Source organism: Euzebya rosea (genome assembly GCF_003073135.1).
Taxonomy (GTDB): Bacteria; Actinomycetota; Nitriliruptoria; order Euzebyales; family Euzebyaceae; genus Euzebya; species Euzebya rosea.
This window is the reverse complement of the sequence record NZ_PGDQ01000008.1, coordinates 57,672-110,833: the sequence shown is the minus strand read 5'-3', so window position 1 is coordinate 110,833 and position 53,162 is coordinate 57,672. Positions and strand designations below refer to the sequence as shown.

Annotated in this window: 60 protein-coding genes and 3 tRNA genes (1 of these 63 only partly in view); 25 read left to right on the top strand and 38 right to left on the bottom strand. The window is 72.1% G+C overall.

Annotation, left to right across the window (positions count from 1 at the left end):
• Positions 1-918 carry the 3' portion of an amidophosphoribosyltransferase gene (purF, locus tag CUC05_RS12695; protein WP_108666483.1) on the top strand. It extends 576 nt beyond the left edge of the window, so only the last 918 of its 1,494 coding nucleotides appear in the window; its start codon lies beyond the left edge, outside the window; its stop codon occupies positions 916-918.
• The gene (purM, locus tag CUC05_RS12690) at positions 915-1,955 is read left to right on the top strand and encodes a phosphoribosylformylglycinamidine cyclo-ligase (protein WP_108666482.1); all 1,041 of its coding nucleotides are present in this window, start codon (positions 915-917) and stop codon (positions 1,953-1,955) included. The genes purF and purM overlap by 4 nt, the downstream gene beginning before the upstream one ends.
• 62 nt (positions 1,956-2,017) lie before the next feature.
• Here the strand turns inward: purM and CUC05_RS12685 are convergent, their stop codons facing one another.
• The 3 genes from CUC05_RS12685 to CUC05_RS12675 all read right to left on the bottom strand — a co-directional run bounded on the left by CUC05_RS12685 (position 2,018) and on the right by CUC05_RS12675 (position 4,479).
• The gene (locus tag CUC05_RS12685; RefSeq protein WP_108666481.1) at positions 2,018-3,091 is read right to left on the bottom strand and encodes a Glu/Leu/Phe/Val family dehydrogenase; all 1,074 of its coding nucleotides are present in this window, start codon (positions 3,089-3,091) and stop codon (positions 2,018-2,020) included.
• A gap of 195 nt (positions 3,092-3,286) precedes the next feature.
• On the bottom strand, positions 3,287-4,144 hold the full coding sequence (locus tag CUC05_RS12680) for a GGDEF domain-containing protein (protein WP_108666480.1): 858 nt from the start codon (positions 4,142-4,144) through the stop codon (positions 3,287-3,289).
• Positions 4,141-4,479, bottom strand: a complete 339-nt coding sequence (locus tag CUC05_RS12675; protein WP_205712302.1) for a circadian clock KaiB family protein — start codon at positions 4,477-4,479, stop codon at positions 4,141-4,143. The genes CUC05_RS12680 and CUC05_RS12675 overlap by 4 nt, the downstream gene beginning before the upstream one ends.
• A 160-nt stretch (positions 4,480-4,639) precedes the next feature.
• On the opposite strand from CUC05_RS12675, the gene CUC05_RS12670 reads away from it, so the two are divergent.
• On the top strand, positions 4,640-5,665 hold the full coding sequence (locus CUC05_RS12670; RefSeq protein ID WP_108666479.1) for a coiled-coil domain-containing protein: 1,026 nt from the start codon (positions 4,640-4,642) through the stop codon (positions 5,663-5,665).
• 106 nt (positions 5,666-5,771) lie between these two features.
• On the opposite strand, the gene CUC05_RS12665 is transcribed toward CUC05_RS12670, so the two are convergent.
• The 3 genes from CUC05_RS12665 to CUC05_RS12655 all read right to left on the bottom strand — a co-directional run bounded on the left by CUC05_RS12665 (position 5,772) and on the right by CUC05_RS12655 (position 8,344).
• Positions 5,772-6,602, bottom strand: coding sequence for an SDR family NAD(P)-dependent oxidoreductase (locus CUC05_RS12665; RefSeq protein ID WP_108666478.1), 831 nt, complete (start codon positions 6,600-6,602; stop codon positions 5,772-5,774).
• Between the two features lie 131 nt (positions 6,603-6,733).
• Positions 6,734-7,828 carry a non-homologous end-joining DNA ligase gene (gene ligD / locus CUC05_RS12660; protein ID WP_108666477.1) on the bottom strand — a complete coding sequence of 365 codons (1,095 nt, stop codon included), beginning with the start codon at positions 7,826-7,828 and terminating at the stop codon, positions 6,734-6,736.
• Positions 7,829-7,879: 51 nt separating this feature from the next.
• On the bottom strand, positions 7,880-8,344 hold the full coding sequence (locus tag CUC05_RS12655) for an Lrp/AsnC family transcriptional regulator (protein WP_108666476.1): 465 nt from the start codon (positions 8,342-8,344) through the stop codon (positions 7,880-7,882).
• Between the two features lie 191 nt (positions 8,345-8,535).
• On the opposite strand from CUC05_RS12655, the gene pdhA reads away from it, so the two are divergent.
• The gene (gene pdhA, locus CUC05_RS12650) at positions 8,536-9,639 is read left to right on the top strand and encodes a pyruvate dehydrogenase (acetyl-transferring) E1 component subunit alpha (protein ID WP_108666475.1); all 1,104 of its coding nucleotides are present in this window, start codon (positions 8,536-8,538) and stop codon (positions 9,637-9,639) included.
• A 36-nt stretch (positions 9,640-9,675) separates the two neighbouring features.
• Here the strand turns inward: pdhA and CUC05_RS12645 are convergent, their stop codons facing one another.
• From CUC05_RS12645 to CUC05_RS12630, 4 genes are all read right to left on the bottom strand, one after another.
• Complete coding sequence (locus tag CUC05_RS12645) at positions 9,676-10,074, bottom strand: hypothetical protein (RefSeq protein ID WP_108666474.1); 399 nt, start codon at positions 10,072-10,074, stop codon at positions 9,676-9,678.
• Positions 10,075-10,173: 99 nt separating this feature from the next.
• Entirely contained in the window at positions 10,174-11,031 is an 858-nt protein-coding gene (gene purU / locus CUC05_RS12640; protein ID WP_108666473.1) for a formyltetrahydrofolate deformylase, read from the bottom strand.
• The gene (locus CUC05_RS12635) at positions 11,024-12,292 is read right to left on the bottom strand and encodes a lycopene cyclase family protein (protein ID WP_108666472.1); all 1,269 of its coding nucleotides are present in this window, start codon (positions 12,290-12,292) and stop codon (positions 11,024-11,026) included. Before CUC05_RS12635 ends, purU begins: the two co-directional genes overlap by 8 nt.
• 62 nt (positions 12,293-12,354) lie before the next feature.
• Positions 12,355-12,834: a winged helix-turn-helix transcriptional regulator gene (locus CUC05_RS12630; protein WP_108666471.1), complete on the bottom strand. Its 480-nt coding sequence runs from the start codon at positions 12,832-12,834 to the stop codon at positions 12,355-12,357.
• 129 nt (positions 12,835-12,963) lie between these two features.
• Here CUC05_RS12630 and CUC05_RS12625 point away from each other — a divergent pair, with 129 nt between their 5' ends.
• Positions 12,964-14,106, top strand: a complete 1,143-nt coding sequence (locus CUC05_RS12625) for a CaiB/BaiF CoA transferase family protein (RefSeq protein WP_108666470.1) — start codon at positions 12,964-12,966, stop codon at positions 14,104-14,106.
• Between the two features lie 84 nt (positions 14,107-14,190).
• Positions 14,191-15,009 carry a thioesterase family protein gene (locus CUC05_RS12620; RefSeq protein WP_108666469.1) on the top strand — a complete coding sequence of 273 codons (819 nt, stop codon included), beginning with the start codon at positions 14,191-14,193 and terminating at the stop codon, positions 15,007-15,009.
• A gap of 115 nt (positions 15,010-15,124) precedes the next feature.
• On the opposite strand, the gene CUC05_RS25890 is transcribed toward CUC05_RS12620, so the two are convergent.
• The 7 genes from CUC05_RS25890 to CUC05_RS12585 all read right to left on the bottom strand — a co-directional run bounded on the left by CUC05_RS25890 (position 15,125) and on the right by CUC05_RS12585 (position 22,255).
• Entirely contained in the window at positions 15,125-15,676 is a 552-nt protein-coding gene (locus tag CUC05_RS25890) for a transglycosylase family protein (protein WP_276308895.1), read from the bottom strand.
• A gap of 387 nt (positions 15,677-16,063) precedes the next feature.
• Positions 16,064-17,149 carry an NAD(P)/FAD-dependent oxidoreductase gene (locus CUC05_RS12610; RefSeq protein WP_108666468.1) on the bottom strand — a complete coding sequence of 362 codons (1,086 nt, stop codon included), beginning with the start codon at positions 17,147-17,149 and terminating at the stop codon, positions 16,064-16,066.
• A 47-nt stretch (positions 17,150-17,196) separates the two neighbouring features.
• Positions 17,197-17,703, bottom strand: a complete 507-nt coding sequence (locus tag CUC05_RS25885; RefSeq protein WP_108666467.1) for a methylated-DNA--[protein]-cysteine S-methyltransferase — start codon at positions 17,701-17,703, stop codon at positions 17,197-17,199.
• A gap of 31 nt (positions 17,704-17,734) precedes the next feature.
• Entirely contained in the window at positions 17,735-18,646 is a 912-nt protein-coding gene (locus CUC05_RS12600; protein ID WP_108666466.1) for a hypothetical protein, read from the bottom strand.
• Positions 18,647-18,687: 41 nt separating this feature from the next.
• Positions 18,688-19,707: a Gfo/Idh/MocA family protein gene (locus CUC05_RS12595; RefSeq protein ID WP_157965508.1), complete on the bottom strand. Its 1,020-nt coding sequence runs from the start codon at positions 19,705-19,707 to the stop codon at positions 18,688-18,690.
• 282 nt (positions 19,708-19,989) lie between these two features.
• On the bottom strand, positions 19,990-21,333 hold the full coding sequence (locus tag CUC05_RS12590; RefSeq protein WP_108666464.1) for a cytochrome P450: 1,344 nt from the start codon (positions 21,331-21,333) through the stop codon (positions 19,990-19,992).
• A gap of 40 nt (positions 21,334-21,373) precedes the next feature.
• Positions 21,374-22,255: a sulfite exporter TauE/SafE family protein gene (locus CUC05_RS12585; protein WP_108666463.1), complete on the bottom strand. Its 882-nt coding sequence runs from the start codon at positions 22,253-22,255 to the stop codon at positions 21,374-21,376.
• Between the two features lie 131 nt (positions 22,256-22,386).
• Between CUC05_RS12585 and CUC05_RS12580 the strand changes: the two genes are divergently transcribed.
• On the top strand, positions 22,387-22,854 hold the full coding sequence (locus CUC05_RS12580) for an RrF2 family transcriptional regulator (RefSeq protein WP_157965507.1): 468 nt from the start codon (positions 22,387-22,389) through the stop codon (positions 22,852-22,854).
• A gap of 30 nt (positions 22,855-22,884) precedes the next feature.
• Here CUC05_RS12580 and CUC05_RS12575 read toward each other — a convergent pair whose 3' ends face one another.
• Both CUC05_RS12575 and CUC05_RS12570 read right to left on the bottom strand, forming a co-directional pair.
• Positions 22,885-23,856, bottom strand: coding sequence for a magnesium and cobalt transport protein CorA (locus CUC05_RS12575; protein ID WP_108666461.1), 972 nt, complete (start codon positions 23,854-23,856; stop codon positions 22,885-22,887).
• A gap of 105 nt (positions 23,857-23,961) precedes the next feature.
• Complete coding sequence (locus CUC05_RS12570) at positions 23,962-24,168, bottom strand: hypothetical protein (protein WP_108666460.1); 207 nt, start codon at positions 24,166-24,168, stop codon at positions 23,962-23,964.
• A 371-nt stretch (positions 24,169-24,539) separates the two neighbouring features.
• Between CUC05_RS12570 and CUC05_RS12565 the strand changes: the two genes are divergently transcribed.
• Complete coding sequence (locus CUC05_RS12565) at positions 24,540-25,199, top strand: sigma-70 family RNA polymerase sigma factor (RefSeq protein WP_157965505.1); 660 nt, start codon at positions 24,540-24,542, stop codon at positions 25,197-25,199.
• 63 nt (positions 25,200-25,262) lie between these two features.
• Here CUC05_RS12565 and CUC05_RS12560 read toward each other — a convergent pair whose 3' ends face one another.
• Positions 25,263-26,474, bottom strand: coding sequence for a glycosyltransferase family protein (locus CUC05_RS12560; protein ID WP_157965504.1), 1,212 nt, complete (start codon positions 26,472-26,474; stop codon positions 25,263-25,265).
• A 167-nt stretch (positions 26,475-26,641) separates the two neighbouring features.
• On the opposite strand from CUC05_RS12560, the gene CUC05_RS12555 reads away from it, so the two are divergent.
• Both CUC05_RS12555 and CUC05_RS12550 read left to right on the top strand, forming a co-directional pair.
• Positions 26,642-27,703, top strand: coding sequence for an alpha/beta fold hydrolase (locus tag CUC05_RS12555; protein ID WP_205712301.1), 1,062 nt, complete (start codon positions 26,642-26,644; stop codon positions 27,701-27,703).
• A 25-nt stretch (positions 27,704-27,728) separates the two neighbouring features.
• Entirely contained in the window at positions 27,729-28,571 is an 843-nt protein-coding gene (locus tag CUC05_RS12550) for a hypothetical protein (RefSeq protein ID WP_157965503.1), read from the top strand.
• A gap of 15 nt (positions 28,572-28,586) precedes the next feature.
• On the opposite strand, the gene CUC05_RS12545 is transcribed toward CUC05_RS12550, so the two are convergent.
• Positions 28,587-29,516 carry an alpha/beta fold hydrolase gene (locus CUC05_RS12545; protein WP_108666455.1) on the bottom strand — a complete coding sequence of 310 codons (930 nt, stop codon included), beginning with the start codon at positions 29,514-29,516 and terminating at the stop codon, positions 28,587-28,589.
• A complete protein-coding gene (locus CUC05_RS12540; protein ID WP_108666454.1) occupies positions 29,513-29,995 on the bottom strand; it encodes an SRPBCC family protein in 483 nt (160 codons plus the stop codon). Before CUC05_RS12540 ends, CUC05_RS12545 begins: the two co-directional genes overlap by 4 nt.
• Before the next feature lie 63 nt (positions 29,996-30,058).
• Between CUC05_RS12540 and CUC05_RS12535 the strand changes: the two genes are divergently transcribed.
• On the top strand, positions 30,059-30,898 hold the full coding sequence (locus CUC05_RS12535) for a PhzF family phenazine biosynthesis protein (protein ID WP_108666453.1): 840 nt from the start codon (positions 30,059-30,061) through the stop codon (positions 30,896-30,898).
• Positions 30,899-31,085: 187 nt separating this feature from the next.
• Here CUC05_RS12535 and CUC05_RS12530 read toward each other — a convergent pair whose 3' ends face one another.
• Positions 31,086-32,117 carry a hypothetical protein gene (locus CUC05_RS12530; protein ID WP_108666452.1) on the bottom strand — a complete coding sequence of 344 codons (1,032 nt, stop codon included), beginning with the start codon at positions 32,115-32,117 and terminating at the stop codon, positions 31,086-31,088.
• A gap of 276 nt (positions 32,118-32,393) precedes the next feature.
• Between CUC05_RS12530 and CUC05_RS12525 the strand changes: the two genes are divergently transcribed.
• A complete protein-coding gene (locus CUC05_RS12525) occupies positions 32,394-33,479 on the top strand; it encodes a hypothetical protein (protein WP_157965502.1) in 1,086 nt (361 codons plus the stop codon).
• Here the strand turns inward: CUC05_RS12525 and CUC05_RS12520 are convergent.
• Together CUC05_RS12520 and CUC05_RS12515 are read right to left on the bottom strand one after the other, a co-directional pair.
• Positions 33,447-34,478: a hypothetical protein gene (locus tag CUC05_RS12520; protein ID WP_108666450.1), complete on the bottom strand. Its 1,032-nt coding sequence runs from the start codon at positions 34,476-34,478 to the stop codon at positions 33,447-33,449. The genes CUC05_RS12525 and CUC05_RS12520 overlap by 33 nt on opposite strands.
• An 87-nt stretch (positions 34,479-34,565) precedes the next feature.
• Positions 34,566-34,952, bottom strand: coding sequence for a DoxX family protein (locus tag CUC05_RS12515; RefSeq protein WP_108666449.1), 387 nt, complete (start codon positions 34,950-34,952; stop codon positions 34,566-34,568).
• Between the two features lie 109 nt (positions 34,953-35,061).
• Here CUC05_RS12515 and CUC05_RS12510 point away from each other — a divergent pair, with 109 nt between their 5' ends.
• A complete protein-coding gene (locus CUC05_RS12510) occupies positions 35,062-35,541 on the top strand; it encodes a MarR family winged helix-turn-helix transcriptional regulator (protein WP_108666448.1) in 480 nt (159 codons plus the stop codon).
• A gap of 55 nt (positions 35,542-35,596) precedes the next feature.
• Here the strand turns inward: CUC05_RS12510 and CUC05_RS12505 are convergent.
• The 3 genes from CUC05_RS12505 to CUC05_RS12495 all read right to left on the bottom strand — a co-directional run bounded on the left by CUC05_RS12505 (position 35,597) and on the right by CUC05_RS12495 (position 35,897).
• Positions 35,597-35,673, bottom strand: a tRNA-Phe gene (locus tag CUC05_RS12505).
• Positions 35,674-35,696: 23 nt separating this feature from the next.
• A tRNA-Asp gene (locus CUC05_RS12500) sits at positions 35,697-35,771 on the bottom strand.
• A gap of 54 nt (positions 35,772-35,825) precedes the next feature.
• Positions 35,826-35,897, bottom strand: a tRNA-Lys gene (locus CUC05_RS12495).
• A 129-nt stretch (positions 35,898-36,026) separates the two neighbouring features.
• On the opposite strand from CUC05_RS12495, the gene mshD reads away from it, so the two are divergent.
• On the top strand, positions 36,027-37,001 hold the full coding sequence (gene mshD / locus CUC05_RS12490) for a mycothiol synthase (RefSeq protein WP_157965501.1): 975 nt from the start codon (positions 36,027-36,029) through the stop codon (positions 36,999-37,001).
• Positions 37,002-37,013: 12 nt separating this feature from the next.
• Here mshD and CUC05_RS12485 read toward each other — a convergent pair whose 3' ends face one another.
• Complete coding sequence (locus CUC05_RS12485) at positions 37,014-37,640, bottom strand: hypothetical protein (protein ID WP_108666446.1); 627 nt, start codon at positions 37,638-37,640, stop codon at positions 37,014-37,016.
• 67 nt (positions 37,641-37,707) lie between these two features.
• Positions 37,708-38,388: a winged helix-turn-helix transcriptional regulator gene (locus CUC05_RS12480; RefSeq protein ID WP_108666445.1), complete on the bottom strand. Its 681-nt coding sequence runs from the start codon at positions 38,386-38,388 to the stop codon at positions 37,708-37,710.
• 78 nt (positions 38,389-38,466) lie between these two features.
• Between CUC05_RS12480 and CUC05_RS12475 the strand changes: the two genes are divergently transcribed.
• The 9 genes from CUC05_RS12475 to CUC05_RS12435 are packed head-to-tail and all read left to right on the top strand — an operon-like array spanning position 38,467 to position 43,145.
• Positions 38,467-38,724, top strand: a complete 258-nt coding sequence (locus CUC05_RS12475; RefSeq protein ID WP_108666444.1) for a MoaD/ThiS family protein — start codon at positions 38,467-38,469, stop codon at positions 38,722-38,724.
• Between the two features lie 2 nt (positions 38,725-38,726).
• Positions 38,727-39,365: a hypothetical protein gene (locus tag CUC05_RS12470; RefSeq protein ID WP_157965500.1), complete on the top strand. Its 639-nt coding sequence runs from the start codon at positions 38,727-38,729 to the stop codon at positions 39,363-39,365.
• A 57-nt stretch (positions 39,366-39,422) separates the two neighbouring features.
• Positions 39,423-40,397 (top strand): sulfurtransferase TusA family protein, encoded by a 975-nt coding sequence (locus CUC05_RS12465; protein WP_108666442.1) that lies wholly within the window; start codon positions 39,423-39,425, stop codon positions 40,395-40,397.
• 1 nt (position 40,398) lies between these two features.
• Entirely contained in the window at positions 40,399-40,710 is a 312-nt protein-coding gene (locus CUC05_RS12460; RefSeq protein ID WP_108666441.1) for a hypothetical protein, read from the top strand.
• Positions 40,707-41,060 carry a hypothetical protein gene (locus CUC05_RS12455; protein ID WP_108666440.1) on the top strand — a complete coding sequence of 118 codons (354 nt, stop codon included), beginning with the start codon at positions 40,707-40,709 and terminating at the stop codon, positions 41,058-41,060. The genes CUC05_RS12460 and CUC05_RS12455 overlap by 4 nt, the downstream gene beginning before the upstream one ends.
• Positions 41,061-41,067: 7 nt before the next feature.
• The gene (locus tag CUC05_RS12450; RefSeq protein WP_108666439.1) at positions 41,068-41,445 is read left to right on the top strand and encodes a DsrE family protein; all 378 of its coding nucleotides are present in this window, start codon (positions 41,068-41,070) and stop codon (positions 41,443-41,445) included.
• Complete coding sequence (locus CUC05_RS12445) at positions 41,442-42,173, top strand: phosphoadenylyl-sulfate reductase (RefSeq protein ID WP_205712300.1); 732 nt, start codon at positions 41,442-41,444, stop codon at positions 42,171-42,173. Before CUC05_RS12450 ends, CUC05_RS12445 begins: the two co-directional genes overlap by 4 nt.
• 37 nt (positions 42,174-42,210) lie before the next feature.
• Positions 42,211-42,657 carry a DUF4395 domain-containing protein gene (locus tag CUC05_RS12440; protein WP_108666579.1) on the top strand — a complete coding sequence of 149 codons (447 nt, stop codon included), beginning with the start codon at positions 42,211-42,213 and terminating at the stop codon, positions 42,655-42,657.
• Positions 42,657-43,145 (top strand): thioredoxin family protein, encoded by a 489-nt coding sequence (locus CUC05_RS12435; protein WP_108666437.1) that lies wholly within the window; start codon positions 42,657-42,659, stop codon positions 43,143-43,145. Before CUC05_RS12440 ends, CUC05_RS12435 begins: the two co-directional genes overlap by 1 nt.
• 62 nt (positions 43,146-43,207) lie before the next feature.
• On the opposite strand, the gene CUC05_RS12430 is transcribed toward CUC05_RS12435, so the two are convergent.
• Genes CUC05_RS12430 through gnd form a run of 4 tightly spaced genes read right to left on the bottom strand, consistent with a single transcriptional unit; the run spans position 43,208 to position 46,682 of the window.
• The gene (locus CUC05_RS12430) at positions 43,208-43,618 is read right to left on the bottom strand and encodes a DsrE family protein (protein WP_205712299.1); all 411 of its coding nucleotides are present in this window, start codon (positions 43,616-43,618) and stop codon (positions 43,208-43,210) included.
• A 40-nt stretch (positions 43,619-43,658) separates the two neighbouring features.
• Positions 43,659-44,315, bottom strand: coding sequence for a 6-phosphogluconolactonase (locus CUC05_RS12425; protein WP_108666436.1), 657 nt, complete (start codon positions 44,313-44,315; stop codon positions 43,659-43,661).
• The gene (gene zwf / locus CUC05_RS12420) at positions 44,315-45,766 is read right to left on the bottom strand and encodes a glucose-6-phosphate dehydrogenase (protein WP_108666435.1); all 1,452 of its coding nucleotides are present in this window, start codon (positions 45,764-45,766) and stop codon (positions 44,315-44,317) included. Before zwf ends, CUC05_RS12425 begins: the two co-directional genes overlap by 1 nt.
• The gene (gnd, locus tag CUC05_RS12415) at positions 45,759-46,682 is read right to left on the bottom strand and encodes a phosphogluconate dehydrogenase (NAD(+)-dependent, decarboxylating) (protein WP_108666434.1); all 924 of its coding nucleotides are present in this window, start codon (positions 46,680-46,682) and stop codon (positions 45,759-45,761) included. Before gnd ends, zwf begins: the two co-directional genes overlap by 8 nt.
• A 195-nt stretch (positions 46,683-46,877) precedes the next feature.
• Between gnd and CUC05_RS12410 the strand changes: the two genes are divergently transcribed.
• Both CUC05_RS12410 and ygfZ read left to right on the top strand, forming a co-directional pair.
• Positions 46,878-47,591: a hypothetical protein gene (locus tag CUC05_RS12410; RefSeq protein ID WP_157965499.1), complete on the top strand. Its 714-nt coding sequence runs from the start codon at positions 46,878-46,880 to the stop codon at positions 47,589-47,591.
• Between the two features lie 374 nt (positions 47,592-47,965).
• Positions 47,966-48,898: a CAF17-like 4Fe-4S cluster assembly/insertion protein YgfZ gene (ygfZ, locus tag CUC05_RS12405; protein WP_108666432.1), complete on the top strand. Its 933-nt coding sequence runs from the start codon at positions 47,966-47,968 to the stop codon at positions 48,896-48,898.
• A 183-nt stretch (positions 48,899-49,081) separates the two neighbouring features.
• On the opposite strand, the gene CUC05_RS25880 is transcribed toward ygfZ, so the two are convergent.
• The 4 genes from CUC05_RS25880 to CUC05_RS12385 all read right to left on the bottom strand — a co-directional run bounded on the left by CUC05_RS25880 (position 49,082) and on the right by CUC05_RS12385 (position 53,056).
• Complete coding sequence (locus CUC05_RS25880) at positions 49,082-49,975, bottom strand: sensor domain-containing diguanylate cyclase (RefSeq protein WP_170127999.1); 894 nt, start codon at positions 49,973-49,975, stop codon at positions 49,082-49,084.
• Entirely contained in the window at positions 49,972-51,471 is a 1,500-nt protein-coding gene (locus CUC05_RS12395) for a putative bifunctional diguanylate cyclase/phosphodiesterase (protein ID WP_108666430.1), read from the bottom strand. The genes CUC05_RS25880 and CUC05_RS12395 overlap by 4 nt, the downstream gene beginning before the upstream one ends.
• 91 nt (positions 51,472-51,562) lie before the next feature.
• Positions 51,563-52,030 (bottom strand): thioredoxin-dependent thiol peroxidase, encoded by a 468-nt coding sequence (gene bcp / locus CUC05_RS12390; protein ID WP_108666429.1) that lies wholly within the window; start codon positions 52,028-52,030, stop codon positions 51,563-51,565.
• Positions 52,031-52,069: 39 nt separating this feature from the next.
• The gene (locus CUC05_RS12385) at positions 52,070-53,056 is read right to left on the bottom strand and encodes a DUF4388 domain-containing protein (RefSeq protein WP_170127998.1); all 987 of its coding nucleotides are present in this window, start codon (positions 53,054-53,056) and stop codon (positions 52,070-52,072) included.
• Positions 53,057-53,162 lie beyond the last annotated feature (106 nt).

Here is a 53,162-nt window from a genome sequence, read left to right as displayed (position 1 = left end):
GTCGTGATGGACGAGCACGCCGTCCACGCCGCCCGTGACCCGCACGGGGTCCGCCCCCTGGTCATCGGACGCCTGCCTCGCGGCGGATGGGTCGTGGCCAGCGAGACGGCCGCTCTCGACATCGTCGGCGCGGTCCGCGTCCGCGACGTGGAGCCGGGCGAGATCGTCACCATCGACGCCGCTGGCATGCGCAGCCGCACGTTCGAGGAACCCGAGCCCAAGGGCTGCGTCTTCGAGTACGTCTACATCGCTCGTCCCGACCACATGACCGACGAGACCTCGGTCTACGCCGCGCGTCGACGCATGGGTGAGCTGCTCGCGTCGGAATCCCCGGTCGAGGCCGACCTCGTCATCCCCGTCCCGGACTCGGGCATGGCCGCGGCCGGCGGGTACTCCGCGGCCAGCGGCATCCCCTACGCCGAGGGCCTCACGAAGAACCGCTACGTCGGACGCACCTTCATCCAGCCCACCCAGTCGCTGCGCCAGCTCGGCATCCGGCTGAAGCTCAACCCGCTGACCGACGTCATCGCCGGCCAGCGCCTGGTCGTCGTCGACGACTCGATCGTCCGCGGCAACACGTCCCGTCAGCTGGTCGCCATGCTGCGCGCCGCCGGTGCGGCCGAGGTGCACCTGCGCATCACCGCACCCCCGATCAAGTGGCCGTGCTTCTACGGCATCGACATGGCCAGCCGGGCCGAGCTGATCGGTGCGGGCATGGCGGTCGACGAGATCCGGGCGTACCTGAAGGCCGACTCGCTGGCCTACCTGTCCCTGGAGGGCCTCATCGAGACGACCAAGCGTCCCAAGGACTCGCTGTGCCGGGCCTGCTTCGACGGCGAGTACCCAATCCCCGTGGAGGCCCTGCAGCGCGAACGCGGCAAGGCGTCCATGGCGACGCTGTGGGACGCCGCCCAGTGAGCGCCCCCGACTCGACCCCCGCCGAGGGGCAGACCTACGCGTCCGCCGGCGTCGACCTCGATGCGGCCGACGACGTCGTCGAGCGGATCAAGCCGCACGTCGCACGCACCACCCGGCCCGGCGTGCTGGACACCATCGGCGGCTTCGGTGGCCTGTTCGAGCTGGACACCGAGCGGTACCGCAAGCCGGTGATCGTGACCGCGACCGACGGCGTCGGCACCAAGCTGGCCATCGCCCGTGAGCTGGGCCGTCACGACACCGTCGGCATCGACCTGGTCGCCATGGTCGTCGACGACATCGTGGTCTCCGGCGCCGAGCCGCAGGTGTTCCTCGACTACGTCGCCATCGGCAAGCTCGACCCCGACGTGGTCACCGAGCTGGTCGCCGGCATCGCCGAGGGCTGCGTCCGCGCCGGCTGCGCCCTCGTGGGTGGCGAGACCGCCGAGCACCCCGGAGTGATGCCCGCCGACGACTACGACCTGGCCGGCTTCGCCGTCGGCATGGTCGAGAAGGACGCCATCCTCGGCCCGCACCGCGTGTCCGACGGTGACGTGCTCGTCGGCATGGCCGCCTCCGGCCTGCACTCCAACGGCTACTCGCTGGCCCGTCGGCTGGTCGAGGGCCTGGACCTGGCCGAGCACCACGGCCTGGACCGCCCGCTGGGCGACGCGCTGCTGGAGCCGACCGCGATCTACACCAAGCCGTGCCTCGCGCTGGCCGACGCGGGGATCGTCAACGCGCTGTGCCACGTCACCGGCGGCGGGTTGCCGGGCAACCTGCCGCGCGTCCTGCCCGAGGACCTCGGCGCCGACGTCGACACCAGCTCGTGGACGCCCGGCCCCCTCTTCGACCTGATGGCCCGACTGGGCCGGGTCGAGCGCGAGGAGATGTTCCGCGTCTTCAACATGGGTGTCGGCATGGTCGCCGTCGTCCCGCCGGACGCCGTCGACCGGGCCGTGGCCCTGCTCGGCGAGCACGACGTGGACGCTTGGGCCATGGGTCGCGTCACCGCACCCGCCGGCGTCCGCCTCTCCTAGCGCTGGCGCTTCCCGCGCAGGCACCCGCACCCCTCCCCGAGGAGGGGGCGAGTCGTCCTTCGCTACCGGGGCAGGTGGAAGCCGCGAAGGCGGCCCACGGCCGCCATGCGCTCCTCGGCGACGTGGTCGGCGGCCTCGGCGGTCGGCAGCCCCTCGCGCTCGGCGGTCACGAAGACCGCGGAAAGCCGCTCACCGATGCGCTCGACGCGGGCGCGGACCCGGTCGGCGGAGTAGCCGTCGGGGTGCAGCTCGTCGCCGACCTGGATGACCCCGCCGGCGTTGATGACGTAGTCGGGTGCGTACAGCACGCCGGCGTCGGCCAGGGCCTGGCCGTGGCGGGGCTCGGCCAGCTGGTTGTTGGCGGCGCCGGCCACGATGCGGCACTGCAGCTGCGGGATCGTCGCGTCGTTGATGACGGCACCCATGGCGTTGGGGCTGAAGACGTCGGCGTCGACGGCGTGGATGTCCTCGACGGCGACGACGTCGGCGCCGAGCCGGTCGGCCAGGTCACCGGTGGCGTCGTCGTTGACGTCGGCGACGGTCAGCTTGCAGCCCTCCTCGGCCAGGTGCTCCGCCAGCCGGCGCCCGACCTTGCCGACGCCCTGGATGGCGACGTGGCGGCCGGCCATCGACGCGTCGCCGAACACCCGCTCGGCGCAGGCCTTGATCCCGACGTAGGTGCCGAGCGCCGTCATGACCCCGGAGTCGCCCGACCCGCCCTCGACGATGTCGGACCCGGTCGCCCAGCGGGTCTCGCGGCCGATGATGCCCATGTCGGTGGAGTAGGTACCGATGTCGCAGGCGGTCACGTAGCGGCCGTTCAACGACTCGATCATGCGGCCGTACGCCCGCAGGAGGGCCTCGGTCTTGTCCGTCGCCGGGTCGCCGATGATGACGGCCTTGCCGCCACCGAGGTCGAGCCCGGTCACGGCTGACTTGTAGGTCATCCCGCGGGAGAGCCGCAGGACGTCGACCAACGCGTCCTCCTCGCTGTCGTAGGGGTACATCCGCGTCCCGCCCAGCGCCGGCCCGAGGACCGTGGAGTGGATGGCGATGATGCAGCGCAGCCCCGAGGCCTCGTCGTGGCCGAAGACGACCTGTTCGTGGCCGTCGAGCTGGGAGAAGGTTCCTGGCATGTGGGTACACCCCGATGGGTTCGGGCCGGGCGGTGGATCCTCACCGTCGCCGGCGTGAGCGGGCCACGGGCGCGCTCGACCGCAGGGGTTTCCTCGATCGGTGGCGGCTCGTGGTGGTCGTCCGCGACGGCGGACGACACTGGATGGTACCGATCCGATCGGACTGCCGGCCCTGCCCGGCAGGACCCGACCCCGTCAGCTCGACGAGTCGGTGGGCTCGTGGTCCTTGGCGGCGTACATGGCCGCGTCGGCACGGTCCATGAGCTCGTCGAGCTCGACGGGAGCTGCAGGGTCGAAGACGGCCACCCCGACGGTGACCGACAGCGGGAACTCCAGGTCCCGGCCGACCCCGTTGGCCGCCCTCCTCACCCGCTCGATCGCGTCCTCGAGCGAGTCGGGGCGCGGGCTGGCGGCCAGCAGCACGCAGAACTCGTCTCCGCCGACACGCGCGACCACGTCGCTCTCCCGCACGGTACGGGCCAGCATCCGAGCCGTGGTGACGACCGCTTGGTCGCCGATCCGGTGGCCGTGCTGGTCGTTGATCAGCTTCATGTCGTTGATGTCCACGAACAGCAGCGCGCAGCGGCGTTCGTCGCGCTCCGCCTGCTTGAGGGCCTTGCTCGCCAGGACGAGGAAGGATCGCCGGTTGCCCACGCCGGTCAGGGGGTCGGCGAGGGCGAGCTGCTGCAGCTCGGTGCGCAGTCGCACGCGCTGGCTGACGTCGCGAAGCATCGCCACGTGGACGTCGCCGGCACGGGCGACCCGGAGCTCGGCCACGCCCGGGGTGCCGCTGATCGGGTGCAGGTCGACCTCGACCGGGTCCCTGCTCCCGAGGGGCAGCCCGAACTCCGAGCCCAGCAGGACCTCCGTGGGCACGCAGAACAGCTGGCCCGCGGCGTCGTTGGCGAACAGCACTCGGCCCTCGGCGTCGATGGCGAGCATCGCATCCGCGCTGGCTCGCACCATCGTCTCGAACAGCCCGTCGGGCAACACGGACTCGCCCGTGTCGTGGGTGTCGAGATCGTCGATCACGGTGTGTTCCAGGTTCGTCACCGGTCTGCGGTCACCTCGTCGGTTCCTCCGGAGGTCTCGTGCGAGTGAGTGGGGCCGGGCAGGTGCAGCCCCGCCATCACCCGATGGGTGTCGGACAGGTCGCCGATGAGCCGCCGTCCGGGTAGGGGGGACTCCTTCACCAAGGTGGGTGTGGCGAGGATCAGCGCCTCCTCGGCGAGGTCGGGCCGCTCCAGGACGTCGATGATCTCCAGCTCGAAGGGCATGTGCAGCTCGAGCTCCACGATGCGACGGAGGTTGGCCAGTGCCCTCTCGGCGCGCGGTGTCCGGCCGGCGACGTACAACGTCAGCCGAAGGACATCGGGGTCATCCATCATGGTGGGGGAGGCTTCCGAGCGCGGGGGATGCCCGCTGTCGTGGAGGCGTGGCCCGGCCCCCGGGGAGGGCGCCGGTTGCCCCCGACGATACCGGACGAGGAGGTCCACCGGAACCGCGTCCTGATGGAGCGTCGGCCTCCCGCGGTGGCATGCTCGCCCCGTGCCGGTCCCCGACGTCGCCCACGAGCTGTTCGCGGCCACCCCCGCGGAGTTCGTCCAGCGCCGCGATGCGCTGGCCGCCGAGCTGCGTGCCCGAGGCGACCGCCCGGCCGCCGCGGTGGTCAAGGCGCTGCGACGACCGACCGTCGCCGCGGCTGCGATCAACCTGCTCGCCAGGGCCGAGCCGGACCTCATCGAGGCCTCACTGGCCGCTGGCGAGGCGTTGGCCAGCGCACAACGTCGCGCGCTCAGCGGCGTCAGCCAGACCGACGTTCGCGGCGCGGTGAGGACACACCACCGGGCCATCGATGCGGTCCTCGCTGCGGCTCCCGAGGCGACGTCGTGGCCGGTCGCGGTGCGTGATGCCGTCCGACGCACGCTGCAGGCCGCGGCCGTCGACGAGGAGCTGGCCGAGGACGTCCGCCGAGGCACCCTGTCTCGGGCGGCCGAGACGGCCGACCCGACCCTGGCGCTGACGGGGTTCGCGCCGCTGACGGTGGTGGCGGACCGCGATTCCAAGGGGGACCGCGGACCCATCGGGTCACCCACGGGGACATCCGGGACGGCTCGGGCAGCAGAGCCAGCGGCACCTGCGGACGCGGAGGAGGCTGGGGACGCGGTCGAGGGTGCGGGTGCGGTCGAGGAGGCGCGCCTGGATGCGGAACGTCGTCGGGCGGCCGAGCTGGCCCTGGCGCGCCGGGACCTCGTCCGGCTGCGAGCCCAACGGGACGAGCGGGTGTCCAGCGCGGCGGGAGCCCGACGTCGTGCCGCCAGGGCCGCCGAGGAGGCCGCCGCGGCCGACGCGGCTCGTGAGCAGGCCATCGCAGCCGCCGCGGACGCCAGGCGGCTGCTCGAGGAGCGCAACGCCGAGGTGCGGCGCACGGAGGCCGCGGTCCGTGCGGCACGCGAGGCAACGGCTGCGACCAGCGCGGCCGTCGGCCCCGCAGACGCTGCCCTGGCCGACGCCGAGCACGCCCTCTCGGTCGCCCAAGCGACGCTCGACGAACTCGAGCGTAAGGATCGCTGACCGTCGGGGGTACTCATCAGCGGTGGTCGCCGTTCCGGCCTGTACGGGGGGCGGCACGGCGACCACCGAACTTCCGTTCAGCCGTCGACCCGGGGCGGGACCGTGGTCAGAGGAGCTTCGTGCTCAGCGGCACGAGCCGCTGGTATGCGGTCGGCAGGGCACGCTGCATGGCATCGACCGCGTAGGCCTCCGGACCGATGAGGACGCGGCGTGCGTTGCGGCGGACGCCCTTCAGGATGGTCCTCGCGGCTGCGTCGGGGCTGACGTGCAGCACCTTCTGGAACCCCTGCCTGATCTCGTCCTCGTCACCGGACACGAGCTCGGCAAGGCTCTTGTTCACCCGCGCGTTGCGGGCGATGTTGGTGTCGATGCCACCCGGGTGCACGCACGTGCACGACACGTTGCCGTCGTCCATGTCCAGCTCCTGCCGCAGGGCCTCGGTGAACCCGCGGACGGCGAACTTGGTCGCGTTGTAGCCGCTCTGGGTCGGCTGGGCGAACAACCCGAAGACCGAGGAGATGTTGACGATGTGGCCCCGGTCGGCTGCCCGGAGGTGCGGCATGAACATCTTCGTGCCGTGGATCACGCCCCAGAAGTTGATCCCGAGGATCCATTCGTAGTCCTCGATCGAGGTGTCCTCGACCGTTCCGGCGAGCGCAACGCCCGCGTTGTTGAACACGAGGTGGACGGCACCGTGGGCCTCAGCGGTGTCGTCGGCCCAGCGCTGCATCGCGTTCCGGTCGGCGACGTCGACCACGTCGGTGGTGACGGTCACCCCACGGTCGGCGACCAGCCCGGCGGTGGCGTCGAGGCCGTCCGGGTCGATGTCGGAGAGGGCCAGGTTGCAGCCGGCCGCAGCGAGCTCGACGGCGAGGGCTCGGCCGATGCCGGAGCCCGCTCCGGTGATCGCCGCGACCCGAGTGGAGAAGTCCTTCATGGTCGTTTTCTACACCGATCCGACCTCGATGCGCCATTGCCCGATGGCGCACGAACCGCTGTCGACCTCTCGGCGGAGGTCCCTCGCGGCCCGTCCCAGCGTGTCAGTCCCTGCGCGTCAGTCCCTGCGCGTCAGTCCCTGCGCGCCCGGGAGGGGGCGACGCGAGAGGGTTCGTTGGGCATCTTCGGATAGACGGGCGGCCACGGTGCGTCCATCAGGCCCGCGGCCATGTCGGCGTCGTGCATGTCCAGCAGGACGTCCAGGGACTGCGGGGCGTCGTACATCCCCGCCCAGGGATCACCGTCGCTGGCCAGCCGCCGAGGCACCGTCTCGATGGTCAGCTCGTCGGGGTCGACGCGGTCGAGGTCGTCCCACGAGAAGGGCGTCGACACCTGGCCGCCGACCTTCGCCCGCACCGACCACGCACCGAACACCGTCTTGTGCGGCGCGTTCTGGTTGTAGTCGACGAACACGCGCGGCCCCCGCTCCTCCTTCCACCAGGCTGCGGTGACGACCTCCGGGTGGCGTCGTTCGAGCTCCCGGGCCAGCGCAACGGCAGCCGCACGCACCTCGTAGGAGTCCCAGCGGGGCTCCAGGCGGACGTAGACGTGGATGCCCCGCTTGCCGGTGGTCTTCGGGAACGCGGCGATGCCGAGCTCGTCGAGCAGGTCCCGCAGCAGCCGAGCGGCCGCACGGGCCTCGTCGAAGCCGATGGTGGGGGTGGGGTCGAGGTCGATCCGCAGCTCGTCGGCGATCTCCCGCTCGTCCACGCCACCCCACTGCTCGACGTCGATGTCGGGGTGCTCGATCCGTGAGGTGGTCCGGTCCGGGAACGTCAGGACGGCGTCGCCGTCGCCGACGTGGAGCGGCCACACGTGGAAGCCGAGGCACCCCATGTTGACCGCCCAGGCGACGTGGGCGATGTCGGCGGCGACCATGGCGTTGGACGGGGTGCCGTTGACGGTCTGGACGGTCGTCGTCCGCAGCCAGTCCGGGGCGCCCTTGGGGACGCGCTTCTGCCAGAAGCTCTTGCCGCGGGCGCCGTCGGGGTAGCGCTCCAGCAGGACCGGACGTCCGCCCATCGTCGCCATCAACGGCTCGGCGACCGCCTCGTAGTAGCGCACCAGGTCGAGCTTCGTCTCGCCACGCCGCGGGAAGAAGACCTTGTCGTGGCTGGTGATCCGCACGGGATGGCCAGCCAGCTCCAGGTGGACCTCGTCGCTCATGGGGCCAGTCCACCACACCCGCTCGGCCACGGCAGCGTCATCCCACCGACGTCACGGGCGCGGGCTGCCCGACTCGTCGAGGACGAACACCGTGCGCGTGGACACCACGCCGGCGGTCGTCTGCAGGTGCTCCAGGACCACGTCGCGAAGCTGGGAGACGTCGCTCAGGCGGACCAGGGCGAGGAAGTCGAACTCGCCGGTGGTGGCAGCGAGGTAGGACAGGCCGGGCAGGTCGCCGAGCGACCGCTGCACGTCCTGCCAGCGACGTTGCTGGACCCCGATGAGCACCAGCACGGTGACGGGCAGGCCCACCTTGGCTGGATCGACCTCGGCGCGGTAGCCGGTGATGACCCCGTCGTCGGCCAGCCGGTCGAGCCGTCGGTAGGCGTTCGCGCGGGACACCCCCACGGCCTCGGCCAGCGCGTTGACCGACATCCGGCCGTCGCGCTGCAGGTGGCCGACGAGGTCCGCGTCGATGGGGTCGAGCCCGGGAAGCCCGGGACCTGTCGTCGTCACAGGAGTTCCGTTCGTCGCGTCGACCGTTCAATACCTCTCACCATGGCGGCAAGACTAGCCCTCTGTTGAGACGGACCGTCCGTACTGCGGCCTGTGAAGTGGAATTCGTCTCGACAACGAATGCGTTTTCCCACCTCCCGCCGGGTATCCCTCACCATGGACTGCACACACGAACCCCGGAGGCGACCGAAATGACCGAGCCGCTGCTCGCCAAGCACGCCGAACAGCTCCTGCCGCACCCGATGCTGGTCCGGATGCTCACCGACGACGGGGAGCTGCAGGACGTCGAGGGCTTCGAGACGCCCGACGTCGAGACCATGCGTCGGCTGCACGCCACGATGCACATGGTTCGTGCCGTCGACCGGCAGGCGATCAACCTGACCCGGCAGGGCCAGCTGGCGGTCTTCCCGTCATCGGCCGGCCAGGAGGCAAGCCAGGTCGGGTCGGTCCTCGCCCTTCGTGAGCAGGACTGGCTGTTCCCGTCCTATCGCGAGACCGTCGCCATCGTCGCGCGAGGTGTGCCCCCGATCGAGGCCATGCCCCTGTTCAAGGGCACGTGGCACGCCGGCTGGGACCCGACGGAGTACCGCGTGATGCCGCACTGCACGCCGATCGCGACGCAGTGCCTGCACGCCGTCGGGCTGGCCCAGGCGGCGGTGATGTCGGGTGACGACGTCGTGGCCATGGCCTTCTGCGGTGACGGTGGTACCAGCGAGGGCGACTTCCACGAGGCGCTCAACTTCGCCGCGGTGTTCGATGCGCCCACGATCTTCGTCGTGCAGAACAACGGCTACGCCATCAGCGTGCCGCTGGCCAACCAGACCAAGGCGCCCACGATGGCGCACAAGGCCGTGGGGTACGGCATGCCGGGCGTCCGGGTCGATGGGAACGACGCGCTCGCGGTGTACGCCGCGACGAAGGCTGCCGTCGCCCGTGCGTCCCGCGGCGAGGGGCCGACGCTGATCGAGACGATCACCTACCGGACCGAGGCGCACACCACCGCCGACGACGACTCTCGCTACCGCAGCCGTGACGAGGTCGAGTCGTGGCGCAAGCGTGACCCGATCGAGCGGCTGGAGACCTACATGCTCGCCGCCGGCGTGATCGACGAGACCGGCGTCGCGTCCGTCGTCGAGGACGCCAAGGACGCCGCCCGCACCTTCCGGGCCGGCATGTTCGATGCCCCCCACGGCGACCCGCTGGAGATGTTCGAGCACGTCTACGTCGACCCGCCCGCGTCGATGCTCGACCAGCGCGACATGCTGGCTGCCGAGCTGGCCGCCCGAGAGGGCTGAGCGGACGGCCAGGCGGCTCCCCCGCGAGGGGGAGGGTCAGGCAGCGACGGGCAGGGGGATGACCTCGACGTCGTCCAGCAGGCCGCGGAGGCGGCTGGCCATGTCCCGGTGGAGCATCCGGTCCAGCTTGCCGGACGGGGTGGCGACGTAGACCCGCTCGGGCTCCAGGCGTTCGATGCGTGCCTCCAGTCCGGGCAGGTCGGCCGCGCTGGCGAGCTCGCCGGTCACCCGGATCAGGCGGTCCGCGAGCTTGGCGACCAGGAACATGAGGCGGATGTGTCCGGGCGTCTCCTGGTCGGTGACCAGCACCTCGCCCTCGCCGGTGGAGATGACGTGGAAGTTCACGTCCTGCTGGACTGCCAGCTGGACGATCGCGTCCTCCACGGGGCCGATGTTGTCGATGTCGTCGATGACGACGACGTACTGACTGCGCATGGCTACCTCCTCGGGGGTGGTGGCCTCAATGCTCCCCCGATCCCAAGGGTTCCGGGACCGGCCGTTCGGGCATGGCCCGATCGACACGGTTTGGCCGGGTCAGCTGAAGACGACCGTCCGGTCGGCGAACCGGAAGATGCGCCGTTCGGCGTGCGCCCGGACCGCCCGGCTGAGGACGATGCGCTCGACATCGCGGCCGATGACGGCGAGGTCGTCGGGGGTGTGGGCGTGGGTGACCCGCTCGACGTCCTGGTCGATGATCGGGCCCTCGTCGAGGTCGGCGGTGACGTAGTGGGCCGTTGCGCCGATGACCTTCACCCCGCGCTCCCACGCCTGGTGGTAGGGCCGTGCGCCCTTGAAGCCCGGCAGGAAGGAGTGGTGGATGTTGATGATCCGCCCCTCGAGTTGCCGGCACAGGTCGTCGGAGAGGATCTGCATGTAGCGGGCGAGGACGACCAGCTCGATGTCGTGCTCGTCGACCAGCTCCATCAGCCTGGCCTCGGCTGCCGCCTTGGTGTCCTTCGTGACCGGCACGTGCACGAACGGCACGCGGTAGTTGGCCGCCACCTCCTGCAGGTCCCAGTGGTTGGAGACGACCATGCGGATGTCGACGGGCAGCTCACCGGCGTGCCAGCGGTACAGCAGGTCACGCAGGCAGTGGTCGTACTTGGACACCATGAGGAGCGTGGGAGTGCGGTAGTCCGCCTCGTGGACGACCAGCTCGATGTCGTCGTCGACCGGCAGGCCGTCCCGGAGGGTCGCGGCCATCTCGTCGGGGTCCTGCGTGGGCGCCTCGTACCGCATCCGCATGCAGAACCGCTCGATCGACGGCTCGCTGAACTGGGCGTTGGCGAGGATGTTGCCGCCGAGGTCGGCGATGCCGTTGGCGACCGCGGCCACGATGCCCGGCGCGTCGGGGCAGGCCAGCGTCAGCAGGTAGGCGGTGGTGTCACTCATGGCCCACGATCGTGCCACCCGGCGCCCGGGATGCCGCATCCGGGGCCGGGGCGTCCCCGATCGGGACCCCGCCCCAGCGGAGGAGGTGGCGTTTCAGCGGCCCGTCGGCTGCCCCGAACACCGCCGCCATCGCAGCCATGACCGCTCGGGCGTCGTCGCGTTCGGAGAGGTAGGCGCGCTGGTGCGCGGGCGGCAGGTCGAAGAACAGCTCGAAGAAGTCGATGACCCCCTCGGGTGGCAGCGCGAGCAGGACCTCCAGACCCCGCCGGCGGAGGTGGTGGACCAGCCGCGCGTCGGTCGGCCAGATCGCTCGCCGGGCGGCCGCGGCGGCGTCCCGTCCGTCGCCGGGCAGGTGCGCAAGGATCGCCTCGGCCATCGTCGGAGCGGTCCGCAGGGTGGCCGCCAGGCTGTACCCGGTCGCGGGATGGATCATCGGGGCGGCGGCGCCGAACGGGACGACGCGTGCTCGCCCGCGGGTCAGCGGAGTGTCGACGACGAACGCGACCCGCTCCACGGCGCCGGCGGCGTCGGCGTCGGCGAGGACGGCGCGGTCCAGCCCGCGGGCGGCCATCCGCGCGTGCAGCCGGGCGCGCAGCTCCGCGATCGGCAGCCCCGGTCGGCGGGCCAACGACGTCTCCTCCAGCAGCAGGCGGCCCCCGTCGAGCGGGACGGCGTAGAGGAAGGTCGGCCATCCCATGTGGCCGTGGTCGTCCCGCCAGTCCATGAACGCCTGCCCGGCCTCGGCTGCCCGGGCGCCGTCGACGAGCAGCCCGTAGGCGGTCTGGGCGGCGCGTGGCGCTGGTGTCCGTCCGCCGGTGAGGACCCGGCCGGCCCCGCTCGCGTCGATGATCACCCGGCCCGGGACCGTGCGTCCGTCGCCCAGCACGACGGCGGTGTGGGTCGGGCCGCGGCGAGTCCCCCGGGCGGTGCCGACGACGGTGCGGACGGCGGGGTCGGTCAGGTGGGCCTGCAGCCGATCGGTGGAGAGCATCGTGTAGGTCCGGCCGAGGTGGTGGCGTGCCCGGGCGATGGCCACGGCGTCGGCCATGTCGGTCGCGCGGACGTCCGCCGGCAGGTCGGCCGGCAGCTCGTCGGCCCACGCGCCGTAGCTGGCCGGCCACGGTCGGGTGGGGTCGGGCGCGACGAGGGCCACGTCCACCCCTCCCCGGGCCAGGTGGCCGGCCACGGACCACGCCGCCGGGCCCGCCCCGACGACCACCACGTCCGCCGGGTCGACACGATCGCACCGATCATCGTCCATGGCCGACGCAGGCCCCGATCGCGCCGACGGGGGCGGGGCGGGGGTGCGCTCGTCGGACGCGGTCAGGCGGTGGCCTTCTCGGCCCGCAGGGGTGCGCCGCCGATCTCGCCGTACAGGTCGCGGGGCTCCTCGACGACGTGGCCGTGGTCGCAGACCGACCGCACGTGGACCTGCGCGTCGCAGCCGCGGTGGCGCACGACCATCGTCGGCTCGTCGTGGGTGGTCAGCCAGGTGTCGCCGAACTCCATCAACGCCTGCATGACCGGCTGCAGGCTGCGGCCCATCTCGGTCAGGCGGTACTCGTGGCGCACCCGTCCGGAGTCGGGCCGGTACTCGCGCTTGGTCAGCACACCGACGTCGACGAGGTCCTTCAGCCGCATGGCCAGCACGCTGCGCGACACGCCGATGTGCCCCTGGATGTCGTCGAAGCGGCGCACGCCGTTGAAGATCTCGCGCAGCACCAGCACCGACCAGCGGTCACCCAGCACGTCCATGGCCCGCGTGACCGCACAGGCCTCGTTGTCCACCGCCGTCCAGTCCATGGCGACAACTGTAACGCGCGCGCCCACCGTCCAACCCGCCGTCCACGAGACACATCGGCGATTCGTGTCTCTACCAGACGGATGGTAGACCGTCCGGAGTCGGGGCAGCACCACACGAGAGGACCGGACATGGCAGGACCGCTGGAAGGCATCCGCATCATCGAGCTGGCGGGGATCGGCCCCGGGCCGTTCGCCGGGATGATGCTGGCCGACATGGGCGCGGAGGTCATCCGGGTGGACCGCGCCGGCGGCAACTGGGGGGCCACGTTCGGCCACGCCACCATGTTCCGCAACCGGCGCAGCATCGCGCTGGACCTCAAGTCACCCGAGGGCGCCGAGACCGTCCTGCGGCTGGCCGAACGGGCGGACGCGATGTTCGAGGGCTTCCGACCCGGCGTCGCCGAACGCCTGGGCGTCGGCCCCGACGACGCGCTGGCCCGCAACCCCACGCTCGTGTACGGCCGCATGACGGGGTGGGGGCAGGACGGCCCGCTGGCCCAGGCGGCTGGCCACGACATGAACTACATCGCCCTGTCCGGTGCCCTGCATGCCATCGGCGAGACCGGCCGCGGCCCGGTCCCCCCGCTCAACCTGGTCGGCGACTTCGGTGGCGGGGCGATGTTCCTCGCCTTCGGCCTGCTGGCCGGCCTGCTCCAGGCCCGCTCGACGGGGGTCGGCCAGGTCGTCGACGCGGCCATGGTCGACGGAGCCTCGGCGCTGATGCACATGTTCTACGCGATGCACGCCCAGGGGCTGATGACGACCGAGCGCGGCAGCAACCTGCTGGACGGCGGCGCGCCGTTCTACACGACCTACGAGACCGCCGACCACCAGTGGGTCGCCCTCGGCCCGATCGAGCCGCAGTTCTACGCCGAGCTGCGCACGCGGCTCGAGCTCGACGACCCGATCTTCGACAACCAGATGGACGCATCGCAGTGGCCCGCGCAGCGCGCGCGGCTGGCCGAGGTCATCGCCGGGTACACCCGTGACGAGCTCGACGACCTGCTGGCGGGTACCGACGCCTGCTACGCGCCGGTCCTCGACCTGCAGGAGGCCGCGGCCCATCCCCACAACGTGGCCCGCGGGGTCCACATCGAGGTCGACGGCATCGTCCAGCCGGCGCCGGCTCCCCGTTTCAGCGTCACCCAGCCCGACACGCCCACCCCGTCGGTCTCGGCGGGCGCCCACACCCGGGAGGTGCTCGGCGACTTCGGGTTCGACGACGACGAGATCGGCGACCTCCTGTCCCGCGGCGTCGTCACCCAGGACTGACGACGCCCTCGCGAAAGCTGAGTTTGTCAAACGAACTCAGCCGTGCCACCATCGTGTCGACGATCGACGACTGGGAGAACCGGGATGGACACGACGACGCTGGTGGAGGGCCTGGCCGAGGCGACCGCGGTACGCCCGCACGGGCAGGGGCTGCGGGCGGAGGTGCAGCCCGGCTGGGACGTCTTCGGCATCCCGCATGGCGGCTACCTGATGGGTATCGCGGCGCGAGGTGCGCTGGTCGCCTCCGAGCTGCCCGACGTCATGTCGATCACGACCCACTTCACGCGCAAGGCCGTGTTCGGCCCCATGGAGCTCGAGGCGGTGGAGCTCGGGCGCAGTCGACGGTTCACCACGATGGCCGTCCACGGTCGGCAGGACGGTGAGCTCGTCACCACCAGCATGGTCCTGCTCGCGGACCGAGAGGCCTTCGACGGTCCCCGCTGGACAAACCGCGACGGCAACGCTGCTCCCGACGACCAGCTCACCCCACCCGCGGGCCAGCCGGGATACGAGGCGACGCCGGCGGTCGCCCATCGCCTCGGCCTGCGGCTGATGCGGGCCGACGTCGGCTTCTGGGACGGCGCACCCACGGGTGCGGGCCTGATCCGGGGCCTCGTCGATCCCCCGAGCGGCGAGGCGGCCGACCAGGTCCTGGCCATCGTGGCCGCCGACGTGACACCGCCGGCCCTGTGGAACGCCCTCGGACCCACCGGCTGGGTCCCCACCGTCGAGCTGTCCGCGCAGCTCCGTGCACGGCCGGCCCCCGGCCCGCTGTGGGTCGTGGCTCGGACCACCGACGTCGGTGAGGGGTTCACCGACGAGGAGGCGGAGGTCTACGACAGCACCGGTCGCCTGGTCCTGCACTCCAACCAGCACGCCCGCTACAGCCAGCCCGGCGGCTGACCCCTCGGACCTGCGGACCCACGACCCGGACACACGACGACGCCGCGGCCCTCGGGCTGCGGCGTCGTGGCGTGCGGGGAAGTGTCCGGGGAAGGTCGGGTGGAGGAGGGGTGGTCTAGGCGGGGGCGCTCAGGTAGCGACCGCAACGCGGCCAGGCACCGGGGCCCTGGGGACGGACGTGGGTGCCGTCCGCGCGGGTCCAGCCCTGGAAGGCGACGCGCTCGGCCACGGAGATCTGCTGCTCCGGAGTGGCCTGCCAGGCGTTGGCGGCGTACTCGCCGCCACCGTAGGCGCTCCACGTGTTGGGGTGGAACTGCACGCCGCCGTGGAAGCCGTTGCCGTTGTTGATGTTCCAGCGCCAGGTCGACTCGCAGTAGGCGACGTCGTCCCACATGCCACGACGGTCGCTGCTGTAGTGCTCGGGCCACAGGACCCTCACGAAGCGGCGGTTGTCGGGGCCATCGGGCAGGCGCTGGTAAGCCACGCCGTAGTCGCACGAGGCATCGCGGTCGTTGCCGCCGCGCGAGTAGTGGGTGGGGCAGTGCTCGTAGAGGCAGCCGTAGGTCTCGCAGCCGGGGCTCTCTGCGGGCGGGGTCGCGGCGGAGGCGGCGCCCATGGTGGTGACCTGGAGGCCGAGGACAAGGGCAGCGACGGCGAATCCGCGCACGAAGCGCGAACCGCGGCTACCGGAGTGCTTGCAGGAGTTAAACATAGCCAGATCACAGTAGGTGTGGAAAACCTTGGCGTTCTGTGGGGTCTGGTCCTGCTGGTCAGGCGTCCCGTCGGCCATGTGAAACCGTTCACATGCTGCGCCGGCCCCGTATCCATGGGGTTTTCGGGCGTCGAGGAGCCGTCCGGTGCGCGGGTCGAGCGGACAGGTCAGAGCCTGTGGACGACGGGTTGCGAACGCTCGGGAACGCCGATCACGGCGCCAACCTGTCCGATCGTCCCGTATGGGTCGTTCAGGTCCGGGCGTCACCCGACGACGCGTCCCGGACGGAGCTCCAGCAGGGGGTCCCGGAGGCCCTGTTCACCTGACCGTTCACCCGACCGTTCACCGGGCCGAGGCGAGGATCCGGCGGGCAGCCTGCCGCGCCAGCAGGCTGCCGATCACGTTGCCGTGGCCGCTGTAGCCGCCCACGACGTGCACCCGCGGGCGGGGCTGGGCGTCGATGGGCAAGCGGGTGGTCGTGAACGCCGCGCGGGCCGCCCAGCGGTGGGTCACCGCGGCCCAGTCCAGGCCGAGTTCGGCCAGCAGGCGATCCAGGTGGGACTGGACGGTCTCGCTCGGCTCGGCTGGGGCATCCCATTCCTCGTCACCGCCGACGTCCCGGCCACCACCGAGCAACACCTCACCCGTGCGTCGTTGCTGGAACCAGTCGAGGCCGAAGCGTCGGTAGACCGGCCGGGGCACGGTGGGTGGTGGCAGCGGGGCCGTGGCCAGCATCTGCAGCCTCGCGGTCCGCACGGTGCCGGCGAGCTCCGGGACGACGTGCTCCAGCCCCCCGTCGACCGCCACCAGGACCACCCGACTGCGGACCTGCCGGGTTCCGCCGTCCGGGGAGGCCACCAGCGTCCGGCCGGAGTCGACCGAACGGACCGGGGCTGGCGCGTGCAGCCGTGCCCCCGCCGCCACGGCCCGACGTGCCAGCCGCTGGCAGCGCTGACCCGGGTGGAACATGCCGTCGCCGGGAACCAGCAGCCCGCGGCCCTCCGGCCCGTCGTAGGCCAGGGCGTCGATGCCGTCGCGCTTCATCTGGGCGAGGTGGATCAGGCAGTCGCGCTCCTCGTCCTCGTCCGCCCCGATCCGCAGGCTGCCGACCCGCTGGAACGACGGCTCGTCGTCCTCCAGCCGGTCCAGCTCCTCCACCGTGCGATGCCACCAGCTGTTCGCCGCGGGTCGACCGTGACGGCCGACCGCCTCGTGGTGGAAGTCCGGCAGCCCCGCCAGCAGGAACCCGCCGTTGGCGCCGGCGGCCCCACCGGCGATGCCGTTGGCGTCCAGCCCGACCACGTCCAGCCCCGCCTCGGCCAGCAGCACGATCGCCTCCAGCCCGGAGGCGCCCAACCCGACGACCACCACGTCGGCGCGGACCGGGTCCGCTGGCAGCGGGGACGCCTCCACGGCGTCGTCGGCCACGTCGTCGAGCCACCACGGTGCGCGACGGGGCCCGGCCTCGGAGGTCGTCAGAACAACCGCCGCCCGCGCTGCTCGAGGTCCAGCAGCGCCTGCTTGCGCTCGACCCCACCGCCGTAGCCGGTCAGGGTGCCGGTCGAGCCGATGACACGGTGGCACGGCACGACGATGCTGATCGGGTTGCGACCGTTGGCCGCCCCGACCGCGCGGGACGCGGTGGGCCTGCCGATGCGTCGTGCCAGCTCGCCGTAGTCGATGGTCTCGCCGTACGGGATGTCGCGCAGGGCCCGCCAGACGGTCAGCTGGAACGGGGTGCCGGCCGGGGCCAGCGGCACGTCGAAGGCTTCGCGGTCGCCGGTGAAGTACTCCTCCAGCTGGATGCGGACCCGGCGGATCGGACCGGCGTCGCGAGCGCCGAGGACGGCGGGATCAACGGGATGGCGGTGCTGCTCGAAGAACACTCCGGTCAGCTCGGGCTCGCCGCCGTCCTCCCCATCGACCACCGACACCGTCAGCGGTCCGATCGGGCTGTCCACCACGTCGTGCCACCGTCCCATCGTCGGGCAGCGTATCGCGGGTCGGTGGGGGTCAGGTCAGCGGGATCGGTTGTCGTCCCCATGCCGCGGCGAGGGCCCGGTGCACCCGGTCTGCGTGCCAGTAGGCCTCGTGGGATCCCAGCAACGAATCGGAGTGGTCGGGGTACAGGTCGTGGATCTCCGCGCCGGTGTAGAAGGGTTCGACGGGGTAGGCCAGCACATCGTGGCGGTCCCACACGTTCAGCCACAGCGGCATGGCCCCGTCGTGGCAGCGAGTCCCGAGCCCGAGGTCACCGGCGTCCAGCGTGCCGTCGTCGGCGAGGATGTCGGTGACCGCGGTGGAGCGGATGAGCAGCGCCGCGATGGGTGACCCGAACGTCACCAGCCGCCGGATGCGCCAGTTCGTGTGCGCCGCCTCCACCTCGTCGGGGTCCAGGCCCATCTCCCGCACCTCAGCGGGGTCCTCGCGCTGGTGGGAGAACAACCAGAACAGCAGGTCGATCGCGATGAGGGATCCGGCGCTGTGGCCGATCACGGTCAGGTCGGTGGGTTCGTGGGGGTCGATCAGCGCCAGCATCCGGCCCCACACGACGTTGCGGATCCGGGCCTTCCCCTTCTCCGAGACGTAGTGGACGATGTCGGCCCAGGTGTGCTGGATGAGGCCGCGGACCGGCTCGATCGCGGGGGCGAACAGCAACCCGCTGAAGGAGGTCCGATCCGACGGGGTTGCCGTGTCGACCCGCCGCGTGATGACCTCCTGGGCGCGGGCCAGCGACGCCGTGTCCCCGGCGAGGGGGTGGGGGAACCCCCACTCGACGGTGACGCTGTCGGCCAGCGGGGGCAGCGGCTCGTGCCCCTCGTCGACGAGGCGCGTCGTCAGCCCGTCGCGGAACGCCCGGTAGCTGGTGGTGTGGTCGACGGCGCCCTGTGGCACGACCCCGTGGATGTAGACGACACGTTCCATCGATGACCTCCTGCTGGGCGGACCCCGCTGGGTGCTGGGCCTCAGGTGGGTGGGTCGAAGGGGTAGCGCAGCCCCATGCGATCACGGATCCGCTGGGACAGCGCAGCCACCTCGAGGCTGTCGGCCCACGTCATCCCGTCGACCTCCTGCGCGCCGTCGGCGACCGCGGCGGTGATGGCGGCGACCTGGTGCTCGAGCCCGTTGACGAGGTGGGGGAACCGTTCGGTGCGTTGCACGGTCCGTCGCTGGGTCAGCTGCACCTCCTCGGCGCGGTGGAAGGACGGCACGGCGACCGCACCCTCGCTGCCCGAGACAACCGCTGTGCCCTCCATGTCGCTGACCAGGCTGAGGGCCAGGTTCGCCATGCGCCCGTCGGCGTAGCGCATCCCGATGGAGACCTGCCCGTCGACGCCGGTCGCGGTCGGCTCCCAGAGGACCTGGAGGTCCTCGGGGTCACCGCCGAGGATCCGCTGGGTCAGGGCCAGGACGTAGACCCCGATGTCCAGCAGCGCACCGCCGGCGAGGGCCGGGTCCTGCAGCCGGTGGGTGGGGTCGGTCGGCGCCGGGAACCCCATGCTGGCGGTCAGCGTCCGGACCTCGCCGATGTCGCCGGCCTCGATCCATGACTCGGCGGTGCGCCACGCCGGCAGGAAGCGCGTCCACATGGCCTCCATGAACGTGGCGTCCGACGCGCGGGCGGCGTCGATGCACCGCTGGGTGGAGGCCAGGCCGTGGGACAGCGGCTTCTCGCACAGCACCGACTTGCCGGCCTCGAGTGCGGCGACGACCGGTTCCTCGTGGATCGAGTGCGGCGTCGCCACGTAGACGATGTCGATCGAGTCGTCGGCGAGCATCTCGTCGAGGTCGGTCAGGGCGGTCGCGATGCCGTGCTCCTCGGCGAAGGCGGCCGTGCGCTCGGGGTTGCGGGCGCAGACGGCCACGACCTCACCGGGCGCGGCGGCGAGGGAACGGGTCAAGGAGCGGGCGATGATTCCGGCACCGACCAGCCCCCAGCGCAGCGGCGGCAGATCGGCCCATTCGGCGGGGGCGTTCGACGTCATCGGCCGCACCATATCCCCTCCTCGTGCCCCTCGTCCGGACACGGCGTGTGCGATGCCCCCGCACCTGCCGGCGGCCGCGCCACACGCCCCGGGCCGGTGTGTGCGTTGGAGGGCCGGCCGGGCGGTGGAAGGCACACGCCGCGGGAGGGTGGGTGCGATGCACGGCAGCCACGGGCGCCCATCGCACACGCCGGGGCGCGGCCGGGGCGGCCGCCGCGGGAGGGTGGGTGCGCTGCACGGCAGCCACGGGTGCCCATCGCACACGCCGGGCGGTCCGGACGGTCAGCGGCGGTGGAACTCCGCAGGCAGGTCGACCGCCGGGGCGAGGGTGATGGCCGTGTGCACCGGCATGTCGCGGGTCGTGGCGACGACCTCGGCCCGCTCCAGCACCGTGGACAGGATGACCTGCATCTCCAGCACCGCGGTGTGGGCGCCGATGCAGGCGCGCGGACCTGCACCGAAGGGGAGGTAGGTGTGCCGCGGACGGTCCAGGGCGGGCACGTCGACGAACCGCTGTGGCTGGAAGGCCTCCGGGTGGGTCCAGAGGTCGGGGTGGCGGTGCAGCCCCCAGAAGTTGGTGTAGACGTTGGACCCCTTCGGCACGAAGAACCCGTCGACCTCGGTGTCCGCCGTTGCACGCCGGCCGGTCCCCGGCGCCGAGGGGTACAGCCGCATCGTCTCGTCGATGACCGCCGTGGTCCACTCCAGCCGGCTTGCCGCCTCCGCGGAGTCCACCGGACCGACCTCGTCCACCTCGGCGGCGGCACGTGCCTGTGCCTCGGGGTGCAGGCCCAGCAGCTGCAGGGCCATCGTCAACGCCGTCGCGGTGGTGTCGTGGCCCGCGGCGACGAACACCAGCACCTGGTCGCGGATCTCGTCGTCGGTGAAGCGCCGCCCGGTCTCGGGGTCGACCGCCTCACGCAACCGGCCGACGAAGCTGTCCTCCGTCGCCTCGGCGCCCGCCAGGACGTCGTCGACCAGCTCGTAGACCTCCGCGACCGCCGCCTCGCGACGCCGGATGGCCGGCAGCGGCGTCGACCGGGGCAGCCGCAGCGGGTTGAAGGCCCGCTCGATGACGTAGGAGGAGATGGTGGGGAAGTGCGCCTCGAGGCGGTCGGCGAGGTCCTCCCGTCCCTGCCCGAACAGCAGGTCGGTGACCACCATCAGGGTCAGGCGCAGGATCTCCGACCGCAGCGGCAGCGGCCCGTCGGCCTCGATCCAACGGCTGGTGAACTCCTCCGCGCGCTTGCGGACCAGACCGGCGTAGGACGCGGACTGCTTGGCGGTGAACAGCGGCTGCAGGACGCGTCGTTGCCACCGCCAGTCCTCGCCGTAGGCGCTGAACAGGCCCGTGCCGAGCAGGTCGCGGAACGCCTCGAAGAAGGGATGTCCCTCCTTGTCGAACGGTGACGTCGCCCCGAGCACGTAGCCGATCGACTCGGGATCCCGGGTGACGGTCAGCCGGTACCCGACGCCGGGTGGGCCCATCCGCAGGCCGAAGGTGTCGCCGTGGCTGGCATGCACCGTCGCCCAGGAGGAGGAGATGTGATCGGTCAGGGCCAGGCCGAGGTGCCCCAGCAGCGGGTTCGCGGGCGGTCCGGGTGCGAGGGGTGGACGAGCGGGCATGACGCGGTGCTCCTCGTGATGGGCGTCGGGAGGACCCAGCCTAGGGTGCCGAGACGAGGGCAAGCCCTGCCCGACGGTGTCGCCGATGAGCCGCCCCGACGGCTGCGACCCACACGACCAGCACGGCCACCAACGCCGTCGCGCGTACCGGGCCGGGGGCACCCGCGGCGGTCAGCAGCGTCCGGGCGTTGGTCAGCACCAGCAGCCCGCCGACCGAAACGCCCAGCAGGTGCGGCTGCACCCGTCGGACCAGCCACGCCGCGATCGGCGCGGCCACGAGGCCCCCGCCCAGCAGCGCGAGCACGACGGGCAGCGACACGACCTCCCGACCCAGCGCCAGGAGGAAGCCGACGCTGGCTGCGGCCGAGACGAGGAACTCCGAGGTGTCCACGGTCCCGATGACCTTCCTCGGCGGCAGGCGATCGGTCAGCAGCAACGACGGCGTGGCCACCGGCCCCCATCCCCCACCGCCCGTGGCGTCGACCAGGCCGGCGACCAGGCCGAGCGGCGCCACCATCCGGGTCGGCACACGTCGCTCGGTGGGCCCGGACGCGCCGTCCCGCTGCACGAAGCGGCTGAGCAGCACCACGCCGATGACGAGGAGGATCGTCGCCGTGACGGGGGCGGCGGCCGCGGTCGACAGCCCCGCCAGCAGGTGCGCGCCGGCGAAGGCCCCGATCGCCCCGGGCACCCCGAGCCGAAGCACCAGCGGCCAGTCGACGTTGCCGAACCGCCAGTGGGCGGCACCCGACGCCAAGGTGGTGCCGACCTCGGCCAGGTGGACCGACGCCGACGCCGCCACCGGCGACAGCCCGGTCACCAGCAGCAGGCTCGTGGAGGTGGCCCCGTAGGCCATCCCGAGCGACCCGTCGATCAGCTGTGCGACGAGGCCCACGAGTGCGAGCACGACGATGTTGGACATCGCCCTCCCTTTCCTGTCGATCCCATACCTGATAAACCCAGGTAGTCATATAGGGATATTCGAGTGAATCGGCGGAGTGTGCGTCCTCGGCGCCCGGTCCGCAAGCCACGATGTCGAGAGGTGCCGTGTCCATGTGGGTCAGCCGTCGAACCGACTACGCCACCAGGGCGGTGCTGGCCCTCGCGCTGGCACGCCGCGACGAACCGGTCACCCTCGAGGAGCTGTCACGCCGGACGCAGGTGCCCACTTCTATGCTCGAGCAGGTCATGCCGGTGATGCGACGCGACGGGATCGTGCGGTCCCAGCGCGGCCGGTACGGGGGTTACCTGCTGAACCATCCGCCGGCCGACATCACCCTCGAGCGGGTGGTGCGGCTGTTCGAGGGGCAGCTCGCCCCCATCGACTGCGCGACGCGGAGCAACCCCGAGCCGTGCCCCATGGACCACGGCTGCAGCCTGCGCGACGTCTGGGCCGACGTGCGGGACCTGGTGCTCGAGCGCCTCGGCTCGACGACCGTGGCCGACCTCGCCCGCGACAGCGGTGGGCCATGGCGGGACCACCGGACGTTGCCGCTGGTCCAGTCCAGCGGCGCCGTGTGAGCGTCACCGGCGCCGTGTGCGCGGGCGGGCCTACAGCCAGTCGTTGCGACGAAGTCGCCAGTACAGGTAGGCCGACACCGACGCCATGATCGCGGCCAGCAGGGCGAACCCGGCCGGCGTTCCCGCCAACGGTATCCCGCCGACGTTCATCCCCCAGATGCCGCCGATGATCGTGGGCACGAGCGCGATGGCTGCCCACGCCGAGATCTTGCGCTGGTCCCGGTTCTCCTGGAGGCCGATAAGGGCCAGGTTGGCCTGCAGCGCGCTGTCCAGAAGGGTGCGGAAGCTCGCGGCCCGCTCGTGGGCCAGGCGGGCGTGGTCCGCGACGTCGCGGAAGGAGTGGGACAGCTCGTGGGAGACCCCGTCGATGCGCCCGTTCGCCAGATCCTCCATGGGCCGCAGCAGGCTGAAGGTCGCGCGCTGGAAGTCCAGCACCTCGCGCACCAGGGCGTAGATGCGTTCGGTGGGCGGCTGCTCGTCGGTGTCGAACACCTGGCGCTCGATCTGGTCGATGTCGCGCTCGAGCTCCCGGACGACGGGCATGTACCGGTCGACGACGTCGTCGGCCACGGCGTACAGCACCGCAGCCGGGCCATGGGCTGCCAGCTCGGGGTCACGCGCCAGGCGTCGGCTCGCGGGATCGAGCGTGCCGACATCGCCGTGTCGCACGCTGATGACGAAGTCGGTGCCGACGAACAGGTCGATCTCCCCGAGCGTGATCGTCTCCTGCGCGTCGTCGTACATCGCCGGCTTGAGGACCACGAACAGCGTGTCCTCGTACCGCTCCAGCTTGGGTCGCTGGTGGGCGGTGGTGGCGTCCTCCACGGCCAGCTCGGGCAGCCCGAACGTCGTGGCCAGCTCGCGGACCTCCCCCGGGTTGGGGTCGAAGACCCGGATCCAGACGTAGGCGCCGTCGCGACGCTGCGCCATGGCCTCGTCGAAGGAGTCGCCGCGCGCGACGACGTCACCGTCGGCCTCGACGATCTGGAAGTCCACGATCATGGGGGTGTTCGACACTCCGGGGGGTCGGGGGTGCTGCAGCCGCACACTGCCCCAGAGCGTCGTCCATCACACGGAACCCCGACGTCGGAGCCCGATTCGGGCGCGTCAGCCGAGCCGGAGTGTCCCGCGTCGATCGCACTCGTGCTCCACGACCAGATCGGGCACGCAGTCGTCGGTCGGCACCGCCGTCGAGCCGCACCGGGGGCAGGCGTACATCGGGCGGTCGCGGTCGAAGACCACGGTGTCGGTGCCGGCGGCGGGGTCGCCGGGGTCGCGCGGAGCTCGTTCGTGCAGGGTTCGCTGGGGTCGCATGGGTCCTCCGAGTGGATGTCGGTCGGTCACGCGGGGTGTGGGCGCGAGGTCACGTCCGACGTCGTTCCCGGACGGGGGCAGGCGGCAAACAACGATCGGGCAGGAGCCCGACCCGCTACCCCTGTTCGGAGGATGCCAAACCCGGTCGATCGGTCCCGGCCGTTGCCAACGGACCCCTTGTCGACGCGGCAGGGGCAGGATTACGGTGAGATCGCACGCCCACACCCCGCGTCGACCGCAGTCAGGCAACGCACCGGGGGTGCCACGTGTCCACCGTCATCGATCGTCCGGGAACAACCCGTGTCGAGGTTGGGGAGCGAGGTGGGCTGCCGGCCCTGTGTCGGCGGTGGTGCCAGACGCACGACGACGACGTGGCCGAGGCGGTGATCGACGCCTGCGAGGGCCTTGTCCGATCCCGCGTGCGACAGCTCGGCTCGATCCACGCCGACCCCGAGGACCTGGCACAGGTCGGTCGCATGGGGGTGTGGAAGGCCCTGACGCGGTTCGACCCCGACAGGGAGGTGGCCTTCACCACCTACGCCGTGCGCACCATCGACGGTGAGCTCAAGCGCCATCTGCGTGACCGGACGTGGGACACCCACGTGCCGCGGGGCGCCAAGGCGCGGATGGTCCGGGTGGGGCGTGCGACCGCCCGCCTCCGCGAGCTCGGCCATGACGTCACGGTCGATGCCCTGGCCCGCGAGTCGGGCCTCGATGCCGACGACGTCGTGGACGGCCTGATCGCCGGGGCGGCACGGTCGACCGACCGTCTGGACGCCCCGATCGGCGTGCACGGCCGATCGCTCCTGGACGTGCTGCCCGACCCGACCGCGGATGACGTCGACCTGCGCCTGGACCTGCTCGAGCTCATCAGCCAGCTTCCCGGCTCGCAGCGAACGGCCATGACCCTGGCCTACTTCGAGGACCTGCGGCAGCACGAGATCGCCGCGCACCTCGGCTGCAGCCAGATGCAGGTCTCGCGCCTCCTCAAGCGTGGCCGTGCGACGTTGGCAGCGCAGGTCACCCGCTGACGAAGTCAGTCCCTGTCCCGCTGACGGGGCGACCCCATGGAAGGAGGCGGCGAACGCAGCCGCTCAGCTGACTCGTGCCTGGGCCGAGCCGACCGTGGTGTGCCCCATCCTGACCCGGGTGTAGAGGTCGCTCCAGCCCGCGACGAACGCATGCTCGGCGCGTTCGCGCTGGCACTGCGGGCTGCTGGTGGTGAACCCGAAGGGCCGGCGCAGCGCCGCGGCCAGCGCCTCGAGGTCGACCCCGTCGGGGCCGAGCGGCACGGTTCGGACGGGCACCTGGTCGGCGAGGTGGCCGACGTCGCTGGCGACGACCGGCACGCCCACGTCGGCGGCGAGCTCCACCACACGGCTGTGGCTGCCGGACCGCAGCGGGACGATGACGGCCTCGGCTCGGGCCATCTCCCTGGCGATCGTCAGGTCGTCCGCGCGGTCCATGACGATCCGCTCGACGCGGTCGGGATCCCCACCCTCCAGCGGCCGGGCCCGGTCGGCGTTGACGAGAAGGCGCAGCGGTCGGCTGCCCGCGACACGGTCGGCGGCCGCGACCAGGCGATCCAGGTCGAGGTCGTCGGAGGGGGCGGTCGCACAGACCACCAGCGGTGCGGCGTCCGTGGGCAGCAGCCGCACGTGCCGGCGCCAGCGGCGGGCGAGGGACAGGTCGTGGTGGTTCAGGACCGGACCGTGCGGGATGACGACGGGTCGGATCCCCGTCTCCTCCGCGATCCGATCGGCCGCGCCCCTGGTGAGGGTGGTCACCCGGCTGATCAGGTGGGCGTTGGCTCGCAACGCCTCCAGCACGGGCAGGTCGTCGACCGCCAGGTCGAGGACGGTCACGACCGTCGGGACCGCACATTCGCGGTGCGCCCGCAGCGCCGCACCCATCTGCTCGACGGACCGGAAGGGGCCCGGGGTGTCGCGTCCCAGCATCAGGTGGACGACGTCCCACTCCAGGCTGTGGGCGTGGATCCAGCTGCTGTCGGCGAACCCGTCCGCGCGTCCCCACGGCTGGATGATCCGGGCGATCCGGCCGTGCAGGCGCTGGACCAGCGGGTGGCCGGCCGGGTGCACCAGCACGCGTGGCCAGGAGGGACCGATGTCGTGCAGGAACGCCCCGTGCGTCGGCGCCTTCGACCGCGGTCGCGACACGGAGCGCACGCGGCTGTGCGCCCCGTCCCCACCGACAGGACGATCGGCATCGGACTGATCGGCGGCGGTCCGGACGGCGGCGGACCGGACGGCGGATGGTGTGGTCGACGGCATGGGCAACGTGGACACGAGGCCTCCCCTCCTCGAGGGCTGACCGGTGGTGACTGCCACCATCGGGGACGGGGTGATACCCGTCAGGGCTGACTGAGAAACCGGGGTCCCGAGTCACGGCACGCAGCTGCGGAGTAGGTTGACCGCTGCCACCTGAACCACCGGGTCCGAGAGGGAGACCGTCCATGTCGTCAATGCCTGCCGGAATCAGCCTGCACATCACCGAGACACCGCGCCTGCGCATGCGCTGGGCATCAGCCGGGTCGGTGGAGGGAACCCCCGTGGTGCTCGTGCACGGCAACCTTGCGACGTGTCGGTTCTACGACGACCAGCTGACCGCCTGCCCGGACGGGTTCCGCTTCATCGCGCCGGACATGCGCGGGTTCGGTGGGTCGGAGAAGGTCGCGATCGACGCGACGCGAGGACTGCGGGACTGGGCCGACGACACGATGGGCCTGCTCGACACGATCGGCATCGACCAGCCGGCGCACTTCGTCGGGTGGTCGACCGGCGGCGGGGCGATCATGCAGATCCTGATCGACCATCCCGACCGGGTGGCATCGCTCACCCTCATCGACCCGGTGTCCCCCTACGGGTTCGGTGGGACCCACCGTGACGGCACCCCCTGCACCCCCGACCACGCCGGCACCGGCGGCGGGGCCGGGAACCCGGAGTTCGTGGCCCAGATGACGGCGGGCAACACCGGCACCGACTCGCCGTTCGCCATCCGCAACGTCATGCGGACCTCCTACTGGTCGCCCGCCTACTCCATGCCCGCGTCGCAGGAGGACATGCTGGTGGAGGAGGTGCTGTCCTCGCTGATGGGTGAGGAGGGGTACCCGGGCGACGCCACCGCGAGCGAGCACTGGCCGGGCTTCGCGCCGGGCACGACCGGCATCCTCAACGCGCTGTCGCCGAAGTACCTCAACACCTCCGGCATCGTCGACGTCGACCCGAAGCCGCCGATCATGTGGCACCACGGCACGGCGGACGTGGTGATCAACGACGGCTCCGCGTGGGATCCGGCGTTGCTGGGCCAGCAGGGCATCATCCCGGGCTGGCCGGGTGAGGAGGCCTATCCGGTGCAGCAGATGGTCAGCCAGACCCGTGACGTCCTGGACGCCTACGCCGCCAACGGCGGGTCCTACGAGGAGGTCGTCCACCCCGACGCGGGACACGGCCCCCACATCGACCACACGGCCGACTTCAACGCCCGGTTCCTGTCCTTCATCGGCGCCGCGAGCTGACCCGGAGCGCGTGAGACTGGGCGGCATGACGCCGACCCGCCTTCGCCGCCCCCGCGTGACCGTCCTCGTGCTGCTGCTCGCCCTCGCCCTCGTCTCGTGCGGTGACGGGGGCGGTACCGACACAGCCGCCAGCGACCCCCCGGCGAGCGACACGCCGTCCAGCGCGACCCCGTCCATCGAGGCCACGCCGACCGAGGACGCCGCGACGCCGACCCCGACGCCCTCCGCCGAACCGAGTCCCGAGGCCACCGAGACCACGTCTCCCACCCCCGCACCGAACCCGACCGAGTCGAGCCCTCCCGTGGAGCTGTCCCAGCCCGCCATCTGGCCGGCCGCGGACGTGGTGTTCGCCACCCCCGAGGAGGCGGCCACCGACTTCGTGTCCACCGTGCTGGGGGTCACCCCGACGCTGGGCGAGTTCGCAGCAGGCGACAGCCGCAGCGGCGAGATCGAGCTGCGGTCCCCCGGTGAGGGTGACGAGGGCCGGCAGGTTCCCCGTGGCGTCCTCCTCCTGCGCCAGCTGGGCCCTGCCGACGGGTGGTTCGTCATCGGCGTGGCCAACGAGTTCGCACGGGTGACCGCCCCCGAGACCCACGCCACCGTTCCGGCGGCCCCCCTCACCGTCGAGGGCATCGGCCGAGGCTTCGAGGGCACCGTCGTCGTGACGGCCTACGTGCCGGGCGACCCCACCCCGATCGACCAGGCGATCGCCGCGGGGGGCGCCTTCGCCGACCCCGAGGCCTTCACCGTCGAGCTCGACCTGTCCGGCCTGCCAGCGGGGACCCAGGTCGCGCTGCTGCTGCAGGGCGGGACGGGGCTGGAGACCGACCCGGGCGAGACAGGTGCCATCCCCGTCGTCGTCGGCTGAACCACCAGCGAACGGTCAGGGTCGGCCGCCGGCCCAGCGGGACAGGCGCTCCTCGATCGCTCGGACGCACTCGGCCCCGTGCGACAGCGGCAGCTCGTGGCCGGCGCCGTCCACCTCGACCAGCTCCACGGTCGGATGGGTGGCCAGGCCGGCGGCGCGGGCGGGCACCTGGATCGGGTCGTCGCTGCCGTTCATCAGCAGCACCGGCACGCCGGTGTCGACCAGGCTGTCCATGGCGGTCCGCCAGCCGCTGTCCAGCACCAACGACTGGAGGCTGCCCCGGTAGGCCGGCCAGGTGTGCAGGACCCCGTCGGCGGCGATCGGCCACGGCCACCGCGGCGCGAGCAGGGGCCACAGCGCACGGGCGGTCGAGCGGTGCGTGCACATCCAGGTGCAGACACGTTCGGCCAGGTCGCCGGTGGCCAGCAGGCCCGCCAGGTGGTCGGTCCGGGCGATGCGGTGCAGCCCCTCCTCCTCGTCGTCGTACAGGGGTGCGGACAGCGCGACGACACCCATCACACCGGGCAGCCGGGTGGCCGCGTGCAGGGCCAGGACCGCCCCCATCGAGTGCCCGACGAGCACCAACGGGCGGCCCAGCACCCCGATCCCGCGCAGCGTCGACGCGAGGGCGTCGAGGTGGTCGTCGCGGGTGTAGCCCTCGACGTCGACGTCCATGGAACGGCCGAACCCCAGCACGTCGGGCACCACGATCGGGAGGTCGTCGAAGGACGCACCGAACGAGCGGCCCGACGCGGTGATCCCGTGCAGGGCCACCACGACCGGACCGTCACCGAGGTCGCCGGCCGTGGCGTGCAGCGGGCCCGTGCCCACCGGTTGGCGCGTCGGGTCGGTCCAGGCCCGCACGGCAGGCGCGGCGGCATGGGCGGCCGCCCACGCCGCTGGCCCTGCCGCGACGACCGCTGCCGCCACCCTCGCCAGCCTCATGTGGCATCCACCGCAGCCAGGACCACCGGGTCGGCGCAGCCACGCGCGAAGGCGTCGAGCCGCCGTCGGATGTCGCGCCCGAGGGCCCAGCGGCCGATCCGGTCGGCGACCGGCGCAAGCCACGCCGGCCTGGTGGCGAAGGTGTACCGCCACGTCGCCACGGTGTGGTCGGGTCGGCCCTCGGCAGGCCGGAACTGCCAGCCGCCGGCGAACCTCTCGAAGAACCACGACCCCTCGACCATCCGCATGCCGACGTTGGTGGGCGGGTTGTAGGAGACGTACTCGCTGGTCATCGCCAGCCCGAGGCGATGGATCGTCCGGGTGCGCACGCCGACCGCGGGCCGCTCGGCCCCGTCGAGGAAGTGCTGGCGACGGATGAACGGATCCCAGCGCAGCCGGGTCTCCCCGGTGGTCTGCGACACGGCGAACGCCACCTCGGGGGTGACGGGGACGACCACACGGGCCTCGACGGACGGCATGGCTGCACCGTAGCCGCCGGTGGTCGCCGAAGTGGCGCGTGTCGCTGCGCTACACCTCGGGGCATGCAGCGTCGTTTCGTCCAGGTCGATGTGTTCTCCGCCGTGCCGTTCGCCGGCAACCCCGTCGCGGTCGTGCTCGACGCCGAGGGCCTGACGACGGAGGAGATGCAGGCGATCACCCGCTGGACCAACCTGTCGGAGGCCACGTTCCTGCTGCCGCCGACCACCCCCGAGGCGGACTACCGCGTGCGGATCTTCACCCAGAGCCGAGAGCTGCCGTTCGCGGGACATCCCACGCTCGGGTCCTGCCACGCGTGGCTGGACGCCGGGGGCCGCCCGGCCGGTGACGACGTGGTCCAGGAGTGCGGCGCCGGGCTGGTGCGCCTCCGTCGTGACGGCGAACGCCTGGCCTTCGCGGCACCACCGACCACACGGTCGGGCTCGGTGTCGGAGGAGGACCTGGCGTACGTGTGCGACGTCCTCTGCCTGGATCCATCCGAGGTCGTCGACGCCGCCTGGACCGACAACGGCCCCGGCTGGGTGACGGTCCTGCTGGCCTCGTCGGAGGCCGTGCTGGCCGTGCGTCCTCGCGTCGCCCTGGACCGGGAGACCGACATCGGGCTGGCCGGCTTCCACCCGTCCGGCGGTGAGGTGGCGCTGGAGATCCGCGGCCTGTTCACCGACGACCAGCACGTGCTCCGGGAGGATCCGGTGACCGGCTCGCTGAACGCCGCGGTGGCGCAGTGGCTGATCGCGAGCGGTCGGGCCGAGGCGCCGTGGGTCGCTGCCCAGGGTGCCGTGCTCGGCCGGGCCGGCCGGGTTCACGTCTCGCAGGACGCCGACGGCCAGGTCTGGGTCGGGGGCGCGTCGACCACCGTCGTGACCGGCACGATCCGGGCCTGACGCGTGGGGACCGGGTCCGCGGCCCGACCAGGATGAGCAGTTCGGCCGGGGGACCGGTCGAGCTGCACCGCACCGGCAACCGTTTGTGCAGGTTCGCCGGCTCGCTGGCCGAGCTGCACGAGGTCGACCGGGGCCGGGTCGACCGCTGGCCGAGCTGCACGAGGTCGACCGGTCGTCGGCGGAGGGGTCAGCCGGTCGTCGGGGCCACGCCGTCGGCCAGGGCGACGAGGTCGGTGAGCGGGCGCAGGGCCGGCCACACCTCCGCCGGCGTCGTGTGCAGGTCGTACAACGAGCCGCCGATCACGCCCGCCTCCAGCACCGCCTGGGTGAAGGCACCCGCGTGGGGCAGGTCGCTGGCGATCCCACCGGCGAGGTGCACGGGCACGTTGTCGTTGCCGGTCAGCTGGCGAAGGCGGGTCACGTTGTCGCGGTTCCAGCCCACCGTGACGTCCCAGCCGGTGCCGCGGAAGCTGGAGTAGGACATGGGGATGATCACGTCGACCAACCCGGCGACCTCGGGCCAGGGGAAGGCCGGCCACAGGCGGGTGTTCAGCTCCAGCTGCAACGGCGGGTAGGGGATGGCGGCCAGCGGCACCTCGGGGTTCTGGGTGCGGATCGCGGTCAGCAGCTCGAGCAGCCGGCGGTTGCGTTCGGCGACGTCGGCCACCGCGGTGACCTCGATGTCGATGCCGAGGGCGTCGGGCCGGTCACCGCGAGGCGTGGTGAACATGGCGGCGTCGTGGGCCCGGACGTGGTCGGCGTGCACGTCGACCAACGACGGCAGCGTCCACACCATGACCTGCAGGCCGTGGTCGTGGGCGACCTCGATCAGTCGGGCCAGCCGCTCGGGCTCCCCCACCCCCTCGGTACGGGTGAACGACGCCTGGGCGAAGATCGTCTGCACGCCCCCGGCCACGGCGATGGCCACCTGCTCCTCGGGCTGCAGGGACTGGTCGTAGAGGTCGATCCATGTCCCCAGCCCGCGGAACGCCGCGAGGCGGTCCTCTCCGGTCGCCAGCGTGACGGCCGATGCGGGCACGGGGTCGTCGTCGGCCACCGCAGGCGCCATGGGATCGGGCGGCAGGTCGGCTGCGACGAGCGTGGACGGGTCGACGAGGGGGCCGACCGCCTTGGCGACGTGCGAGGCCCAGTACGGGCGCGTCGGGTCGACCGGCGGGCCGGTCTCGACCGGTCGTCGGGTGGTCTGGGGGCGTGGCATGGCTCCGCGTGCATCCGGCTGCTTGGGACCCACGGCGGGGCTGAGCAGGACCAGGACGAGCAGGGGCAGGAGCAGCGTTCGCAGGGCACGTGTTCCGATGCCTTCGATATCGGCACGCGTCGAACCGGTGTGAGTCGCTCGAGCCCACGGAGTCGGTCACCCGCCGGACAGAGCCCGGTCAGGGCGACTGGCGAAACGACCGGAAGGGAATCGAACCCACCGGCGGGGAGATGCGCGCATGCTGGGGGTGTCCACCAGCGTCGGGAAGGGACACCCATGACGAGACGGCCCACCGCCCCGCAGGTGCGGGACCTCGTCGCGGACTGGCTGCATCGACAGGTCATCGACGAGGTGACCGCCGACCGCCTGCGTGCGGACCTGGCCGAGCGCACCGACCTCGAGGCGGACGACTCACTCGACTCCGGGTTCGTCGGCGGGGCCGTCGCCGCCCTGGTGGAGGTCGCGGGGTACCTCGGGGCGGGGCTCACTGTCGGCGCGATCGCCATCCTCATCGACGTCGAGCGCTGGGCCGCGGGGCCGCTCGCCGCGTTGCTGGTGGTCATCACCGTCGCCACGACCGCCGCGATGTGGGGGCTGACCGGGCAGCCGTTGGACGGGGCCCGTGGCCGTCTGGCGGGGGTGCTGACCGCCGCGGGTGCGCTGGCCGGCGCCGGCGTGGTCGAGGTGCTGCTCGGCGACATCGGGTCGTGCCCCACCGGAGTCGACTGCGCCGACCCCTGGGTGCATCGACGTCTGGCGGTCTCGGCGGCGGTCGCCCTCGTGGTGGCCGCCGTCGGCTTCGCCCGCAACCGGCGGGCGCTGCCCCACCTGGTCCTCGGCATCAGCACGGTCGCCCTGCTGTTCGGCATCGCCGAGGCGATCCACCGGCAGACCTACGGCCAGCCCATGGAGCGGACCACCGGCATCCTGCTCGCGGTCGTCGCGGCCGCGTGGGTGGCCGGCGCCGACGCCGACGTCATGCGACCCCGCTGGCTCGGCGTGCTCGGTGGGGCGGCAGTGCTCGCTGGCGGGTTGCTGAGCGGCGTGGGCAACGATGCCGGACCGCTGGTCGTGGCCGTCGTGGCCCTGGCGCTGCTCGGCCTGGCGCCACTCCGGGACGACATCTGGCTCGGCGTCGCCGGCGGGGTCGGCGCGATGGCCTTCGTCCCCGCCACCCTCATCGAGACGTTCGGGCTGGACAGCCGGACTGCCGCGGCCATCGTCCTGCCCCTCGGGGCCGTCCTGCTCGTGCTGGCGGTCCGGCGCCTGCGCCGCCAGCCCGCCGAGGGGTCGCACACGCCCCCGGAGGGGCAGAGCACACGCCCGGGGTCAGCCCGCGAGGATGGCGGTGACGGCCGGTGAGGCGAAGAACGGCTCCAGGCGGGTCCGGATGGCCTGTTCGAGCCAGCCGTCCTCGTGCGCGGCGGCCACGAGGGGCGGCACGATCGCGATCGCGTCGGCGACCAGGTCGTCCCGGCTGATCTCCAGCTCCTCCAGGAGCGTGGCGATGGGGTACTCGCCGTAGATGTCGAAGAACATGGTGATCCATGCCTCGGCGAAGGCCAGCGCCGGTTCGCTCGGACCCGCGGCGATGACGATGTCCTGCAGGACCCCGGCGAGCGTACGGATGTCGTCGCGGCCGACCTGTCCCTCCGCGTCGCCGACGCCGTCGAAGGCGTCGCCGGCATGGGCGTCCCAGACCTCCAGGACCGCATCACGCATCATCGGGTCGTTCAGGGTGTCCATGACGACCTTGTTGAGGCGTCGGACGGCGAACGCGGCGCCCTTGCCGGCCGTGTCACCGAGCAGCGACTGGACCTGCTTGTCGGCCACCCCGACGACCTTGGTCGCGGCGTTGGTGCCGAACGACACCAGCGAACCGACCCCGGGGATCTTCTGCGCCATCGACCGGTTGGCCTCCAGGACGTCGACCACGAGCTTGGTCACGAAGCCCGAGGCGAGGGTGCCCATGCGCGGCGAGTCGGCCATGCGGTCCAGCGCCTGGCCCACCAGCGGTCGCAACGGCATCAGCGCGTCGACCAGCGCCTCGACCTGCTCGCGATCGACGACGTCGGCCGGGGCAACGCGGGCGGTGGGTCCCTCGTGGAGCTGGTCGGCGGTGGCCTGCACCATCGTGGTGGCGGTGGTGCTGGCGGGGACGGTGCCCATGACCCGGTGCACGACTCGGGTGACGTCAATCGGGTCGACCGCGGCGTCCAGCCTGATCCGGCCGGCCACGGCGAGCAGGTCGTCGACGTCGCGCTCGAGCAGCTCGGGCAGCCGTGGCCCCGTCAGCTGCTCGAGGATCCAGGCAACCTGGGCGTCGAGCAGCTGGTCGGCGAGTGATGCGGTGGAGGTCATGCCTGCAGCGTAGGCACCAACCGCCGACGGGGGTACCCGGCCGGTCCGCCCTCCCGGGCCGGGCCGGCGACGATCAGGAGGAGACGGTCAGAAGGCCTGCGGGCCGAAGCGGGTGACCGCGACCACGAGGGCGAGGCCACCGAGGACGGCGTTGACCACGACCGACGGCACGTACTCCTTGCGGCGGATGTGCACGACGATGGCGCCGAGCATCGTCACGACCAGGCCGGTCGCGGCGATCGGGGTGAGGGTCGGCAGGACGTCGATGGCTGGGGGAAGGATCAGGCCGATGCCACCCAGCACCTCGAGGATGCCGATGGTGCGGACCTGTCCGGCCGACACGTCGTCGACCCAGCCCATGGACTCACCGGCGGATGCCTTGAGCTCGTCGGGTGTCTTGGTGGCCTTCATCGCACCAGCGGCGAGGAAGACGAGTCCGAGGACGATCTGGATGGTCCAGAGTGCAGCGTTCATTTCTTGGGCTCCGTTTCGAGGCTTCGACGTTCACGTGAACGTTCAACTAAACGACACGGTACCCAAGGAGATTGAACATTCAAGTGTTTTCTTCGGCACACTGTGGTGCATGACGGATACGCGATGGTTGTCCCCCGATGAGCTGCAGGCCTGGCGCTGGCTCTCCGCGCTGCTGCTGGTCCTGCCCGGGCAGCTCGAGGACACGCTTCGGCCCCACGGCCTGTCCTTCTTCGAGTACTCGATCATGGCCGGTCTGTCGTCGTCGCCGGACCGGACCCGGCCGATGAGCGAGCTGGCGCAGGTGGCCAACGGGTCGTTGTCGCGGTTGTCACATGCGGCTCGGCGGCTGGAGTCCCGCGGGTGGCTCCAGCGCTGCCGCTCGACCGAGGACGGCCGGGTCACCCTCGCCACGCTCACCGACGAGGGTCAGCGGCACCTCGTGGCAGCTGCGCCGGACCACGTCGAGTCGGTCCGCCAGGCGGTGTTCGATGTGCTCGAGCCCGGTCAGGTCCAGCAGATGCGGGACATCGCATCCGCGATCGTCGACAACGTCGTGCCCGGTGTCGGGGCTGCGTGGGGCGAGGCGTGATCGTCTGGGCCCGGACGCAGCAACGCCCCGGCGGACCGGGGCGTTGAGGTGATCGTGGTGGTCAGGGGCGGGGTCGAACCGCCGACCTTCCGAGTTTCAGTCGGACGCTCGTACCAACTGAGCTACCTGACCTTGATGTACTTGTGTGTACCGAGCGGACCTGACGGGATTTGAACCCGCGGCCTTCACCTTGACAGGGTGACGAGCACTCCTAGCTGCTCCACAGGTCCTCGTGTTGAGGATGTCCTCGGTTCTGGCGTATTCAGTTCTTCGAGCATTCCACGAGAGCCGTGCGGGGCTCGAACCCGCTCCGCCGGATTAAAAGTCCGGAGCTCTACCCGTTGAGCTAACGGCCCGTCGGCAGGTTACCTGCGTCGTGGCCCGTTGGCTCCACCGAGAAGTTCAACCGGACGGCGGAGCGGAGAGTGTAGCGCCTCATCCGGGGTCTGCGCCAAATCGATTTCCTCGGCCTACCCTCGGACGCGTTGACCGACTTCGAGATCCACCGCCACCTCGACGCCCACGCGCTCGCCGACATCCGTGCGCTCGTGGACACGACCACCCGCATCGAGGGCCACGCGCCCATCGGTGAGCACAAGATGGCCCACCTGTCCGTGGGTGCCGCGGACTGGGACGGCATCCTCGCCTACGCCCACTCCGGCGAGCTGATCGGCTACGTCCACCTGCGCTGGAACCCCGGGCCCGACGACCCCCGCCTGGCCGTGGAGATGGTCGTCCATCCCGCGCACCAGGACGAGGGCGTGCAGGCCGCGCTGCTGGAGTCCACCCGTCGGCTGGTCGCCCGCGCCGGTGGCGGACGGATGTTCCTGTGGGTGCACCGCGTGGAGACGCCGCAGGACACCCTCGCCCACGAGATGGGCTTCGCGATCCAGCGGGAGCTGGCCTACATGGTCCGCGGCACCGACGGGATCCCCGAGCCCGAGCCGTTGCCCGAAGGCGTGACGCTCCGCACCTACCGTCCGGGCGAGGACGACGAGGCGTTCCTGGAGGTCAACAACGCCGCGTTCGTCGGTCACCCCGAGAACGGGGCCTGGACCGCCGAGGACCTGGCCGAGCGACGTCGCCTGGACTGGTTCGACCCCGACGGCCTGTTCATGGCCTTCCGCGGGGACGAGCCGCTCGGCTTCCACTGGACCAAGTGGCACGAGCACGAACCCAACGGCGGCAAGCCCGCACACGGTCCGGAGGGGGAGGTCTACGTGCTGGCCGTCCACCCGCGCGCCCAGGGCATGGGCCTCGGTCGGATCCTGCTGCGCCAGGGCATGCGCCACCTGGCCACTCGCTCGGACCACCTCGTCCTCTACGTCGACTGCGCCAGCGCCGGCCCCGTCGCCCTCTACACCTCCGAGGGCTTCGAGACGCGCTACCGCGAGGTCTGCTTCAGCGACGACATCCCGCCGGCGAAGGCGACGTCGAGGGCCCTGCTCCGTCCCGCCTGAGGTGCCCGACCCCTAGTTGTCGGGGGTCCAGGGGGTGCGGGGGGCGTCCCACCAGCGCTGGGCCAGCGCCCGGCGATGGCGCACGTGCAGCTCGTCGGCGGCCTCGGGGTCGTCGGTCAGGTCGATCAGGCCGCCGACCAGCGTGGTCAGCTCCTCGATCGCGACGCCGGACGCGGCGACGATGACGTGGCCGTCCTCGCTGGTCCGGTGTGCCAGGCGCACCGGACGGGATCCGACGCCGCACCTGCCGAACGTCCAGCCGTCGTCGGTCGCCTCGTCCCACTGCATCTCCGTTTCCAGCGCCGCCATCAGCGACGCGGGCGCGACGCCGGCGTTGGTCCTGCGGAGCTGCGCGAACAGCAGAGGGGTGGCCATGCGCTCGGCCATCCAGTCGACGTCGACGTCGGGACGGACCCCGGCGACCACGACGGCCCGGTCGCCGACCGTGCGATAGGTCAGGCGGACCGCGGAGAGCGTGTCCTCCTCCACCTCCACCGACAGGTCGGTCGGCGCCCACCGACGGGGCCCGGGGGGCAGCGATGCCCAGGGGAAATCGAGGTGAGGCATCACGCGATCGACGTCGATCACGCCATCCTCGGCTTCGAGCTGCTGTTCGAGGTCCACGGCGGTGGCGGTCATTCTGGTCGAGCTTCCGGCAGGGGATATTCGAGCATGCCGACGGCCCGGCGTCGACCCGTCGTCCCGATCAGGTATCGGCAGAACCCTGCGCAGCTTGAGGATCAAGCTTGTAGCCCACCCCGCGGACGGTCCCGATCATCATGTCGTAGTCGTGGCCGAGCTTGGCGCGGAGCCGGCGGACGTGGACGTCGACGGTCCGGGTGCCCCCGAAGTAGTCGTAGCCCCACACCTCCGCCAGCAGCTGCGAGCGGGTGAACACGCGCCCGGGGTTCGCCGCCAGGTAGCTGAGCAGCTCGAACTCCCGGAACGTCAGGTCGACGGGTTCGCCGCGCAACCGCACGACGTAGGTGTTCTCGTCGATGGTCAGGTCCCCGACGCGCGAAACGTTGCCACCGGTCGCCGACTCGCGCTCCGCCAGCAACCGGATACGCGTCTCCAGCTCCGCCGGGCCGGCCTTGGGAAGGATGATGTCGTCGAACCCCCACGTCGGCTTGAGGGCCGCCAACCCGCCCTCGCCCACCACGACGAGGATCGGCCGCTGCACCTCGCTGGTCGCGGCGGCACGGCAGGTCTGGGAGGCTCCCGCCAGGTTGGAGGTGGCGTCTACGACGATGACCTCGCAGTCGGGTGCGGCGCTCAGCGAGTCGGGTTCCAGCGTGGCCGCGACGAGCGTGTGGTCAAGGAACTCCAGGGCAGGCAGGAGCTCGGTCGGACGCCCCGTCCCACCGATCAGCACCAGCAGCTGCATGGCCGTCCTTCTCCTCTTGTCCTCGTTCCGACAGCGGGCAACGCTAGCAAAATCGAGCAGCGACTAGGATTCGACGCCATGGACACCCCTGTGGTCACGGTCAGGCTGTTCGCCGCGCTGCGCGATGCCGCGGGCACCGGTGAGGTGGCCGTGGACGCGCCCACGACGCTGCCGGCGTTGCTGGACGAGCTGTCGCAGCGGTTCGGCCAACGCTTCGCCGATCGCCTGCGTGTCGCGGCGGTCATGGTCGACGGCACGCCGACCGACCCGGAATCCGAGCGCACCGTCACCGCAGGTGCCGAGGTTGCGTTGCTGCCACCATTCGCCGGAGGGTAGCCGTGCCGGCCATTGCAGGGTTGGGCCCCGCCGCGACGGGGCTGGCGATGTCGGGACTCGCCGTCCTCGGCCTGGCGACGGTGGAGCTGCTCGCACGGGCCGCCGTCCGTGCCCGGACGGCCGCCCTGATCGCCGACGTGCTGGCCCCCAGCGACGACCTCGTGGTGACCGTGCCGGTCCTGCCGCTCCTGCCCAGCCTGCTGCGGCGCCGGGTGCCCATCGTCCTGGCCCGCTGCGACCGCGCGATACTCCCGGGTGTCGAGATGGAGGAGGTCCGGCTGTCGTTCGTCGGCCTGGTGATCGGGGTCCGCCTGGATGTCGTCGCCGGTACCGGGCTGCTCGTCGCGCGCGTGCCGGCGGCGGAGGTGCTGCGCCGGGCCGGCGTCCGCGGGTCGTTGGAGATCGGCGACGGCGCGGTGACGGTTCGCTGGCCGCGCACGGGCTTCGCGGGGATGCCCCGCGTCGGCGTGCGCCTGCGTCCCACGCTCGCCGGGGACCGCATCCGCCTGCTCCCGACCCCGCTGTCGATGTCCCTGCCGCCCCTGCCGGCCGGGACGACCCTCGTGACCGTCGAGGCCGGGGACAACGCGCTCGTGGTCACCGCACGGCTTGAGTTGCCAACGTTGCTCAACACGCGCTGACCGGTTAAGTACTGTTTCCACTGTCCGCGCCGGGGGTCGAGTGGGTACAACAGGGCCATGTCCGGAACGGTCAGCGTCACCCGAGCCCTCGGCTCCTCGACCCGCGCAGGGATCTACGACCACCTGCGCCAGGTCGACGGCGCCCTGACGGTCCGGGACGTCGCCGACACCTTCGACCTGCACCCCAACGTCGCCAGGACCCACCTGGGACTGCTCGCCGAGGCCGGCCTCCTGACCGTCGGGCAGCGCAAGCACCCCGGCGGTGGCCGTCCCGCCCGCGTCTACCGGGCCCGCCCCGAGGTCGAGGACGACCACGCGGTCCTCGACAGCGCCGCGCAGCCCGCCGGCGGTGCCGCCGCCGCGCTGATGGTGCGCCTGCTCGTCACGTTGCTGGACCGCCCCGGCGGCCCGCCGCTGGTCGCCAGGGCCCTGGAGGCATCTCGCGACGAGGGCCGTCGGCTGGTCAGCGCGCTGCCGGGCGAACCACCCACGTCCCGCGCGATGACCGACGCCGCCCAGCGCGCCGTCCGGGCCATCCGCGCCTACGCCCCCGACGCCCGCGTCGACCGTGCGGGCAGCGACTGGGCGGAGGTCAGCGGCCTGTCGCCGGCTGTCGCCCTGGTCGAGCGACTCGACCCGGCGCTCGCCGAGGCCCTCGAGCGTGGCCTGCTGGCCGGCGCCACCGAGGGGTCGGGCGTCATGGTCGACCTGGCCGAGACCTCCGGCGGGGCCCACCACGGTCGTGTGTGGCGCATGCGGGCCACGGGTGGTCGCGCCCCCCGCTCAACGATCACCCCGGCCGCCACCCTCGACGCCCGTGGCCAGGCGCGCGACAGCGGCGTCGTCGAGGCCATGCGTGCCATGACCGACCTCCACGCAGGTGACGTCCTGGAGGTCCTCGCAGAGGGGCCGGGCTCGCCGGCCTCCTTCGCGCGCTGGGCGGACCGTGCCGGCCACTCCCTGCTCGCCGTCGAACGCGCACAGGATGCCGGCGGCCGCCCCGCCATCCGCCTGCTGATCGAGAAGGCCTGACATGCGGACCACCGTCCTGCTGTCCGCCGGCGACTGCTGGCCGCTCCACCTGTCCGCGCTGCTCAGCCAGAAGGGCGAGGAGGTGACCGTCGTCCTGCTGGACCGCGGCGCCGACCTGGCACGCCCTGCCCACCCCTCCAACGACCGCGTCGCGACGTCGCTCGCGGCCGGAGCCGCCGTGCTGGTCGACGTCGATGCGCTTCGTCGACGGGGCATCCCCGCCACGGCGGTGGCCGACGGCATCAAGCCCACCGACATCCCCGCGGTCGGCGACCTGCTGGTCGACGGGACCGACAAGGCGGTGTGGTTGTGATCGCCTCCGCCGCGCTGGTCCTCAACGCCGGCAGCGCCACCGAGCAGACGATCACGGCGCTCGGGCTGGTCGAACGACTCGTCGAACGTGGCGTCACGGTTCGGGTGTTCGCCCACGACGAGGCTGCCGTGCTGTCCGCCGGCACCCACCCCGTCGCGAAGGCCGTCGAGGGCCTGATCCGCAAGGGCGTCCTCGGCGGGCCGCTGCAGTGGATCGTGGAGACCGACGCCAGCGTGGCCCTGGGGGTCGACGGCCGGCAGGCCACTGGCGTCATCGAGGGCGACCACGCCGAGCTGTGGGGTGTCGTCCGCGACGCCGACCTCGTCCTCTCCGTCGGCGTGGGGAGCTGAGCGCACCATGCCCCGTCGACTCGTCAGCCTGATCCGGCACGCCCCCGGCGCCCCCCGTGGTGCCGAGCCGTCCCTGGAGGCCAACGCCTACGCCGTCACCCAGGACGTCGACCTGGTCGTCGTCCTGCTCGAGGACGCCGTGCGCCTGGCCGTCGCCGAGGGCGAGACACCCCCGCGCCGGATCGGCGACGCCCCGTTCCCCCCAGCAGCCGCCGCACACGACCTGCGCGCGCTGCTGGAGAGCGGGATCCGCGTCGTCGCACACCAGCCGGCCATGGCCCGTCAGGGCATCGGTCCCGAGGACCTGCTGCGCGGCATCGACGTCGTCGGTGACGACGACGTGGCACAGGCCATCGCCAACGCCGAGGGGGTCCTCACGTGGTGACCGACACGCTGATCCCGGCGCTGTCGGACATCGATGTCGAGGAGGCTGCCCGCGAGCTCGAGGGCGCCCCAGCCATCGACATCCTCCGCTGGGCCAGGGCCTGCATCCCCCGGTTCGCCGTCACGTCCAGCTTCGGTGCGGACGCCGCCACGTTGCTGAGCCTCGTCGCCGAGGTCGACCCCGACCTGCCCGTCCTGTTCCTCGACACCGGCTTCCACTTCGCCGAGAGCCTCGCCTACCGCCACCTGCTGGCCAACCGGCTGGGACTGCGCAACGTGATCGACGTGCACCCCGAGCTGACCGTGGCGCAGCAGGCCGACCGGTACGGCCCCGCCATGTACCTGCGTGACCCCGACGTCTGCTGCGCGCTGCGCAAGGTGGCCCCGCTGGACGAGGTGCTGCAGGGCTACGACGGCTGGGCCACCGGCGTGCGGCGGTCCCAGACCCCCGACCGGGCGACCACGCCGGTGGTCGCCACCGCGGACAAGGGCGGCCGCACGCTGCTGAAGGTGGCCCCGTTGGCGGCCTGGACGGCAGCAGACGTCGCCGGCCACCGCCGCCTGCACGACCTGCCGCCCCACCCGATGGCCGACCGCGGCTTCGGCTCGATCGGCTGCGCCCCCTGCACCCGCCCGACCGCACCGGGCGAGGACGACCGCGCCGGCCGCTGGGCCGGCCGCAGCAAGACCGAGTGCGGCATCCACCTGGAATCCACCCCGCGCGTCTGACCGCGCGTCCCCTCCCCTCGCAGTCGAGGTGACCGACATGCCACAGCCAACCTCTCCCACACCGCTGATGATCGACGTCCGCGGACCACGCTTCTCCGCCGCGCTGACCTTCGTGGTCCTCGCGACGGCCTACCTGACCCAGTCGGCAGCCGTGCTGGCCGTGCAGGTCGTCGTGTTCGCCGTCGCGGCGATCGCCGGGCTGCGCTGGTCGCCGTACGGCAACGTCTTCCGGTTCGTGAAGCGACGCTTCGACCTGGGCCCGCCACCGGAGACCGAGCCCGAGGCGGGACCGCGGTTCAGCCAGGTGATGGGCCTGATCTTCAGCGGCGCTGGGCTGGCTGCCGTCCTCGTGGGTGCCTCGACCCTCGGCTGGGGCCTGGTCCTCGTCGTGGTCGCCCTGTCGGGCCTGCTGGCCGCGACCGGCATCTGCGTCGGCTGCGAGATGTACGCCGTCGGGCAGCGCCTGCGCGGAGGTACCGCCTGATGGATCGCGTCCTCGTCCTGCTGATCGTGATCGGGGCCACCGCGGTGTTCAGCGCGTGGTGGAAGGCCCGTGACGGTCGTGTGCGTGGTACCGCGGACCGCCCCCACCCCGACCACGACCGGCCCGACCCGGTCGCGGGATCGTCCACCTCGCGGTGGTCCACCCTGCCGGTCGAGGCCGCTGACCTGGCCGTCGCCGTCACCCCGTCGACGCCGCTGGTGTTCGTGGAGTTCACCGCCCCGAACTGCCGCCCCTGCGTGGCCACCCGCGAGGTGCTCGAGCGGGCCGTCGCCGGCCGGGACGACGTCGGCATCGTGGCCCTCGACGTCGCCGAGGCGCTGGACCTCGCCCGGTCCCACCGGGTGATGCGCGCCCCGACGACCCTGTTGATCACCGACGAGGGGCATCTGCTGGGTCGCGTCAGCGGCGTCCCCCGCGAGGACGAGCTGCTGGCCCTGCTGGGCTCCACGGCCCCCCAGCCGGCCTGACCGGTCGTCGCGAACGCGCGTGTCGGGTTCCTGCGACGGGCGGCCCGTTACCCGACACGCGGTCAGTAGACCAGCGCCGTGGCGTCCGGCCGGGTGGCGAGCTCGACGAACAGGGCCGAGCCGCCCATCGCGGTGCCCTCGCGGAAGCTCGACGGCTCCAGCCCCCGACGGGCCGCGCACGGCGTGCAGACCGTGACCGAGCCAGCGGCGTAGACGGCGTCCAGCAGCTCCTCGACTCCTGCGGCGTGCTCGACCTCGATGGCGCGGCCGATCCCCGGCAGTGCCAGCCGCACCCCCTCCATGGCGAGGAAGAGGTGTACGTCGGCCCCGCCGGCCACGCCCGCGGCGGCGACGTTGCAGGCCAGGTTGGCCCGCTCGGGATCGTCGGCGGCGTGGGTGGCCTTCACCACCAGCAGGCGAGACAGGGCGGCCCGATCTGACGGGGTGGGGTCGGACGGGGTGGGGTCGGACACGAGGGCTCCTGGGAAGGGAGGGGACGGCCGCCAGTGTGGCTCAGCCGTGGGCCGCGGCGTCGTCGGCGACCACGATCACCCGAGGCCCTCGGCGGATCAGGCCGGCCGGGATCGACGGGTCCCCGTCCATCAGCTGTCGCAGCGCCACGTGCTTGTCGGCCCCGACGACCTGCCAGACGAGCACGCCGATGCGGTTGATCGCCTCGGCCGTGAGGGTCAGGCGGACCGCCCCCTGATAGGGGCCGGCCAACGCCACGTCGACGCCGGTGACGTCCAGCACGGGGTCACCCGGGATCAACGAGGCCGTGTGGCCGTCGGTCCCGATCCCCAGCTGGGCCACGTCCACGACCTCGGGGACCGGGTAGTCGTCCCCCTCGAGCGGCATCGGGTGTCCCACCGCACCGGTCGGGACGACCAGCGTGTCGCGGATCGCCAGCCAGTTGCGTGCCGGATCGTCCGCACCGACCTGTCGCTCGTCGACCTGCAGGACGTGCACGGCCTCCCACGGCACTGCGTCGACGGCGGCCATCAGCGGGTACATCGCCTTGGGTGTTCCGCCGCCGGACAGGGCGACCGCCCTGGGCGAGGTCCGGCCGGCCGGCAACGGCTGCGCCAGGACGTCGGTGATCAGCTCGGCGGTGCGGGCGGCGACGGCTGCCTCGTCGGGGAGGACCTCGAGGGTCGGGGTGTCGGCCATCAGTGCTCGTGGTCCTCCGGCAGGTGCCAGGTGCGTGGGGCGATCAGGTCGGTTGCGGCCTCGGGCCCCCACGACCCCCGGGCGTACGGCAGCGCACGCGGCGGACGGTCGAGGATCGGCTTGACGAGCTCCCACGTTCGGCCGATGCCGTCGGCCCGGGTGAACAGCGTGCGGTCGCCGAGCAACGCGTCGTGCAGCAGCCGCTCGTAGGCGTCCAGCTGCACCCCGCCCGTCGCCCCGAAGTCCTGCTCGTAGCTGAAGCGCATCGACGCCTCACCCAGGCGCAGCCGGGGGCCCGGACGCTTGGCGAGGAAGGAGATGGTCACCCCTTGGTCGCCGGCCATGTCGAGGGTCAGGTGGTCGTGGGCGTCGGGCCGCAGGCCATGGGCGGCGAACATCTGCCGGGGCGGCCGCTTGAACGCCAACGTCATGGTCTGCCGCTTCTCCGCCATCGCCTTGCCGGTGCGCAGGTAGATCGGCACGCCGGCCCAGCGCCAGTTGTCGATCTCGATGCGAGCGGCGACGAACGTCTCGGTCGTGGAGTCCGCCGCGACCCCCTCGGCGTCGGTGTAGCCCTCGTACTGGCCGAAGACGACGTCCTCGCATCGAAGGGTCGACATCGACTCGAAGACCTTGCGCTTCTCGTCCATCAAGGGCGAGGGGTCCAGCGACACGGGTGGTTCGAGGGCGATGATCGACAGGACCTGGAACAGGTGGGTGACGACCATGTCGCGCAGCGCACCGGTCGACTCGTAGAACGACGCACGGCTGCCGATGTCGATCGACTCGGGCGAGTCGATCTGGATGTGGTCGATGTGCTGGCGGTTCCAGACCGGTTCGAACATGCCGTTGGCGAACCGCAGGGCCAGGACGTTCTGCAGCGTTTCCTTCCCGAGGAAGTGGTCGATCCGGTAGATCTGCTCCTCGGTCAGCACCGAGCGGACGGTGTCGTCGAGCTCGGCGAAGGACTCCGCGTCGGTCCCGAACGGCTTCTCGAACACCACACGGGCTCGCTCGTGCAGCCCCGCCGCGCCGAGTCCCTCCGTGATCGGGCCGAACGCCGACGGCGGGACCGCCAGGTAGAACAGCCGGGTGGGCTCGCCACCCATCTCCTGCTCGGCCTCGGCGACGGCGTCGGCGATGCGCGAGGGGTCATCGGCGTCGAACCCGCCCCCGCGGTAGCGCAGGTGGCTGGCGAACTCGGTGAACGTGTCCTCGTCGTCGGCGGTCACCTCGCGGTCGAACTCCGCCAGTGCGTCGCGGGCGAACTCGCCGTAGGCCTCGTCGGCCATGTCGGAGCGTGACGCCCCGATCAGCACCCACCTCTCGGGCATCAGCCCGGCACGATGGAGGTCCCACAGCGACGGGATGAGCTTGCGGCGTGCGAGGTCGCCGTTGCCGCCGAACAGGACGATGACCGCATCCGGCGGCGTCAGGTCGCGATCACCCATCAGCCGGGCCCTCCGAGGGTCCCGCCGCCTTCACGGCATGCCCGCCGAACTGGTTGCGCAGCGCCGCCAGCAGCCGTTGGCCGAAGGCGTTGTCCTCACGGCTGGCGAAGCGGTTGAACAGCGCGGCGGCGATGGTCGGGGCGGGGACGGCAAGGTCGACGGCGGTCTGCACCGTCCAGCGGCCCTCGCCCGAGTCGGGCACCCAGGCGTCGAGCTGCTCCAGCCCGGGATCGGCATCCAGGGCACGGGCGGTCAGGTCCAGCAGCCACGAGCGCACCACCGACCCGTGGCGCCACACCTCGGCCACCTGGTGCAGGTCGATGCCGAAGTCGCCGGCGGCCAGCAGCTCGAACCCCTCGGCGTAGGCCTGCATCATCGCGTACTCGACGCCGTTGTGGATCATCTTGACGTAGTGGCCGGCACCGACCGGGCCGACGTGCGCCCAGCCGTCCGGCGGGGCCAGCGTCTCCAGCGCCGGCGACAGCCGCTCGATCGCCTCGTCGGTCCCGCCGACCATCAGGCAGTACCCCTCATCGAGGCCCCAGATGCCGCCGGAGGTGCCGGCATCGACCATCAACACGCCGTCCTCGGCCAGCGACTCGGCCAGGGCTACGGAGTCGCTGAAGCGCGAGTTGCCCCCGTCGACGACCACGTCCCCGGCATCCATCAAGGTCCCGAGGGTCCGCACGGTCCGTTCGGTGATCTCCCCCGAGGGGACCATCACCCACACGACCCGTGGCGCGGGCATGGCGGCCACCAGCGCCTCGAGGGAGTCCACCCCCGTCGCGCCCGCCTCCGCTGCCGATGCCACCGCCTCGGCGCTGACGTCGTGGGCGACCACGTCGTGGCCCCCGCGCAACAGGCGGACGGTCATGTTGCCGCCCATCTTCCCGAGTCCGACCATCCCGATCTGCATGGCGCGATCCTTGCGCAACTCGGCCGCCGGCGCACTGGATCAACGGTGAGAACGGTCGGGACCCATGGCCCCGGACCGACGGGGACCTTGGTCCCGCGGGACGCGTGCCACAGGGCCTTGGGCGATCTCGGGCAGAAGGCGATTGTTGGTCGTGACATCAGCCACCCCCGAAAGATCGATGACTTGGAGGTCATCATGCTCACCACACGATTCCGCACCCTTGGGTTCGTCCTTGCCGCGTTCGGCATGGCGTTCCTGATCGGCGGCGGCTACGCCTGGACCCAGGTGTCCGCCGGCTACGACAGCCTGGAGGCGTTCAGCGAAGCGCAGAACGTCACGCTGTCCTACAACGAGGACGGTCAGCTGATCGACCGCGGCGAGACCGCAGGCGCCGAGGCGATCATGACCCTCCTGACCGAGGACTGGGGTTACCCGGTCGTGGAGGCCGACTTCGACCCGGCCGACCCGCTGGTCAACACCGCCAGCGAGTACATGTTCCAGATGGCGACGGTCGGCTACCACGTCCTGCACGGCACGCAGACGGTCGTCCTGGACGAGGCCGTGGAGTACAACGGCGAGACCTTCGACGCCGGCACCTACGACTTCGAGGTCGACGGTCGCTACTGGACCGGCTTCGACCGCATGCACCCCATCGAGGGGCCTGCACGCGAGATGGCATGGTCCGGCACCGTGCACGGCCTGTTCGGTGAGCTCGGTGTCGGTACCGTCACCGCCTCCACCCTGCAGCTGGGGGCCGGCGTGGCCGCCCTCGTCGCCGGCATCGGCCTGACCCTGCTGGTCGCCGGCCTGGGCCTGGCCTGGGCGGCCGGTGGACGCACCCCGGAGCAGGCCGTCGTCGAGGCCACCCCTGGCCTGACGATCCCCGAACGAGAGCTCGTCACCCGCTGACGACCCTCCCCGAACAGCAGCACCGCCCGGGATCACTCCCGGGCGGTGCCAGTTTTCACTTGTGCATCCAACACTCAGCGGTCTCTGCCGGTGCACCGCAGTGCGCCTCGGCGGGTGTGACCACGTCCCGCAAACCACGTAGCGGGTGATGAGCGTGGATTCGCATCGGCGTCCGTGTGATCGGTTCCGGATGCAAGAAGAACCGAGGACGCCTAGCGGCGCATCACCTCGACGGTCACGCAATGATCACTGGTCATTGTGGTTGGACCACCTCCTTTCAGTCGTGCCGGTGAGTCTAGCTCCGTGCGCACGCGGGGGAAGGGACAACTCGGAACGGACCCGGCCACCTGCGCGACCGTGGCTACCGTGGAGCCATGACCCAGCCCCCCACCGACCTGCTGACCGACATCCCGGCCATCCACCGCAGGCCCGACGGTGTGATCCGCGTCGGCGGTCCCGACCGCATCGGCTACCTGCACTCCTTGCTGAGCCAGGATGTGGAGGGCACCAGACCCGGCGACGTCGCGGAGTTCCTGTACCTCGACGCCAAGGGCGAGCACCTCGCGGCGGGCACGCTCGTCGTGCACGCCGAGCACGTCCTGCTGCTGGTCCCTTCCGACATCGTCGCCGAGATCGCCGACCGGCTGGACCGCTTCCGGTTCATGATGCAGGTCGAGGTCACCGACATGACGGGCGAGTGGTCGCTGGCGAGCCTCCGCGGTCCGGGCGAGGTCGACGCGCCCGGGGCACGCAGCCAGCCGGGCACCGCAGCCCCGCACGGCGAGGGGCTGGTCATCCGTGACCGCGACGGCGGGGTCGACCTGCTGGGACCGACGTCCTGGGTCGACGACCGCGTCGAGGAGCTCGTGGAGGACCGCGGCCTGCCGCTGGCGTCCGCCGAGGACTGGGAGCGTCACCGCATCGCCACGGGTCGTCCCGGCTGGGGCAGCGAGATCACCGCCGGCCGCCGGACCCAGGAGCTGGGGCTGCTGCCGACCCACGTGCACCTGCGCAAGGGCTGCTACCCGGGTCAGGAGTCGATCGCCAAGATCTTCAACCTCGGCCGTCCACGCCGGGCCCTGGCCGTCGTCGAGACCGACCAGGCCCTGGCCGCCGGTGACTCCCTCGGCGAGGGACGCCGTCCGGGTGAGGTGACGAGCGCCGCCGCGACGGGTGACGGACGGACCGTCGCGATGGCGCTGCTGCCGCTGGTCGACGGCGAGCTGCCCGAGACCGTCGAGACCCCCGGCGGGGTCGTGCGCGTCCGTGCGCGCGTCGGCGCCGGCCTCCCCCTCCGCGGCGCCTGAACCCTGCCGGGCTGTCCTCACTTGCCGGGCAGCCGAGTCGCCTCCCTGCGGGCCTCCTCACGAGCTCCGGGGGGTCCTCGGTCGGCTGCTGCCCGGGCTGTCCTCACTTGCCGGGCAGCCGAGTCGCCTCCCTGCGGGCCTCCTCACGAGCTCCGGGGGGTCCTCGGTCGGCTGCTGCCCGGCTCAGGCGCCCTTGCGGTCCGCCTTCACCTCGTACATCGCCTCGTCGGCGCGATGCAGCAGGCCGGACACCGAGTCGCCCGGGCCGGCCTCGGCCACGCCGATCGATGCGCCGACCGACAGCTGCTTGCCGGCCCACGGGATGGGGTCGGCGATGAGGTCCACGAGGCGCTCGGCGAAGGCCTGGGCGTCGACGTTGGGCCGGATGACCAGCACGAACTCGTCACCGCCGTAGCGCGCGACGAGGTCCTCGGTTCGCACGCTGCTGCGCAGGCGGTCGGCGATGGTCGCCAGCACCTGGTCGCCGGCGGCGTGGCCGTGGACGTCGTTGACCTCCTTGAAGCCGTCGAGGTCGACCATCAGCACGTTGGGGAAGCTCTGCCCGGACAGGTGGTACTGCAGCACCTCCAGCAGCTGGAACCGGTTGGCCAGTCCGGTCACCGGGTCGTGGCTGGCCTGGTAGGCCAGGGACCGGCGCTGCTCGTTGAGGCTGCGCATCGCCCGGGTCCGCGCGGTGATGTCGGTGACGACCAGCAGCAGGGCACCCGGCGGTCCGTTCTCGTGGCTGATCGGCAGGCAGTCGACCTGCCAGTGCACCTCGCCCTCGGGTGAGGTCGAGGGCACGCCGGTCACGACGTGGCCGAGCTCGGCCCGTCCCGTGCCGACGACGGCCCGACAGCGTTGCTCGATCTGCCCACCGAGGTGACCCAGCAGCTGCACGGGCGTGGATCCGGTGGCGGTCCGCGGGTCGACGCCGTAGAGCTTGCCGAGCGCCTGGTTGACCATGACGTGGCGCAGCTCCAGGTTCAGCACCCCGGTCGGCGTGGGCGAGCTGGTCAGCACGATGTCGGCGACACCGCTGATCAACCACGGGGGCAGGTCGCTGCTGGGGGTCATCGGCCTGCCTCCCATCCCGCGACCACCGGACCGGCGATGATCTCGTCGACGCTGATCGCCGGGGAGAACAGGAACCCCTGCATTCGGTCCACGCCCATCTCCAGGATCATGTCGGCCTGCTGGTCGGTTTCCACGCCCTCGGCGACGACCACGAGGCCGAGCAGGCGACACACGTCGACGGTCGCCCTGACGATGCCCACGGACCGTTCGTCTCCGGGCAGGCCCGACACGAAGGAACGGTCCAGCTTGACCACCGAGACGGGGAGGTCGTGGAGCCGTCCGAGGGAGGAGTACCCCATCCCGAAGTCGTCCAGGGCCACGCCGAAGCCGAGCTTGCGCAGCTCCCGGAGGGTCACGAGCGCCCACGAGTAGTCGTCGATGACCGCCGACTCGGTGATCTCCAGGGTCACGTCGGAGGGGCTGAGGCCGACGTCCTCCAGGCGGGCGGTCAGCTCGGAGGTCAGCAGCGGGTCGCGCAGGTTGACCGGTGACACGTTGATGGACAGGCCGGCCTGCACACCCCCGTCCCGCCAGCGCCGGCAGTCCAGCAGCGACTGGGCGAGCATCACGGTGAAGAGGGGCGCCACGAGACCGGTGCGTTCGGCCAGCGGGATGAAGGTGTCGGGGGTGATCGCCCCCAGCGTGGGGTCGTCCCAGCGAGCCAGGGCCTCCGCGGAGATCAGCACGCCGTCGCCGTCCACGATCGGCTGGAACAGCGGCCTGAACCCGCGCTCGTCGGGCTGCTCGAGGGCATCGGAGAGGCTGCTCACGATGTCCAGCCGACGGCGGACGACCGCGGGGTCCTCGCGCTGGTGCACGACGAGGCCCTCGTTGGTGTCGTGGGCCGTGGCCGCAGCGATGGTCGCCCGTGTGGTCAGGACCTCAGCCCCACCCTCTCCCTGGGCGATCCCGACGAAGGCGCGCAGCCGCAACGACACCCCGCCGATCACCATCGGCTCGGCGATGCGCTCGCGGATCCGTCGGGCGAGGTGGTGGGCAGGCAGGAACGGACGGGCACGCATCGCCACCGCGAAGCGTTCGCCGCCCAACGACCCCGCGGGCCAGTCCTGGGCCACCTCGGCGATGCGCTGGCCGACGGCCGCGAGCACCTCCTCGGCGGGGGTGTCGCCGAGCACCGTCTGCACGTCTCGGAATCCGTCGATGACGATGACCAGGACCGCGGGGTTGCCTTCGCCCTCGCTGAGCAGGGTCTGGGCGGCGGCGACGAACTCGGGTCGACCGGGCAGCTCCTCTGGGACCGGGACCGCCTCCTCGCCGGTCGGGACCGGTGTCGCGACGGGGCGACCGAGCACGCCGGCGGCGAGCAGGCCGACCACGACGGGGACGAGGGCGGCGGGGGCCTGTCCGGCAACGACGACACCGAGGACCACCAGACAGGCCACGACCACACCGGTTGCCACGAGGCGTGCACGGGCAGCACCGTCGGACGCACGCTCCCCCTCGGGATCGTCCGCGCCCACCACGGAGTGCACCATCACGGGCCATACCGTATGCCAGCGGGCGGTCTCGCGGCAGGCAGGTTCGGTGAACCGCCCGACGGTGCGAGGGACGGCACCCCGACGGTGGTCACAGTAGCTGCTGGATCGCCTTCAGCGCGCGCTCGGCGTGGGCCTTGGCCTGGGCCCGCTTCCACACCTTCACGACGGTGCCCTCGGCGTCGATCAGCACGGAGGACCGGATCGGTCCGATGGAGGTCCTGCCGTAGAGGGTCTTCTCGCCCCACGCCCCGTAGGCCTCCATGACCTCGTGGTCCGGGTCGGCCAGCAGCGTGTGCGGCAGGTCGTGGTTGTCGCAGAAGGACCGGTGGCTGTCGACGGTGTCCGGCGACACGCCGAGGACCGCCACGCCGGCCTCGGTGAAGTCCGCCCAGCTGTCGCGGATGTGCTGCGCCTGGATGGTGCAGCCGGGTGTCTCGTCCCGGGGGTAGAAGTACAGCAGCACCGGCTGACCTCGCAGTCCGGACAGGGAGACGGTGTTGCCGTCCTGGTCGGGGAGCTCGAAGTCGGGTGCGGTATCGCCTGCGGCGACGTTCACGTCGTCACGTCCTTGATCTGGTCGAGGGTGCTCGGGTGGTCAGTCTGCGGGATCGTCGGCCAGATCCGCGAACAGGGCAGCCGAGGACGCCACCGGCGACGGGCGCTCGGGGTCCGGCGGTGGGCGCGGCGGCGGAGGGATGGGTGGTGGCGGCGGCACCGGCACGACCGCGACCGGCGTGGCACGTCGCGCCTGGTCGTCCGGCCCCTCGGCGGCCGGTGCCCCGTGGCCGGGGTCCGTGCCCGCGGGAGGGGCAGGCCGATCGCTGACCCCGACGAGGTCGGCCCGGAGGTCGTCGAAGGACGGGGCGGGTGGACGCAGCACGTGCACCACCCCAGCGGCGTGCAGGCCGTGCACGACGCGAGCCGTGGTGTCCGGGTCCTCCCCCGCTCGCCGGGCGATCTCGGCGATGGAGTTGCGTCCGTCGATGTGGGTCAGCAGGGCCCACTCGCGCGCTCGCAACGACATCCGCACGTCGGCATCGTCGGAGCCGAAGTCGACCACGGCGTCCATGCCGCCCAACCGCCAGGCGATCACGTCGGGGGCGTCGAGCCGCCTCGACGCCTCCATCAGCGCATCCTGCATGCCCGAGCCCAGCGGCACGTCCCACTTCACCGCCGCGTCCGGGACGAACCGCCATGCACCACGACGGCGTCCGATGGCCAGCGCCAGCGTCTCGAGGATCTGGTCCCGCACGGCGTCACGCAGGGTCTCGCGGTCGACCAGCCCCATGTCCACGAGGACGTCCCCGATCCTGACGTCGCCCGGCTCGCGACGCTGGTGGTCCAGCGCACGGTCCAGGCTGCCCTGCGGCAACCCGGCCTCGGCCACGAGGATCTCTCCGAGCCGGCGACGACCCTCGGTGGCGACCGCGGTGTGGATCCGCCCCTCACGGAACCAGATCCGCACCTCGGGCTCGCCGGATGCCTCGTCGGGCAGCAGGTGGAGACAGCCGGTCCGTGACTCGGCGGCCAGACGCCGGCACACTACCGATGTCGGTTCGTTCTGCAGTCGACCGGACTCCACGACGGGAGCGTAGCAACTGGCCCAGTTCCTCCAGCGACATGCCTGGCCGGCCGCGGTCGTCGCCGCCGGCCTCGTCGTGCTGCTCGCGATCCCGGCCGCGGCAGTC

Excerpts from the sequence above, each read along its gene's own strand:
- CUC05_RS12685 (WP_108666481.1), bottom strand. The coding sequence starts at position 3,091 with ATGCCAGGAACCTTCTCCCAGCTCGACGGCCACGAACAGGTCGTCTTC.
- CUC05_RS12675 (WP_205712302.1), bottom strand. The coding sequence starts at position 4,479 with ATGATGGATGACCCCGATGTCCTTCGGCTGACGTTGTACGTCGCCGGC.
- CUC05_RS12665 (WP_108666478.1), bottom strand. The coding sequence starts at position 6,602 with ATGAAGGACTTCTCCACTCGGGTCGCGGCGATCACCGGAGCGGGCTCC.
- ligD (WP_108666477.1), bottom strand. The coding sequence starts at position 7,828 with ATGAGCGACGAGGTCCACCTGGAGCTGGCTGGCCATCCCGTGCGGATC.
- pdhA (WP_108666475.1), top strand. The coding sequence starts at position 8,536 with ATGACCGAGCCGCTGCTCGCCAAGCACGCCGAACAGCTCCTGCCGCAC.
- CUC05_RS12645 (WP_108666474.1), bottom strand. The coding sequence starts at position 10,074 with ATGCGCAGTCAGTACGTCGTCGTCATCGACGACATCGACAACATCGGC.
- purU (WP_108666473.1), bottom strand. The coding sequence starts at position 11,031 with ATGAGTGACACCACCGCCTACCTGCTGACGCTGGCCTGCCCCGACGCG.
- CUC05_RS12635 (WP_108666472.1), bottom strand. The coding sequence starts at position 12,292 with ATGGACGATGATCGGTGCGATCGTGTCGACCCGGCGGACGTGGTGGTC.
- CUC05_RS12630 (WP_108666471.1), bottom strand. The coding sequence starts at position 12,834 with ATGGACTGGACGGCGGTGGACAACGAGGCCTGTGCGGTCACGCGGGCC.
- CUC05_RS12625 (WP_108666470.1), top strand. The coding sequence starts at position 12,964 with ATGGCAGGACCGCTGGAAGGCATCCGCATCATCGAGCTGGCGGGGATC.
- CUC05_RS12620 (WP_108666469.1), top strand. The coding sequence starts at position 14,191 with ATGGACACGACGACGCTGGTGGAGGGCCTGGCCGAGGCGACCGCGGTA.
- CUC05_RS25885 (WP_108666467.1), bottom strand. The coding sequence starts at position 17,703 with ATGGGACGGTGGCACGACGTGGTGGACAGCCCGATCGGACCGCTGACG.
- CUC05_RS12600 (WP_108666466.1), bottom strand. The coding sequence starts at position 18,646 with ATGGAACGTGTCGTCTACATCCACGGGGTCGTGCCACAGGGCGCCGTC.
- CUC05_RS12595 (WP_157965508.1), bottom strand. The coding sequence starts at position 19,707 with ATGACGTCGAACGCCCCCGCCGAATGGGCCGATCTGCCGCCGCTGCGC.
- CUC05_RS12590 (WP_108666464.1), bottom strand. The coding sequence starts at position 21,333 with ATGCCCGCTCGTCCACCCCTCGCACCCGGACCGCCCGCGAACCCGCTG.
- CUC05_RS12585 (WP_108666463.1), bottom strand. The coding sequence starts at position 22,255 with ATGTCCAACATCGTCGTGCTCGCACTCGTGGGCCTCGTCGCACAGCTG.
- CUC05_RS12580 (WP_157965507.1), top strand. The coding sequence starts at position 22,387 with ATGTGGGTCAGCCGTCGAACCGACTACGCCACCAGGGCGGTGCTGGCC.
- CUC05_RS12575 (WP_108666461.1), bottom strand. The coding sequence starts at position 23,856 with ATGATCGTGGACTTCCAGATCGTCGAGGCCGACGGTGACGTCGTCGCG.
- CUC05_RS12570 (WP_108666460.1), bottom strand. The coding sequence starts at position 24,168 with ATGCGACCCCAGCGAACCCTGCACGAACGAGCTCCGCGCGACCCCGGC.
- CUC05_RS12555 (WP_205712301.1), top strand. The coding sequence starts at position 26,642 with ATGTCGTCAATGCCTGCCGGAATCAGCCTGCACATCACCGAGACACCG.
- CUC05_RS12550 (WP_157965503.1), top strand. The coding sequence starts at position 27,729 with ATGACGCCGACCCGCCTTCGCCGCCCCCGCGTGACCGTCCTCGTGCTG.
- CUC05_RS12545 (WP_108666455.1), bottom strand. The coding sequence starts at position 29,516 with ATGAGGCTGGCGAGGGTGGCGGCAGCGGTCGTCGCGGCAGGGCCAGCG.
- CUC05_RS12540 (WP_108666454.1), bottom strand. The coding sequence starts at position 29,995 with ATGCCGTCCGTCGAGGCCCGTGTGGTCGTCCCCGTCACCCCCGAGGTG.
- CUC05_RS12535 (WP_108666453.1), top strand. The coding sequence starts at position 30,059 with ATGCAGCGTCGTTTCGTCCAGGTCGATGTGTTCTCCGCCGTGCCGTTC.
- CUC05_RS12530 (WP_108666452.1), bottom strand. The coding sequence starts at position 32,117 with ATGCCACGCCCCCAGACCACCCGACGACCGGTCGAGACCGGCCCGCCG.
- CUC05_RS12525 (WP_157965502.1), top strand. The coding sequence starts at position 32,394 with ATGACGAGACGGCCCACCGCCCCGCAGGTGCGGGACCTCGTCGCGGAC.
- CUC05_RS12520 (WP_108666450.1), bottom strand. The coding sequence starts at position 34,478 with ATGACCTCCACCGCATCACTCGCCGACCAGCTGCTCGACGCCCAGGTT.
- CUC05_RS12515 (WP_108666449.1), bottom strand. The coding sequence starts at position 34,952 with ATGAACGCTGCACTCTGGACCATCCAGATCGTCCTCGGACTCGTCTTC.
- CUC05_RS12510 (WP_108666448.1), top strand. The coding sequence starts at position 35,062 with ATGACGGATACGCGATGGTTGTCCCCCGATGAGCTGCAGGCCTGGCGC.
- CUC05_RS12485 (WP_108666446.1), bottom strand. The coding sequence starts at position 37,640 with ATGACCGCCACCGCCGTGGACCTCGAACAGCAGCTCGAAGCCGAGGAT.
- CUC05_RS12480 (WP_108666445.1), bottom strand. The coding sequence starts at position 38,388 with ATGCAGCTGCTGGTGCTGATCGGTGGGACGGGGCGTCCGACCGAGCTC.
- CUC05_RS12475 (WP_108666444.1), top strand. The coding sequence starts at position 38,467 with ATGGACACCCCTGTGGTCACGGTCAGGCTGTTCGCCGCGCTGCGCGAT.
- CUC05_RS12465 (WP_108666442.1), top strand. The coding sequence starts at position 39,423 with ATGTCCGGAACGGTCAGCGTCACCCGAGCCCTCGGCTCCTCGACCCGC.
- CUC05_RS12460 (WP_108666441.1), top strand. The coding sequence starts at position 40,399 with ATGCGGACCACCGTCCTGCTGTCCGCCGGCGACTGCTGGCCGCTCCAC.
- CUC05_RS12450 (WP_108666439.1), top strand. The coding sequence starts at position 41,068 with ATGCCCCGTCGACTCGTCAGCCTGATCCGGCACGCCCCCGGCGCCCCC.
- CUC05_RS12440 (WP_108666579.1), top strand. The coding sequence starts at position 42,211 with ATGCCACAGCCAACCTCTCCCACACCGCTGATGATCGACGTCCGCGGA.
- CUC05_RS12435 (WP_108666437.1), top strand. The coding sequence starts at position 42,657 with ATGGATCGCGTCCTCGTCCTGCTGATCGTGATCGGGGCCACCGCGGTG.
- CUC05_RS12425 (WP_108666436.1), bottom strand. The coding sequence starts at position 44,315 with ATGGCCGACACCCCGACCCTCGAGGTCCTCCCCGACGAGGCAGCCGTC.
- zwf (WP_108666435.1), bottom strand. The coding sequence starts at position 45,766 with ATGGGTGATCGCGACCTGACGCCGCCGGATGCGGTCATCGTCCTGTTC.
- gnd (WP_108666434.1), bottom strand. The coding sequence starts at position 46,682 with ATGCAGATCGGGATGGTCGGACTCGGGAAGATGGGCGGCAACATGACC.
- CUC05_RS12410 (WP_157965499.1), top strand. The coding sequence starts at position 46,878 with ATGCTCACCACACGATTCCGCACCCTTGGGTTCGTCCTTGCCGCGTTC.
- ygfZ (WP_108666432.1), top strand. The coding sequence starts at position 47,966 with ATGACCCAGCCCCCCACCGACCTGCTGACCGACATCCCGGCCATCCAC.
- CUC05_RS25880 (WP_170127999.1), bottom strand. The coding sequence starts at position 49,975 with ATGACCCCCAGCAGCGACCTGCCCCCGTGGTTGATCAGCGGTGTCGCC.
- CUC05_RS12395 (WP_108666430.1), bottom strand. The coding sequence starts at position 51,471 with ATGGTGCACTCCGTGGTGGGCGCGGACGATCCCGAGGGGGAGCGTGCG.